This window comes from Pedobacter sp. GW821-FHT01D05 (assembly GCF_059422505.1).
In genome coordinates this window covers 1-47,129 of sequence record NZ_JBWKXA010000007.1, presented here as the reverse complement: position 1 = coordinate 47,129, position 47,129 = coordinate 1, and the positions used below count along the sequence as shown (strand labels likewise).

Genomic DNA, 47,129 nt, shown 5'->3' with positions numbered 1-47,129 from the left:
ATAGCGGGCGCATTATGATTCCCGCATGCGCGAGAATGACCACCGTACTATAGCGAGCGCCTTAAACCCCTATCCGCCTATCGGCACCTTTCCCCTGAAAGGGAAAGGGCTAAAAAACAAATTACTGCGTCCTGCAATATGCGCCATGCGATCTGCATCCTGCTATCCGGCCTCGGAACTGATGGAAGGAGAAGCAGTTGAAACTTGTGCACAATCTTTCCCTAACCCAAAGAACCAAAACAGAGGCAAGAACGATTTTTCTTCGTTCCTAGCCGCTGTTGCAAATAAAGTTTCGACTAGCTTATCCGACATCAGTTCCAAGCCTTTCAGTTATGCCTTGGTCTTTGTTGTTTTTAACGGCAGGCATGCTTTCGCTGCGCTCAGGTTTGTTTCTTTTCTATCAAGAGAAAAGAAAGAGCCCCTCGGCGGTGGTGAGCCGAGGCAAGACTGAGTCTAGGGCAAAACCTCCCCCAACCCCTCCTGAAGGAGGGGAGTTCCCACCCATAGCTTTAAAACCCAACGATACAAAGTCCTCAAAGACCACAATACCGCTTCTCGCCTGCGCGAGATCCGATAGCTATCGGATGACGACCGTACTATAGCGAGCGCCTAAATCTACCAGGTAAACTACTCCCCTAACAGATTTTTATGTTTTACGCCCCACCTTTCGAGTTCATTAATAATTGGTCTCAATTCCAGGCCAATTTCGGTTAGTTCGTACTCCACCCGTGGCGGAACTTCGGCGTAGATGGTTCGCTTAACAATTTTATCTGCTTCTAATTTGCGTAGCTGTAAGGTTAACATTCGTTCGGTAATATTTGGCAAACGTTGTTTTAACTCTCCGAATCTGAGTTTACCGCTCATTAACCACGAACAGATCACCAAAGCCCATTGCCCGCCGATAATGTTTGCAGAATAAACTTCTAAACACTCATCAGCTAAAGCTTGTTTGTTAGCATAGTTGGTTGAGGTTTCCTTGATTTTAGACATACTTACATTTTTTATAGTACCTTACAATTGGTCGCTAATGTACAAAATAAGCAGTTATGCATTTATTTTTGCGCTTTATAATCATCAAAATCTGTAAAAATGAAAACATTGATCGTAGTAACCCATCCCGATATAAAAAGTTCCCTAATCAACAAGCGGTGGATTGAAGAATTAACTCAATACCCTGATAAATATGTTGTCCATCAACTGTATGAGGCCTATCCTGACGAAAAGATTGATGTATTGGCAGAACAAAAGCTCGTTGAACTACATGATAAAATTGTATTCCAATTTCCCTATTATTGGTTCAATTGTCCCCCACTTTTAAAAAAATGGATGGATGAAGTACTCACCCATGGATGGGCCTATGGGAGCAAAAGCGGCTATAAATTGTCTGGCAAAAAAATCGCCCTGGCCATTTCATTGGGCGTTGAAGAACATGAACTGCGTCCATCAGAAAAGTATAAATATACATTAGCAGAATTAACCCGTCCGTTCGAACTTTCTTTTGAATATGTAAAAGCCGATTACCAACCCCCATTTGCCTATTATGGAATGGAGTATAACACGTCGAAAAAATGGATAGAAGAAAGCGTTCCTTTGTATTTAGATTTTTTAGATTCGTTGTAAAGATTAAGCTAATATTTAACCGCAAAGAACGCAGAGAGAAACCGCAAAGAACGCGAATTACAAAGCTTAGTATTTCCGTCATTTCGATCCGATAGCTATCGGATGAAGCGTACCGGTTCTTCATCGGAAGCGGAATGGAGAACCCGGAAGCTCTGCGAAGCAAAATCTATAAAAAGAGATAGAATTGCAGTCTCTAGTTAAATTAAGATAATTTGGTGGTTCATTAGATTATAGAGAGTTTAGTACATCCTCATCATCAATTTTTCCACTAATCAGCATCTTCACCTCTTCCATATTTTGATAATTGGATTTTTCAAGTGCAGCCAATGTTTGATCACGCTCTTTTTTTTGATGATTCAAATGGTAGGCGATTACTAAATTTGCCAGGACTACAGGGTTTTTACCTAAATCGTCCTTTTCTTTTGCAGTTTCACCTAATGTAACAGCCTTTGCATAATTGTGGCTCTTAATTTCTACAACGGATAGGTTGGTATACACACTTGGGTCATCGGGATTTAGCTGTAGTGCCCTTTCATAATATTTCCTGGCTTTAGCATAATTGCCTTTCATTCTTTCCACAACGCCTAGGCCAACAATGGAACGGCCGCTTTGATCATCTAGCGCAAGCGCTTTTTTATAAGCCTGTTCTGCACCTAAGGTATCATTTAACTCCACGTTAACCATTCCTAAATAAGACCAACATTTAGGTGAATCCGAATGATCCTTCAAATAATTCTTCAACACACCTTTTGCTTTTTCATATTCACCCGCATAGTAAAACTCATTTACCTTTGCAATGGTTGTATTTTCTGGCCCCCTAAAAAGTTTCTTTCCAATAAAAAAAGCTACGACAAAAAATACGACAGCAATTAATTTTTTCTTCATTAATGATTACAGTTAAAATATGAATGATGTCAACAGATAAGACTTTTTAAATATAAAAATAAAAGAGTTGGTAAAAGGTGATTACATTCTTATTCTTTTGCGCATTATTATCTAATGCTACCTGATTAATCGATTTTAGCATGTCGATTTTTATTGCGCTGCTCTCTTTTAGCGAGGTGCCGCATGAAGTGGAAGCGATTTTGCAATCCTAACGGCTTCGATCCTATCGGGCGTGGTGGGTTTTGTGTTTTTGAAATCGGTGAAGAAAGTTTAGGCGTACATTTAACCGCAAAGGGCGCAGAGGGGGAACCGCAAAGAACACGAAGAACAAGCGTTACTTTTTAGCGCCTTAAACCCCTATCCGCCTATCGGCGCCTTTCCCCTGAAAGGGAAAGGGCTAAAAGACAAATCACTGCATCCTGCAGTGTGCACCATGCTATCCGGCCTAGGAAATGATGGAAGGAGAAAACGTTAAAGCTTTTGCACCTCCTTTCAAATTACCACTACCCAGAGGCAGCACGCCCTCCCCGATTTTTCATCGGGGGCTTGTGCTGACGACCTCAAAGCTTTGACGAATTTATCCGACATCAGATCCAAGCCTTGATCTTTTGTTTCTTTTCTATCAAGAGAAAAGAAAGAGCCCCTCGGCGGCGGTGAGCCGAGGCAAGACTGCGCGAAGGGCTAGAAAATAGCAACCGCATTAAGGTTCCCGGCTGCGAGGGGATGACGACCTTATTAGTAATATTCCCCCATTATCTCCGCTTAACCACATACCACCGCTCAATCCCCCCCACATACTTTCCAAAAAACTCCTTATAATACCCTTTCGGTATTTGCACCCTAAAATTTACCCTGCTAAAAAACCAAACCAGTTTATAATCCATTTCAGCCTCAAGCAAATACCACAAATACGTTTTAATCCTATCGCAAACCAAAAACAGCGCAATGCTCTCGCTACTTAATTTCAACAGCTTCCCTTTCACCTTAAGCTTAAGTTCCAGTTCGTAATAATCACCTTCATCCTTTAACACAAAACTTAAAACAGGCACCTCCATAGCAAATTCAACCAGTTTCATATCCCGCATTACAGGTTTGCCCCTAACATTGCGCATGCCATAAGTGTAGAAGTAGTGTGTAAAACGTTGCAGCATCAATAGCGGCAAAGCCTTGTTCCATAACTTTAAAAGTGCCAGCTGGTTAGCATCGTTAAGTTTATTGGTTTCGGCTGCCTTTTCGGGCAGGTGGCCGTTTGCGTTAAAGCGTATGGCAGCTATTTCTTTCATGGCGAAGCAAATGCTGTTCAGCTCCTCCTGTTGTGGCGATAAGCTGATGCCATCCACATCGTGCGGATTAAACACGAAACGTTTAAAAGATTTAACCGTTTTAAGGTAAGCAGTGGCCGCAAAAACATAAGGAATTAAAAAAGGATAATGGTTGCTGTGGAAATGCTGCAGATCGGTATTGGCGAAACAATAACCAATGCTAACCGGTGCCAAACGTGCCATAACCTGTTTATTCAACAACCTTTCACGCGGTACTACCGCTCGTTCCGTAACATCCGGCAAATCATCACCAGGCCTAAACAAACCGCTGAACTTTTTCTTCAAGGTAATGGTAATACCGCCCGGTTTCTTCACCACATCTACATAGCTCGACCGCTTATTGCCCAAAGTAAAACATGCTGGCCAGTAATATTCCTGAAAATCGCAGTAACCACTCCGCATCATGGCGCGCAAAGTAAGGTAAGCATAACGGCCAAGGTAGCTTTCATCAGTATCAACACTACAGCTCACCAGCAGGTTATCGTATTCCACCGCGATGTAAACCCTTGCCTCTTCCCCTTCCAATTTAACATGAACGGTTAACAAACCCTGATCAAAAGAAAGCGATGTTATGGCTACCAACTCAGGCTTTTTACCTACACTGGATGTGCTATGCCATCCGCTAGCGATCCCATCCAACACCGCCAACCTTAACACCCTGCTCCCCTTTTCAAAAGGCAGTTGATAAAACCGCGAAAGCGGTTTCCCTGCAATGGTAATGGATTTAGCTTTCATACTCGTATGATTTTACGAGTCTTGTTGGACAGTAAAGTCCCTAATAATAAATGTGGGACTGCTACCATGGTTACAATAAAGCTCTGACCCCTTACGCTAACATGGATTTACAGCAGCCCCACATCTATTTCGATGTACAAAGATATACATCTACGCATAGATATGGGCATTAATCTGCTGTCTTGCGTTAGCGGGGTCAGAGATGCAACCACAAGACTTTTATTAATACCTAATTACAATACCCTAAATATAGAAATTTATTTCCACTGTTACAAGATCTTATAACAAAAAATGTATTTTATTTTAGTGTATTTATTGAATGAATGAAGAAAGGGATAGAAAACGTTTAAAAACGTTTGGACAGAACTTAAGGACAATAAGAGAAAAACTAGGTTTAAGCCAAGATCAGGTAGTGGCGAATTGCGACTTGACGAAAGGAAACCTAAGTAATATAGAGAATGGAAATAAAGATTTCACGTTTACAACGCTTTTAGAAATAGCAAAAGGACTAGGAATACCCCCAAAAGAGTTATTGGATTTTTAGCAATTTTAATGTATCTAATAGGATGATTGAGACGAAAGATATATTATAGGAATCTGATTGACAATGCTTGTTGACTGATTGGGCTTTACCATTGAGATTGTAAGCTATTGATTTACTACCCCTGTGGAAAAGCATCTGAAGATTTACAGTCTACTATGAGCTTACGCATATGTCCTTTATTACTAAAGTGTTTGCTCACGTTGATGGCTTTATCATGAAAATCACCATTGTAATGAAATAATCGAATAGATTTACAATTTTCATGTTCGAAAATTTCTTTAAACATGGTACGATCTGATAAACCGCAAGAATGGCCCATCACAAAGACCTGAAAGTCATCTTCCCCCAAAAATCTCAATAAATTACGATAATTGGATGTAAGTAAGTATTGATAAGACTTAATGTGCTCGAAAAGTTGGTTGTTGCGATGCTCTTCAAATTCTAAGTAAGTTTTATCATGCTCATCCCCAAAACCAAAGATAATTCGATTAGCTGATTGATTTAATTCGCCATGAATATAATTGATTTTGATCTTATCAAACTTCCCTCTGCTTTTTTTTAACTCCTCTTCATACTTCAACAAAGTATTTGTGTAGTTAAAATTTAAGAAATATAAATGATGTTGGATTTGGGGTGTTATTCGCTTATCATATCCTAGTTTATCAGTTACATCTTTATACGGAATGATAGAATCAAAATCAGAAATTTCAAAATCAGATTTAATTGCCTCTAATAGTTCAGGAATTAATTTAATATCTGCTTGTTCTTGCTGTAGTGTTAAATACTCCTCTAATTTTTGCTTAAGAAAAGCAAATTCACTATTTAGCTGACTTACCTTTTCTTTATCAAACAAGCCATCTTTTGATTTACAGGTCTTTAGTTGGTCGAAATACTCATTTTCAATATCAACCCAATTATTATCAATACAGCTAAATATTAAATGCCTTAAAAATCGAGATTTAAATTCAATTTTATGTGCTACCATATTGACAACCTCATAATATAATGATTGTTGTTCTTGAGTGGTACGCTTTGCATTTTCATTAAGGTAGGAATCTAGATACCGATGCAAAATTCCTTTGCTGTGTAAATATGAACAAACATTTTGCCCATTTATTTTATTTGAAAGGTTTGACCATCGGTAGTAATCGATTGTCCTTATACTTATATAATCATTATCGAATGGGAGATGTTCATAAATCCCAGCCTGCTTAAAACAGCTATCTAAATACCAAAAAATAAAATCCTTATAGCTCGTTTTCAAGCCATGCGCTAGGTCGAAACCATTCCCAACTAATATTAATCTGTTCATTTTGAGGCGTTAATTAATAAATTTAGTTTATAGCCTGTTTAACCAAGCTCATAATGTATTCCAAATCTTTAGTATCCTTAATTACAATTTCATAATCACCATTGCCCCAATGGCCAATACTCGAAACATCTCTGGCTAGTTTTTTAGGATCGTCCAGGTGATTTCTTTTAAGATTTATCCAAAGTTTTAGGTTGCCCTTCAAAATACAGATATCCGTAAATATCTTCCCATTTCTCGTAAAACCAATTTCTTGCTTCTTGGGCTTAATATCTGTATCGTTTGCTAAATTTAAAATAGCGTCTTTAAAGGCTTCGTATAATTCTTTAATCTCTTCACTCTTACCTTGTAAATGATCCTCTTCCGTATAAACTTTAATCTCGTTAACTACTTTTTTCAATTCGGTATCTTCAGCACCCTGAAGCTGTTTAATGCTAGGTGCAGATTTACTTTTTTTAATAGGATTAACCGTTAAAATTTCTCCTTCAAATTGCTTAAGCTCCCAAAGTTCAATAGCCAAGTCTTTAAAGTTAGTGGCTTGTTTCTGGTTCACAGTAAAACCCGGCGATACAAACATGACCTTGGTTTGCGACCAATCTACCTCACTTCTCAACAAACTTTTATTAAAGCGTTCGTTATACTCAATGATAAACTCTGCCTTATAATCTAACATTAAATTAAGGTAAGCAATTCCCTGATCTACCACACTGTTGCTATTGTTTTTTTTATATTCAATAATCACAAATGCTTTAGCGGTTTCATCAAAAGCCAAAGTATCCAATCGGTAATTCTTAATCATAAATTCAGATTTAACCAATATTAATTGTGTAAGGTCGAATAAACTTGCCTCGAATATCTTTTGTAAATCCTTTTCTAGCTTAAAAGGAATTTCTTTAAGTATTGAAAGACTTGTTTTATTTTTCCTAAAAAGTATCATAGCTTAGCGTCAATCTCGTTTTAAATGGTGGGCAAATAATATTAATAATTGGATGATAACTTAAACATTTTTGATAAATTATCACCTAAGAAACCCCAACCTGATCAATAAAGTCTTTCCAAATTATTTCAGAAACATCAATTGGTGTTAATTGCCTCCCCTCGTTCTGTTGACGAAATCCATATCCATCACGTTTTGTCCAAAACTGACTGTACTCGTCAAATGCAACATTAAATAGCTTCTCCAATTGTATGCTTGATTCATTGGAGATGTCGGAAAAGGAATATTGAAGATCCCCAAATTGCATTTGTCTCCCATTAATTAATGAAACTGTTAAGTAAGAATCTTTGAGGTTAGCGCGGTTAGAAATTAAACATGTAAAAGAGGTATTATTCTGCTTTAAAAATTTTGCCTGTATATTTTCAACATCATTAACTTCTTCAATTGAAGATTTGAAATAAGAAATAATTTTTTTGAAACTTTCCTCTGTGAAATTCACCTTATCAACCTCGCTAAAGGTTTTCTTTACTTTATAATTTCTTTTAGCTACTGGAGTATTCGATTCATTTGAATTATCGTCATTGACTAAGACTTGTGGTTTTTCTGCCAACAACCGACGTAACTCATCAACAACATTTAAAAAACCAACATTCTGATTAGTATATTCACTTATTGGCTTCCCATCTTTAGGAATCGCTTTCAATTTTCCAAATGGTGTTTTTTGCCAGTCACAGGGTTCAACTATAATTGGCACGATGGCAAGCTTTCCCTCTTCCTGCAATTTTAATGCAGATTGAAATTCCCTTTCATAACAATAATGAGATGCAATATAATCAGGGCTAACCAGCGAAATAAATAATTGAGAAGATAATAAAGCCTCTTCTATATCAGTATCTAAATTGCTTCCAGCATTTATCTCCTGATCTGTCCACTCAGAAATTAAATTATCTCTCTTTGCTTGTGCGAGATGCACTTTCAATCGTTCTAAATACTGTAGATCTCTATGGCTGTACGATATAAATGCTTTCATATTTTAATTATTAACTAGCAATTCCACTAATAAAGGTATCCACAAATGACAATATTCTTCCGGTTATCCTTTCTGCAATATTCCCCCTCTCTTTTAGTGATGGACGAACTTTAACCATGCCTATTACTTCGTCTCTTAAAGGTGTTTTTTCCGTAAATAGGTATTGCCCAATTACTTCTTGCAATTTCCGCTGATCTAGATTTTCTTCTTCACTCATTTTTTGCAGTGCACTCTTTCTCTCTTCATCCCAATACACTTCAAAAGCTTCCGGAACCTCATCAGAATCATTTATGTGGGGAAGATTTTCCAGTATAAACTTTTCTATCAATTCACGTTTGCTACGCAACTGTGCATCCCCTGTCATAATTTCAATTAATGCTTTCCGTTGTTTTTCCTGATCTTCTGGGCGGGCATCTTTTAACTTTGCCAACAGTTTCAAAATGTAAGTGACATTAATTTCATCTCGATGAATCAGCTCTAATTCAAAATCTATATCATCTAATATTGAAACTCTTTCCTTTTGATTCTGACCTTTTGATTTCTCATATAAATCAAGATACTTGCTTTTATAATCTTCAAATTGCTGAGCGCTCATAGAAAGTTGATCAAAACTAAATTCAGTAAATGTAGTCAGTACGTTTTTTAAACGCATCAATTCCCTAAAGGCCTTTATAAATTCCAGTTCTTCTTCTTCATTTCGCAAATCGTTTACACTATCAACCGTTGGTACAATTTTTAATAATTCGATATAAGCAGTATTGAATTTAGCAACATAATTCTCATAAGGTTGCATAATAATTTCATCCTTTGCATTGATATTGGAGAAAAGTGTAATAGCTTCATCTGTAGCTTCTTTAAGATTTCTGAAGCAAACAATATTACCTTGAGATTTCACTTCATTCAAAATACGGTTCGTACGCGAAAAAGCTTGTATTAAGCCATGGTGCCTGAGGTTCTTATCTACATATAACGTATTAAGATATTTACTATCGAAACCTGTTAAAAACATATTTACCACAAGTAACACGTCAATCTGCTTATGCTTTACCCTTTTAGCAATATCATTATAGTAATTATAAAATTGTTTACTGTCTTTACTGGTATAGTTGGTTCCAAACTGTTGGTTATAATGCTGTATGAAATCTTCTAAATCATCCCTACTATGTTTTGAAACGTATTCCACTTTTGGTTCAGCAGCCATGGTAAATTCTTCATCAGAAACAAAGCCCATGGCATCTTTATCATCCTCGTTTGTTTGATAAGAAAAAATAGTTGCTATTTTTAATTGATGCTGTCCTTCATCTTTCTTTTTTATAAAAAGTTTGTAATAAGCAATCAGCGCGTCTACGCTCGAAACACAGAATAAACCTGTAAATTCTTTACTATGGGTTTTACGACTATGATTGGTAATAATATAATCAGTAATGTTAGCCAAACGTTGCGGTGCATCCATTACTTCAGTTTCATCTATTGCCTCCACTTCTATATCAAGGATGTGATCTTTCTTTTTAAATGTACGGATATACTCAACCGAAAACTTTAACACATTCTCATCCCTAATAGCATCAGTAATCACATATTTGTGCAAGCAATCTCCAAAAAGCATCCTGGTAGTGCGCTTTCCGTATTCGTTTTTCCCCGCATTCTCCTCGAAAATAGGTGTACCTGTAAAACCAAATAATTGACAATTTTTAAAGAAAAGTTTAATGCTTTCATGAGTTCTTCCAAATTGACTACGATGGCATTCATCAAAAATAAAAACAATACGTTTTTCTTTCAAATCCTCCATTCTACTCAAATATCTCACTTTGTTAATTGCAGTATTCAATTTCTGAATTGTGGTAACAATAAGTTTGTTGTCTCCGGCTAATTGCTCTACTAAGGTATCCGTATTGCTGGTACCATCTATACTACCTTTTTTAAAGCTGTTAAATTCTTGGCTGGTTTGATAATCCAAATCTTTACGGTCAACTACAAAAACTACTTTATAAACCTCTTTTAAGTTGGTGAGAATTTGTGCGGCTTTAAAAGAAGTTAAAGTTTTACCTGAACCAGTGGTGTGCCAAATATAACCATATTTAGAAGTCGTTTTTACTCTTTCAACAATGTTCTCAACAGCATAAAACTGATAAGGACGCAGTACCATTAATACCTTTTGCGTTTCATTGAGCACCACATACTTGGTAATCATTTTAGCAATATGGCAAGGCTCCAGAAACACTTCAGAAAATGCAGCCAGTTGTGTAACTAGTTTGTTTTTTTCTGTTGCCCAATAAAAAGTTTGTTTGAAAGAGCGGGCTTTGATTGGGCTATTTGAATAGTATTTAGTATTTACTCCATTACTGATAATGAAGATTTGAATGAACTGAAATAAACCCTGGCCTGCTCCATAAGAATGGCGTTCATAGCGATTGGTTTGATTGAAAGCTTCTTTCAATTCTAACCCACGGCGTTTTAGTTCTATTTGCACTAAAGGTAACCCATTAATCAGTATAGTAACATCGTAGCGATTTTTATAGCTACCCACCATACCTATTTGCTGAGCAACTTGGAACTCGTTTTGGCACCAGTGTAGCTGATTAATAAGTTCTACAGTTTTAGATTCGCCCATATGATTTGTATATGGTACACGATCTCTTAATATTTTAGCTCTTTCAAAAATATTCCCTTTGTTAATATAGTTAAGAATTTGCTTAAAATCTTTTTCGCTTAGAATGCATTTATTATGTTTCTGTAATTGGATCTTGAGGTTTAATAATAGTCCCTTTTCATCATAAATAGTAGCTTTCTCATAACCCAATTCTTGTAGTTGGGAAACTAAATTTTCTTCTAATATTTGTTCGGGTTGAATGGTCATAATATTCTCAAATTGCTTTTATTTCCTCAGCCCATTCTACAATCTTTTTTTCTAACTCAGGTAGAGCAGTTCTCATTTCTCGAAGATTCATTTTACCTCTGTAAATCTTTCTTATATCATCTCTTAATGGCGGTCTATCATCAGATAAATAATCACTAATCAATTTACCAAGCCCCTCTACTGTGAAAGAATTAGTTAAAGCTATAGTTGCCAGTCCATTTTTTCTTCTTTCCGTCCAAAAATTATATTCGTTAAATGTATTTGTTAAATCTGAAATATTAACTTCTTCAGAGTAAGCATTAGTTTCTTTTAATTTATTTTCATCATCTGATTTTATTTCGAATTTACTATTATCTATATCCTCTATAAGATTTTCAGTTTCATTCTCTTTAATTTTCAAGTATTCATCGTGATATCTTAACTCATATTCATCATAATCATTCTCGTATAGGACTTTGCTATATCTGGCTTTTCTAATAGGAAAATCTATGCTTTCATCTAGATATGAATTGTAAGATAAAGTTTCCGAAGAATCATAAATTAATCTTTCCTTGGAAGTTAAGTCTATAGTAAAGTAATGTTCTAAAATATACTCCAACATACTCTCCGTCATACTCATTACTGTTGTAGCTAATTTTGCAGAACTATAGACAAACTTTGGTGCCATACGCCCATGTGAAATATCTCCTCTTCTATTTCTTATTTCACCTAAAACCTGGATTATTCCCGAGAACCTAGTTACAAAATCGCCTTCAATATCATTACATTCTTCTGAAAGGACTTTAATGGCATTTTTGAAAACCTTTGGCAGATCGTCATCATCAATGTTTCTAATGTTTCTTTTATTATCTAAGTTTATTATTATGGTTTTAGAAATACCTTCTATAAGAGCTTTGCAACTTTCTATACAGATGTCTGGATTAATATTTTCATGTTCTTCTATAAGATCAATAATTTTGAAATATTCTCCAAAATTACTATGTCTATCTAGATTACTCATTATGATTGATCTTGTTCTTTTCATTTTAGACAAACATCTTCTGTAACAATCCTTTTTTAAATTCTTTTGTTCTATCTGTTAAAAAACTAACTTTCTCAATTAATTCATCTATGGAAGATAAAAATGAAGCTATCTTTTTTTGTTCCTTTGGATCAGGAATTAAGACTTTTTCTCTTGAATAATCTTTAAAATAAATATGCGGTATGGTACTTCCAGTAACATATCTGCTAAAATTAACGTTTGATATAAGGAAATATAAAAAGTGCAAATTATTATTCTGTAAAGGTTTAATAATATCTAAAGTACCTAAGACAGATGATTTAGCTTCACATAGTAAAATTCTCCCGACTCCAGCACCATCTTTTACAATAGATATATATGGGTCTTTTTCTCTGTAAAAATCTACACTTTTAAGATAACCAGTGGCTCCGTAAACTTTAAATTTACCGGTATTAGTTTCTAAGCTGTTGGCAGATATATTGGATGACTGTTTTTGACAAACCTCGCCTAATTCGCTTTCTTCCCAATTCGGAAAATCATTACCGTTTTCATCCTTAAATCTAATTTCTTGACTAAACAACTTTTGCATCAGGCCTTTTTTATATTTTTCTAAAAGTGATTTCTTTTCTTGAAGAATGTTTATGCGCTTGTCAACTGCAATTAGAAAATTTGCTATTTTTTGTTGTTCAGTTATATTCGGTACATTAATTTTAAGTTTTTTAAAATAAGGTAGACCAATCGTTTTTATTGTCGAACCGATTGCTATCCTTTCGAACTCTGGTTTTAAAATTTGTAGCACATAATATAAGAACCAATTATTTGATTTCAAATCATCAGAAGTCCAAGTTATGAAATGTTGGCTTACAGCCATGTCTTCTGCCATAACAGCACTTTTACCAATGCCAGCGTCTCTCGAAAGAATTACTGTTCCTTTAGCATGTACAACGGCGGATGAATTTTTAATCCCTTCCTCGCTAATAGAATATTGTGTGTTATATATAAACCCATTATCTAAACGCTTACTGTCGGCTAAAGAAACCCATTTAATATCTCCCTGATAATAATTATCGTAACTTTTATTTGGAGTGTGACCAGAACCCCGTACAGCAATATCTTCTAATAAACAAGTATACCACGGTCCCTTGAATTCCGGAAATCGTAATTCGGGTATTAATTTATTTTCAACCATTTAAAATGGGGTTTCGATATTTAACTCTTTACAAAATTCACCTATATTGGCATTTACTTCAAGTAATTCCGTTTCTATTTTTTTTAAACTATTAGAAATTATATCCAATTTAATTTGTTCTTCTATTTCAGACGTATTGACATAACGAGGGATATTGAGGTTAAAATCGTTATCATTAATATCGCTTAAATTCACCACTCGACTATATTTAGCAATGTTCTTACGATTAATATACGTATCTACAATACGCATAACATCTTCATCACGCAAAATATTCTGATTACCCTCTTTAATAAAATTCCCTTCGCCACTTGCATCAATAAATACCACATTGTCATCTACTTTGCGGCATTTCTTTAATACCAAAATACATGTTGGAATTGATGTCCCATAGAAAATATTTGCTGGCAAACCGATAACTGCATCTATAGCATTACGTTCCTTGATTAAATACTTACGTATTTCTCCTTCAGCTGCTCCCCTAAACAATACTCCGTGAGGAAAAACACTAGCCATTGTACCATTGTCCGCCAGTTGATAAAACATATGTTTTAAGAAAGCATAATCAGCTTTAGTTTTCGGAGCAAGTCTACCATATTCGCTGAAACGTTCGTCTGAATTATATAATGGGTTTGCTTCACCCTTCCAATGCGCAGAAAATGGTGGGTTAGCAACTATAGCTTCAAAACGCTTATCTAAATGTCTTGGTGTTTCTAGAGTATCTTCGTGTTGGATATCAAACTCCCTGAAATGTACATCATGTAAAATCATATTCATTCTTGCCAGGTTATAGGTTGTACGGTTCTGTTCCTGCCCGTAAAATTCACTTACATCTGCCTCCTTAGCTACCCGCAATAGCAAAGAACCAGAGCCACATGTAGGGTCATAAGCTGATTTGATTTTTGTTTTACCCGAAGTAACTATTTTTGACAATATTTTAGACACCTGTTGTGGCGTATAGAATTCTCCTGCAGACTTACCTGCGCCAGCCGCAAACTTGGCAATTAGGTATTCATAAGCATCACCAAGCACATCTGAATCAATCTCTTTTAATCTAAAATCAATTTTATCAAGATTAACGAGTATCTTAACAATAATTTCATTTCTTGCTGCAACAGTTCTACCAATTTTGGTGGAGTTTAAATCTATATCCTCAAACAAAGCATTAAAATCTTCTTCAGATTCTGTTCCCATTGTACTCTGTTCAATATGATTGAGCACAGCTTTTAAATCCTCTAAAATGTAATTGCTTTCATCCTCTGTATCTGCATTGCCTTTAGCAGCCAGAACAGAAAATAATTCAGATGGTTGTAAATAATAACCAAGTTTTAATAAAGACTCTTCTTTTATGGCGATTAAAGTTTCTTCATCTGTTACTTTTTTAAAATCAGTTACGGCCTCTCCCTCCAGCAATTCATTAGCATATAAATATTGTTTTTCTGAAAGGTATTTGTAAAAGATAAAACCTAATATGTAATCACGATAATCATCTGCACTAATTTTTCCTCTTAATAGGTTTGCAATTCCCCATAACTGACTCTCTAATATTTTTTTTTGGTCTTCTGACATAATTCGGATTTTCTCCAATTTCAATAATAAATCAGAAGCTAAACTACAATTAAAATATTTTTATTTACGCATTATCTGTAATTGATTGTATAGCAGGCTGCTCCTCATAAATAACAGTTAAAATCTTCGCTATTTATGAGGTTATGAACAATGTGGTGATAAAAGCACAGCAACTTCTCAGCCACTGCGCTTTTAAAATTACATCCCGATTAAGTGGTATGGCAAGGTTTAGAACAATGGATACATCCATTAATCCGATTTAAAAGAGGATATTTTCTCTTCGCTTCAGCAACTGCTGGTGCACAAGAACTAAACACCCCTAAGTAATCATAATTTTGTGAAGGATAATAATACTTGCAGTCATCCTTGTGAACTTCGTAATCGCCATTGGGCTGTTGGTTCAAATTTAATCTGTAACTGGCCATAAGATTTGTTTTTAAATTTATTGGCTCAAACCTCCCCAATTCTACCGACCATTCCCTACGGTTTCCCGTACCTCCACAAAAAAAAATCAACCTATCTTTTTAGTTGTAAAGAAAATAATATTAACTTAATGCCAATTAATCTATTTTATTTACTTTTTAAAATTACAAATTATGTCTAAAACGAATGAAACCGGCCACGCCAAAAACGTAGCCAATTTCGAAACCCTTTTGAGTTATGTAACCGGTTATGGTGCGGTGTACAACCCCAGCAATGCCAACATCCAGTTAAGCAGTTTAACCGAAAAGGCCGCCGCAGCCAAAACCATTAACGAGCAGGTGCACGATGCTGCCGCTAAAAACAGCAATGCCATAGCCCTGCGCGATCTGGCTTTTGCGCCCTTAAAAAAGTTGAGTACCCGTGTGCTAAGCGCCGTTAAGGCCAACAGTGTAGCCCAACAGGTATTGGATAATGCCGTAAGCCACCACCGCAAAATACAGGGGCAAAGGGCAACGGCCAAACTCACCGCCGAAGAAAAAAATAACCTGGCCGCCAGCGGTACGGTGGTTAACCAGGTTTCGGCCTCGCAACAAAGTTACGATAACCTGCTCAATACGTTGGATAAGCAGATTAAACTCTTAGCCACCATACCGCAGTATTCCCCTAACGAGGTAGATTTGCAGCTCGCCAGCCTCACCACTTTATATAACGATTTATTGCAGAAAAACCGCGATGTGATAGCCAACAGCTCGCAGTTGAGTACCCTACGCATTAACCGCAATAACGCGCTGTACGATGCAGAAACCGGCATAGTTGCCCTGGCTCAGGATGTGAAAAATTACGCAAAATCTGTTTTTGGGTCAACCAGCCCCCAATACAAACAGATTTCGGGTATCCCGTTCCGGACCCTGACCTAAAACACCCATAATACCCTAAAAAAATCATCCCTATTTATTTCCCTATTTCCATTTAACAAGCACCAAACGGGTTGCTGTTTCTTTTTTATGCAATGTTTAACGGTAAAATGGCTCATTGCATCTCCTGAACTATCTCCTATAACTGCTAAACTACCTGCTGCAACGGCTGAACTGTCGACTGCAACGTCTGAACTAACGACCGCAACGTCTAAACTACCGACTGCAAAGTCTGAACTGTCGATTGCAACATCTGAACTACCGACTGCAACGGCTGAACTGTCGACCGCAACGTCTGAACTAACGACTGCAATGTCTGAACTACCGACTGCAACGTCCGAACTACCGACCGCAACCTCTGAACTGTCGATTGCAACGTCTGAACTATGCATTAAGATTCCCGCCTGCGCGAGAATGACGGCCGTATTATAGCGATCGCCTTAGCCTGCAATATGCTCCACGCTATTCTACTCCATGCGATCAGTACCCTGCTACCTGGCCTCGCAGATTTCCGCCGGAAAAAGCACGGAAATCTTTGCAGTTCCCCCTCATACCCCATAACCCAAGGCAGGATCAAAGCGGGAGCGGTTGGATAAGCAAGGGTAAGAGCCTCGATACTGCCGCTATCAAGATTTCCGTAGGTTTTTACAAGGAATTGCGCAGCAATCTTTTATACCTATAAAAACAACATGATCAGATAAAAAACGATGCAAGCCTTGATTTATGCCTTCTTAGTCGTTGTTTTTATAGGTAGTCATGCTTTCGCTGCGCTCAGGTTTGGTTACCTTTTTATCAAGAAACCTGCGAAGCAAGCTTGAAGACCTTTAAAAACAAAAATCACTACTGAAAAAAGGTAAGAGCCCCTCGGCGGCGGTAGACCTGTACCGATTTTCATCGGTAGCCGAGGCAAGCCATGAGCCATGGACAAAGATCTCTCCTCCAAAGGAGTTCCTTCGGAACGCTACGGTTGAGATGACGAATTGATCGAGGTAGAATGACTTAATGATAAAAACACTATTAATGAGATTGCTTCGTCGGCTGAAAAAGCCTTCTCGCAATGACGAATTCATCGAGTTTTAAATAACGCGAATGATTTCTCTTCTCCCTGTTATCCGGCATAGCAGATAGCCAACGCTTTAAGATTCCCGCCTGCGCGGGATCCGATAGCTATCGGATGACGACCGTATTAGAAAGTTCGAGATGACGACCCCGCGTGCCCCTCATAGTTTCAGAGAGAATAAATTTACGGATGCCTGTCTCTGCTCAATGCTATCTGCTCCCTGCTATCTGGCATAGGATATGATGGAAGGAGATCCTTCGACTACGCTCAGGACGTTAAAGCTTTTGCACCCCCTTCGATCTACCACTACCCCGAGGCAGCACACCCTCCCCGATCCTTCATCGGGGCTTGTGCTGACGACCTCAAAGCTTTGACGAATTTATCCGACATCAGATCCAAGCCTTTCAGTTATGCCTTGGTGTTTGTTGTTTTCAATGGCAGGCATGCTTTCGCTGCGCTCAGGTTTGTTTCTTTTCTATCAAGAGAAAAGAAAGAGCCCCCTCGGCGGCGGTAGACCTGTACCGATTTTCATCGGTAGCCGAGGCAAGCCTGAGCGAAGGGAAAAAATGCACACTATTAACCTAACTTAAAAGATTTCTCCACTACGGTCGAAATGACGGATTGTTCGCGATAACGGCAATTAAAAGATCCTTCGTACCTCAGGATGACAGAAAATAATGAGGCAAGACCGAGCGAGAGGCAAAGAATAGCGCGCGCTTTAAGGTTCCCGCCAACGCGGGATCCGATAGCTATCGGATGACGGACTGATCGAGGTAGAAATGACTTAATGGTAAAAATGGCAACTTATTTTATCCCATTTCAGTTTCTGTAAATAATCTACTCGATTAAATACTAATTTTAAGACAAAGACCATTATTTTTTTAGCATTTTAGTAGATTTGAAGATGGAAAACACCAATGAAGCGGGAGATAAAGGTCAGGGAGTTAAAATTTCTGCTGGTTCAACGGGAGATGATCACCTGAGTTCGCTTTCGCTCCTCAATGCCATGCCACAACAGGTTTGGACGGCAGGAATTGATGGTTACATCAATTATGTAAATGAAACCATTTGTCGCGATTTTGGTTATCCACAGTCGGTAATTATTGAGAATGGTTGGGAAACCTTTGTTCATGCTGATGATCTTTCTGAGAGTTTAAACCGTTGGCAGGAATCGTTAAGAACAGAAAAAGAATATACGCAAGAATTTCGTTTACGCTTTGCAGATGGTGCTTATTACTGGCACCTGGCCAGGGCCGTATTAATCAAACAGGTAAATAAACCTTCCATTTGGGTAGGTACCAATACCAATATACAACATCATAAAGATATTGAATCGCGCAAGGATGAATTCATCTCCATTGCCAGTCATGAGTTAAAAACGCCGCTAACTTCTATCAAAGGTTATAACCAAATGCTGCTCCGTAAGGTAGAAGGGGGTGCAGTACGCGATTTTCTGCTCCGGAGCGAAGGCCAGCTCAACAGGCTCGAGAAATTAATCAGGGATTTGCTTGACGTTAGTAAAATCAATGCCGGCAAGATGCTGCTCAACATCGAAAGTTTCGATTTCTCGCGTATGCTTCGCGAAGCCATAACAGCCATGCAGCAGCTGGCGCCAAATCATACCATTATTTTAGAAGACAACCTGCAGCTTGAGTTTAGTGGCGATCTTTACCGGCTCGAACAAGTGGTACAAAATTTCCTGTCAAACGCGGTAAAATATTCACCCAATGCCGATCGTGTACTCGTTTCCACCAGCTTAAAGGATGGCAATGTAATTGTTTCGGTAACCGATTTCGGTATCGGTATTGAAAAAGCACATTTAGGCAAACTGTTTGAACGTTACTATCGCGCTGATAATTCTTCTGCACGATTTGATGGCCTGGGCTTAGGGCTGTTTATTTCTGCAGAAATTATAAAGCGCCATGGCGGAAGCTTTTGGATTGAAAGCGAACTTGGGAAAGGCTCCGTATTCTCTTTTAAACTTCCTTTAGATCAGGGCCAACCGATACTGCCAGAAATAAAAATAAAAAATCGATATAAAGATCAATATCTCAGTATTTTCTGCCCTGAAGATGAAGACATTATGTATGTAGAATGGGTAGGCCATCAGGACATGCGATCGGTTAAACATGGTGGTGCGTTGATGATTGAATACCTGAAATCTAATCCGCGTTCAAAAGTTTTTAATGATAACCGATTGGTTTTAGGTACCTGGTCTGAAGCTTCCGACTGGGCCGCAGCAGTTTGGCTGCCTTTAATGGAACTTGCAGGATTAAGATACTTTGCGTGGATTTTCTCTACGAGCGTGTTCAGCCAGTTATCTGCCCAGAAAAGTGTGGATAATGATGAAAAAACGGCTGAAATCCAGTTTTTTCATCAGGCCAACGAAGCAATAGAATGGCTTAAGAATTGTTAAACGGCGAACCGAGGCAAGCCCGGGCAAAGAATAGCCAACACATTAAGATTCCCGCCTGCGCGGGAATGACGATTGTGTTAATGTTACTGTAAAAATATTGGTAGTGGTTAATTGTACAGAGATCCTTCGCTGCGCTCAGGATGACAATACCTTCTACAACCACGAAGACATCAGGAACACCAAGCAATACCTGGTAATCTTAGTGTCTATGTGACTTGGTGGTTAAAAAACATTGCTAATTAGATTTCTCCATTGCGCTGCGCTCCAGTCGAAATGACGGATTGGTCTCGATTGAGATATGGTAATTGATTCTCTGCGCCCTGCTATCCGGCCTGGCAGTTTTTCGTAGAAATAAGCATTGAAATTCTTGCACAACCCCACAATACACCGCTGCCCAAGGCAATATAAAGTCCCGATTCTTCATCGGGGCCTCCATATTGCCGCAATAAGAATTTCGATAGCTTAGTTCAAGAAAGGATGCAAGCCTTTCAGTTATGCCTTTGTGTTTGTTGTTTTAACGGCAGGCATGCTTTCGCTGCGCTCAGGTTTGTTTCTTTTCTATCAAGAGAAAAGAAAGAGCCCCCTCGGTGGCGGCGAACCGAGGCAAGCCTGAGCCATGGACAAAGATCTCTCCTCTAAGGAGATGACGAATTGATCGAGGTGGAATGACTTAATGATAAAAACACTACTAATGAGATTGCTTCGTCGGCTGAAAAAGCCTTCTCGCAATGACGAATTCATCGAGTTTTAAATAACGCGAATGATTTCTCTTCTCCCTGTTATCCGGCATAGCAGATAGCCAACGCTTTAAGATTTCCGCCTGCGCGGGAATGACGACCCCGCGTGCCCCTCATAGTTTTAGAGAGAATAAATTTACGGATGCCTGTCTCTGCTCCATGCTATCTGCTCCCTGCTATCCGGCCTGACAGATTTTCGTAGGAAAAAGCACGGAAATCTGTGCAGTCCCCCTCATAACCCACAGTCCAAGGCAGGATCAAAGCGGGAGCGGTGGAATAAGCAAGGGTAAGAGCCTCGATGCTGCCGCAATTGAGATTTCCGTCGCTTTTTACAAGGAAGGCTGCAAGCCTTGATCTTTTGTTTCTTTTCTATCAAGAGAAAAGAAAGAGCCCCCTCGGCGGCGGCGAGCCGAGGCAAGCCTGCGCAAAGGAAAAGAATAGCCAACGCTTTAAGATTCCCGCCTGCGCGGGAATGACGAACGGTGTTTGTAATCTGGATAACGGAATAATTTTGGTACAAATCGCAGATAACCCATAGTAGTAAGATTGCTTCGTCGCTCCTCCTCACAATGACGGAATTGATGTTACGATGACAGCGCCAAACAAAAAAGCACCAAGAACATCGCGCTCTTAGTGCCTAAATTTATACACAAGCCTATAAAACCTTAAAGATGTTATAGGCTCATATATAGTATTTTACAAATTAATTCCATCCGCCGCCTAATGAGCGGTACAAACCAACAACTGCATTTAGCTGCTCTGTTTTAATCGTGGTTAACTCCAGCTCGCTCTGCAATAAATTGCCCTGTGCGGTAATCACCTCTAAATAGTTAGCCATACCACTTTTAAACAACAAACTTGCATTTCTTGAGGCCTGTTGTAAAGTCTGCGCTCTTTTTTCAGCAATGCTGTATTGAGTTTTTAACTTCTCTACTTTCGTTAACTCATCAGACACTTCGCCAACCGCATTTAATACCGACTGACGGAACTGTATCACCGATTTCTCACGGTCGATTTTAGCCAATTCTAAATTGCTTTTTAACTGCCCTCTTTGAAAAATAGGTTGGGTAATTCCTGCTCCAACCAAACCGAACAACGATGCCGGTACATTAAACCAATTGCTTGCTTTAAAAGAGTTGATGCCTCCGCTTGCGGTAATCACCAGCGATGGATATAAACTGGCTTTCGCTACACCAACCTTTGCATTGGCAATGGTAAGCGCCAGTTCAGCACTTTTAATATCAGGCCTGCGGCTTAACATCGATGAAGGAAAACCTGCGTTTAAATCCTGCGGAATATTCATTTTATCTAAACGGCTCTCGCGGTTAATGGTTTTAGGCAAAGTACCGATCAATACACTTAAAGCATTTTCCTGTAAAGTTACATTTTGCTCTAAACGGGGGATCAACTGTGCTGCATTTAACTGCTGTGCCTGCGCCTGCTGTATCGCCAATGAAGTTACCTGACCGGCATCGAACTGTAAATTGATAATCCTTAAGGTACTGTCGTTCAGTTTTAAGTTCTTTTTCGCGATTTCCAATTGCGCATCAAGCATTAACAGGTTGTAATAACCTTGCGCAACATTGGCCACCAAACGTGTCTGAACGGCTTTACGTGCCTCTTCTGTCTGCAAAAAACTGGCTAAAGCGCCAGCTTTTTGGTTACGGATTTTACCCCAGATATCGGCTTCCCAAACCACACCCAGATTAGCATTGTAATCTTCGATGTGTGTTGAGCCTGTAAACTGGTTAAGGCTTAAACCATTTAAACTGTTATCAGACGGACGGCTTGAACTTGCCGCCACCTGCAATTTCAGTTCAGGCAGATAACCCAATTTCGATTGTTTGAACAATACTTCGGCTGCATCGATATTTTTCAATGCAATCTGCATATCGTAATTTTTAACCAAAGCTGTATCAATTAAATTCTGAACAGTAAGGTCGTTGATAAAACTCTTCAATGGCATACTGCCAACACTCGAAGAATCTTTAGGCAATGAATTTCTGAACAAGCCAGGCGCAATATTTGGCAGGGCTGTATCTTTCGAAACCGAACATCCGCTCCAGATTAAAGCAAGGAGCAGGATGGTAATGATATTAAACCGTTTCATAAACTACATGATTATTATTTACAGGTTCTCCATGGTGGTGAACAACCTCATTTCTTGATTTTTTTGATATTTTTTCCTGTAAAGCCTGGAAGATGACAAAGAGTACCGGAATGATGAACAAACCTAAAATTACACCCGATACCATACCACCTGCTGCACCGATACTGATGGAGTGGTTACCCTGTGCCGATGGACCTGTTGCAATACTCATCGGGAACAAACCAAACACAAAGGCAAGTGATGTCATAATGATCGGCCTGATCCTCAATCTTGCTGCTTCTATAGCCGAATCAACCAAACTGAGTCCCGCCTTTCGTCGCTGCACGGCAAACTCCACAATCAGGATGGCGTTTTTAGCCAGCAAACCGATCAGCATAATCAGCGCTACCTGTACATAAATGTTATTTTCGATACCGGTTAAGCCCAATACCACAAACACACCGAATACACCTGTAGGGATAGATAAAATTACCGCCAATGGCAGGATATAACTCTCGTACTGTGCTGATAATAAGAAGTAAACAAACACCAAACAAAGCAGGAATATCACTGTAGACTGTCCGCCTGAAGAAATCTCCTCTCGTGTTTGTCCGGAGAATTCGTAAGCATAACCGGTTGGCAATTGTTCTCTGGCGGTTTCTTCTATCGCTTTAATCGCATCACCAGAACTGAAGCCTGGTTTAGGGATCGCATTTACCTCGATAGAGTTAAACAGGTTATAACGCGAAGCCGTTTCAGAACCATATACACGGGTTAATTTAACCAGGGTACTGATCGGCACACTTTCACCGTTCTTGTTTTTCACAAACACACGATCAATACTTGCAGGATCGGTACGGTCGGCAACATCAGCCTGCACCACTACACGGTAGTATTTACCAAAGCGGTTAAAATCTGATGCCTGCGCAGTACCAAAATAAGTCTGCATGGTTTGCAGGATATCTTTCTTGCTTACGCCCAACTGATCGGCCTTTTCGTCGTTAACATCCAATTGTAACTGCGGATAATCTGCTTTATAAGAAGTAAAAGCATAAGCAATAGCCGGTTTCGCCATTAACTTTCCAATAAAGTTATTCGCTACACCACTAAATTTATCCAGCCTGCCATTCGTTTTATCCTGTAACATCACGTTCATGGCCTCCACGTTACTAAAGCCCGGAACCGTAGGGAAACTGAATACAAAGAAAGTACCGGCAGATATGGCTGCCATTTTAGCCCTTACAATATTTTGGATCTCATCGATATTTTTTACCGCCCCTCTTTCCTCGTTTGGTTTTAACAATAAGAAAATCTGACCAGCTGAGGGACTGTTGGATGCGGTTAAAAAGTTGTAACCAGCCAACGACATCACAAATCTTGCTGATGGCATAGCCCTTAACTCTGCTTCTGCCTGTTTTAATATTTTATTGGTATTGGCTAATGATGTTCCCGATGGACTGGCAACAGCGATAGCCACAAAACCCTGATCCTCTGTAGGAATAAAGCCTGTTTTTGTTCTGCCTACCAGAAAAATAGTAACCAAAACGATTAGGGCAAGTCCGCCCATGCTGATCCATTTGTTACGGATAAGCACTTTCAAACCGCCAACATAACGGTTGGTCATATAATTGAACCCACCGTTAAAGCCTGCATAAAACTTTTCTACAAAACCTTTTTTAGGCGCGTTATGACCGCCTTCGGCATGTTTGTTCTTTAAAAATAAGGCCGCAAGCGCAGGACTTAAAGTTAAGGCGTTAACAGCCGAGATAATGATGGCGATGGCCATGGTTAAGGCGAACTGTTTGTAGAATATACCTGTAGAGCCGGTCATAAAGCCAACCGGTAAAAATACCGCTGCCATGACCAATGTAATCGATATAATGGCCCCGGTAATTTCATTCATTGCCTCGGTGGTTGCTGCCCTCGGACTAAGCGAAGGGTTTTCTTCCATTTTGGCATGCACCGCTTCTACTACCACAATCGCATCATCTACCACAATACCAATGGCCAGTACGAGTGCGAACAGGGTTAAAAGGTTAACGGAGAAGCCGAACAACTGCATGAAAAAGAAGGTACCGATAATTGCCACCGGAACCGCTATAGCCGGAATTAAAGTAGACCTGAAATCCTGAAGGAAGATAAATACAACGATAAATACCAGTAAAAAGGCTTCTATCAAAGTGTGCTCCACCTGATTGATGGATTCATCAAGATCGGTTTTAGTACGGTAAAATTGGTTGAATTTAATACCTGCAGGGAAATCTTTTGATAGTTTCGCCAACAGTTTATCAATGGCAATCTGGATTTCGTTGGCATTAGAGCCTGATAACTGGATTACACCAATGGTAATCCCATCATGTCCGTTTAAACGGTTAACACTACCATAACTATAAGCACCCAGTTCTACACGGGCCACATCTTTTAAACGTAATATAGAACCATCAGAATTAGAACGGATCGCAATATTCTGATATTCCTCTGGTTTGGTCAGTTTACCTTTATATTTAACGATATATTCAAATGCCTCACTACTTCTCTCACCAAAGCGACCAGGTGCTGCTTCCAGGTTTTTGTCCTGAATGGCGGTGATCACTTCATTGGGTGTAATTTTGTAAGTGGCCAATTGACTTGGGTTTAACCAGATTCGCATCGAATAATCTTTAATACCGCCAAATACACTGGCCGAACCTACACCCGGGATACGTTTAAGTTCGGGAATAATATTGATCTGCGCATAGTTATTTACAAAAACGGCATCGTATTTTTTTGGATCTTCTGAGTAAATACCGATGGCACCAATAAAGCTGTTTTGCTGTTTGGTAGTGGTGATACCATATTGTACAACCTCTGCAGGTAACTGGCTTGTGGCCTGCGAAACCCGGTTTTGCACGTTAACCGCTGCCTGATCGGGATTGGTACCCTGTTGAAAGTAAACGGTGATGGCCAAGGTACCGTCGTTACTGGCGCTGGAGGTCATGTATGTCATGTTCTCTACACCATTAATTGCTTCCTCCAATGATGGAGTTACCGAACGTAAAATCGTTTCGGCATTGGCCCCTGGGTACACTGCGGTTACCAATACCGACGGAGGTGCGATATTTGGAAAGCGCTCTAAGGGCAACTTTGTTAAGCCCAGTATACCAACTATTACCAATAAGATGGAAATAACAGTCGAAAGTACAGGCCTGTCTATAAATTTCTGAAACATGACTTTTTAGATTTTATGTCTTATTAATTTTTTGTTTTTGCAACAGCTACTTTATCTGTTGCTTTTTGTGGCTGGATCACCATGCCCTCCTGTAATTTATCAACCCCGCTCAACACAATCTGATCGCCAACCTTTACCCCGTCTTTAACCAGGTAATTTTCGCCGGCTTTACCAACAATGGTAATGGATTGTTTTTTCACCTTACTACTGTCGCCTACAGTAAATACAAATACTTTATCCTGCATTTCTACTGTTGAAGATTGCGGTACCAGAATAGCATTATCGTGCTGTAAACCTAAACGGATCTTACCGGTATTACCCGAGCGAAGAACGCCACTTGCATTAGGGAAACTGGCCCTTAAAGTAATGGCACCTGTGTTTTTATCAAACTGCCCATCAATCATATCGATCTTACCTTTAATCGGGTAAGCAGAATTATCAGCCAATAAAAGTTCTACTGCAGGTAAGTGTTTAATCCTGTCGGCAGGTGTTTTACCTGGATAATTTGCATTAAAACTGTTGAAGTCGTTTTCGGCAAGGGAGAAATAAACATGTACTTCGTGGATATCTGATAATTGTGTTAAAGCAACCTGATCTGTCGGAGAAACCAAACTTCCCTGTTTTTTAGGGATACGGCCAATGTAACCGCTTACTGTAGCCTTAACATTAGTATAACCTAAGTTAATCTGTGCCGAAGCTACGCTGGCTCTGGCTTGTTCGGCATTTGCCTGTGCAATTTTATAAGCCGTTTTGGCTGTTTTTAACTGAAAATCAGATACTACCTTATTCTGAACAAGTGGTGTTAATTTATCAACTTCCAATTGAGCGTTTAAAATAGCCGCTTCTGCAGCGTGTAAACTTGCTTTGGCATTGTTTAAAGCCTCGCGGTAAGGGTTTTCGTTAATTTTGAACAGGGTTTGTCCGGCAGTTACATAAGCGCCTTCATTAACCAAAACGCTTTGTAAGTAACCGCTCACCTGTGGCCTTACATCGATATCAACAGCACCCTGAATAGAGGCCGGGTACTCTATAAACGTGGTTTCTGTGCTCGAGCTAATCGCGCTTACAGGCAGTGCCGGTGGCGGTGGTGCAGCTGCAGCCTGATCAGGAGACGACTTACAACTCACCAGAATTATAGATAGAAGAGAAATTGTTAACAATAACTTAATGCTATTAAACCGTTTAACAGTGTTAAGTAAGGGGTACAAGCGGTGTAGAGATTTCATATGATTAAATTTAATTGGAATTAGCGTGTATAATAATTTAACAGTGTTAAATTATCTTGTAAAAAAAAATTAACTATTAATAGATAATGTAATGCCCTTGATGGCATCTTTTAAAATCTGTTGGTTTAACTCGTCTGTTGTTCTTCCATTCGGGCGAACCAGGTTGATGGAAATTAAACCATGGATGATAGACCAATAAGTGTAATACTTCATGCAGATATCATCATCAGAAACGGGTTGCTTCTCAAATAAAGATTCAATTACGTCGCCCAACATACCAGCTATGTTTTCGGCTTCGGGCATTGAATTTTTAACGGTACAACAAACCATATCCACACCGTACATCAATTGATAAAATTCTTTATGGGTAAAGGCGAAGTTCCAGTAGGCAATCCACATGGCTTCCATTTTATCTTCCGGAGATTCGTGTTTATCCCTGGCCTCGCGGATATCTTTCGCCAACATTAAATATCCCCTTCTGGTGAGTTCCAGTAAGATGCCATCCTTGTTAGAAAAGTATTCGTAAATAATTGGTGCAGTATATTCAATCTGGTCGGCAATTTTACGCATACTTAATGCCTGCCAGCCCTCTGTTTGAACAATATTCAAGGCAGCATCCAGAATTTTTGTTCTGGTTTCATCTTTTAAACGTAGAATTCTTTCTTTACTTCCCATGACTGGAATATTAGGTGTAAATAATCTAACACCGTTAAGCAAATGTAGAACCAATTCCAGAATTGACAATCATTCATTTGTCATAAACATTTTATTGCTTAATTTTACAGCTGATAATCAACGATTAAAGTGTTTAAAAGCACATTCCGAATAAATTAATTTTCTCAAAAAATATAAAAAATGATTTTCCGCGAAGCAAAAACGACTGACATAGCTGCGATACAATTTGTCAGACATACGGTAAAAGAGAACACTTTGTCAGATCCGGCGCTGGTTACTGACAAAGATTGCGAAGAATTTATTACACAACGCGGCAAAGGATGGGTTTGCGAAATAGATGGGGAGATAGTTGGGTTCTCCATCGTAGATTTAAAGGAGCATAATATCTGGGCGCTATTCCTTCGTCCGGAATTTGAAGGCAAAGGCATTGGCAAAGAACTGCACCGGTTAATGATAGATTGGTATTTCGATCAAACGCAAGATCTTGTGTGGTTAGGAACAGCGCCCAATACCCGCGCTGAAGAATTTTATACCAGGCAGGGCTGGAAAAACGTTGGTTTGGTAAACAAAGGAGAAGTGAAATTTGAGATGAGTTATGAGGATTGGGTGAAACGGAGTATTTAGTAGTGAGATTTATTGCCACGGAGGCACGGACTAACACGGAGATGTTTATTGCTATATTCAAAGGGCAGTGATAGCCGCCAAAGCCTGAACCATATAAGTTATATATAAGCTCCATGGCTCATATGTTCTTAAATTTCTTATGTGGTGAAAAACCATAATGAAGGTTTTAACCACTAAGCCCCTAACCTGAAGCGAAGCGGAAAAGCTACGCAGTAAAACAAGTTCAGGGTGGCGGATCCATAGATTGATCGTCATTGCGAGAAGGCTTTTTCAGCCGACGTGGCAATCTTAATGCGATCGCTAGTAGCGATAGTTGTAAGATTGCTTCGTGCCTCGCAATGACGATGTAGCCTAGAAAAGACTTACCACCAAGACAAAACCGTCGAAGGACTGAACCACATAAGGCATATAAGTTACATATAAGCGCAATGCCTTATGTTCTTACATTTCTTATATAGTGAAAAACCATAATAAGTTTTAACTACCAAGACCCTGACCTGGAGCGAAGCGGAAAGCTACGCGGTAAAACAAGTTCAGGGTGACTGTCTGAGAGAATGATCGTCATTGCGAGAAGGCTTTTCAGCCGACGAAGCAATCTCTCTAGCAGGATCGCTAGTATGAAAGATTGCTTCGTCGTGTCTCCTCGCAATGACGATAAAAGTTATAAATCTAATTATTCCAGATAAAAGGTGCCTGTTTTACAAAGGCCTTCTCCCCTAACTGCTCAATAATAAACTGTGCTAAATTAGCCGCATTAATCTGTTCTCCATTACAATTAACCAAACTTGTACCTATAGGCGTTTGCTCGTCGGTTTGGATAATCATGGGTAACCGGATTAAAGTCCAATCGAGATTGCTTTTCGTCAAAAGATCATATTCTTTTTGTCTATCGGCTGTAGAAACCGGATAGTTATCGTACATCCATTGGGTGGCAAATTGAGTCTTCGCATCTTTTTCATCGGCAGGCGTATCCACATTGATCCCGGTAATTACAATATAACGTTTCAGGTGAATGGCTTCCATTGCTTTTAGAATATGACCTGTCGATTGCGTAAAGATTGTTTTTTCGCTTGCAGGTTGCCCCATCCCCAATGCACTGACTACGACATCGCAACCCTCAATAAGCTCATGTACTGTTTCGGCATCTTTTACATCGCCAATTACGATTTCCAGCAAAGCATGACGGGTTTGAAGTTTTTCAGGATTTCTGATAAGAGCTTTCACCCTGATTTTTTGCGTCAATAACGTTTTTAAAATATAAGCACCAGCTTTACCTGTGGCACCAATTAAAGCAATTCTTAAATCTTGCATGATGTTCTTTATAAAAATTTTAGAAAATAATAGTTTATCCCTTGATCAGAACGATAAGGGAATGTCAGAATTGAATTCTGTTTGACTTATATTTTATAAAGAGATTTTAATGATACTAATTTAGGAAAAAAATATCATTTCGAATTAATTGCAAACGGAATGGAGATCCTTCGACTCCGCTCAAGATGAGAATTAATTAATAAACATCGTCATCTCGACCGGAACGCAGTGAAGCGGAGAGATCTATCTCGAGACAGATTTCTCCACTACGGTCGAAATGACGAACCGACTGAATGTGCCTTTGTGGTCAAAAAACTAAGCTTTAAACTTCTTCATAAAGTTGCTCACACTTTCTTCTAAATTTCCATCAGCAATGGCTTTAACGAAAGCCGTACCAATAATGGCACCGTTGGCGTATGAACAGGCCTTATCAAAAGTCTGTTTATCGCTGATCCCGAAACCGATCATGGTTGGGTTCTTCAGATTCAGGTTTTTAATCCTGCTGAAATAAGCCTCGGTAGTATTACCAACCTCGAGGTTTTTACCCGTTGTAGCCGACGATGATAATAAATAAATAAATCCATTGGTTAAACCGTCAATTTTATGGATCCGTTCTTCAGCCGTTTGAGGGGTAATTAAAAACACATTGCTCAGGTTATGTTTTTCGAAGCAATCTTTATAGAACTCCTCATACTCTACCATCGGCAGATCGGGAACAATACAGCCATCTACGCCTACTTCGGCACAGGCTTCGCAGAATTTTTCTACTCCAAACTGCAAAACAGGGTTTACATAACCCATTAACAACACAGGAATGGTAACGGTCTTACGCAAGTCTTTCAACTGTTCGAAAAGCAGCTTAAGTGTCATGCCTTGATCGAGCGATTGTTTGCTACTCGCCTGGATTACCGGTCCATCTGCAACAGGATCGGAATAAGGAAACCCGATTTCGAGCATATCAGCACCTGATTTTTCCAGCGCTTCTGCAATTTTAATGGTATCGCCAGTGTTTGGATAACCAGCAGTATAGTATATTGATAATATATTTTTCTTCTCCTGGAAGAGTTGTTTAATTCGGTTCATGTTTTTGAGATGGGAGATTTGAGATTGGAGATGTGAGATTGGAGATTAGGTGCTTATCAGAAAGTCCATCGTCTCATGTCTCATATCTATTGTCTCAAATCTATCTTAAAGATTAAAATATTTAATATAAGTATCCAGATCCTTGTCGCCACGGCCTGAAAGGCAAACCACTACGTTTTCGCCAGCTTTAAATTCCATTTTTTCTAAGTAAGCCAGGGCGTGTGCACTTTCGATGGCCGGAATAATCCCTTCCAATTGGGTGCAAAGCAAACCCGCTTCTAAACTTTCTTCATCGGTAATGGAAACATATTGGCCACGGCCGGTTTTAAACAAATGTGCATGCTGTGGGCCAATACCCGGATAATCTAAACCTGCTGAAACCGAGTGTGGTTCTACCACCTGTCCATCTGGCGTTTGCATTAAAATACTTCTGCTACCGTGCAAAACACCTTCTTTCCCCAGATAAGTGGTTGCCGCAGAAAACCCACTCGACACTCCTTTTCCTGCTGCTTCAACAGCAATGAGTTTAACATTTTCATCGTCCATAAAATGGTAGAACATACCCATGGCATTACTGCCACCACCTACGCAGGCCAACACATAATCAGGTTGATCGCTACCTGTTTGCTCCAATAACTGCTTTTTCGTTTCCTCAGAGATAATCGATTGGAAAATGGCCACCATATCAGGGTAAGGGTGTGGGCCAACTACCGAACCAATAATATAGTGTGTATCAACAGGATTATTGATCCAGTCGCGCATCGCCTCATTGGTGGCATCTTTTAAGGTTTTACTTCCGGAGCTTGCCGGAACAACCTTTGCGCCCAGCATTTTCATGCGGGCCACATTTGGTGCCTGGCGCTCGATATCTACCTCGCCCATGTAAATTACGCACTCAAGGTTGCGCAGCGCACATACCGTTGCGGTGGCTACACCATGCTGACCAGCGCCCGTTTCGGCAATGATTCTTTTTTTACCCAGTTTTTCGGCCAGTAAAATCTGTCCGATGGTATTGTTGATCTTATGGGCACCGGTATGGTTTAAATCTTCTCTTTTTAAGAAAATATTGGCACCATATTTTTCTGAATATCTTTTGGCCAGGTATAAAGGTGAAGGACGGCCAACGTAATCTTTTAACAATTGATGAAATTCCTTTTGAAAATCGGCATCATCAATAATCTTTAAATAGTTTTGACGCAATTCCTCTACGTTTGGATAAAGCATTTCGGGGATGTAAGCGCCTCCAAAATCTCCATAATATCCTTTTTCGTTTACTTTGTATTTCATGTTTTTTTCTTTTTTCCCTTGGTTGAAACCAAGGGTTATGAATAACAATCTATTTATTCATTTCTTTAATAAATTCTTTAATCTTCTCTGCATCCTTTAAACCTGGTTCAATTTCAAATCTGCTGTTGATATCCAGGGCATATAATCGCTCGTCATTTATTTCTTTTATGGCCGGTGCATGTTCTAAATCGATGCCGCCACTTAAAAAGTAGGGTTTAGTGTAAGTATATCGGTCTAAAACAGACCAATCGAATGTTTTTCCCGATCCGCCATGTGTTTTGGTTTTGGTATCGAACAGAAAATAATCCACCACATTTAAATAAACTTCGAGACCTGAAAAATCAAAATCTTCATCTATTCCGAAAGCTTTAATCACTTCTAAGGCAGGAAAGCTTGATTTTAATGCTGCACAATATTCGGGCGATTCGCTGCCATGTAACTGAACAGCTTTTAGCTTCAATGTGTTTACTTTATCTTTTACTTTTTCTAAGTCTTCATTTACAAAAACACCTACGGTTTTAATCTCAGCGGGAATGTATTTGATCAATTCAGCAGAAACCTCACTGATCAACCGCGGTGATTTTTCATAAAAAATAAAACCCAGATAATCTGGCTGCAGCTCGGCAACCGCAGCAATATTGGCTGCTAAACGCATGCCGCAAACTTTTAACTTTAACATGCCAATAAGTTTTTGAAACTGTTAAGTGCTTTTTTGCTCATTAACGATTCTTCCGCTTCATAAAAACAATCGGCAAAAGATTGTTCAGGTTTTATGGTTTTAATGGCCAATGCCGAATTGCACAATACCACGTTGTTCTGTACATCGGTAGCTTCGCCGTTTAATACATCCATAAATATTTTGGCTGATGATTCTACGGTATCGCCACCCTTAATCGCATTCACATCAACCTTATCAAAACCCATATCCTGAAGGGTTAAAATCTGTTCGCCCTTGTTCGAAAAGGTTTTCACATCACAGGTTAACGAAACCTCGTCATAACCTTCCAGCGCGTGTACAATGGTATAACTTTTATCGGTATCCTGGTATAAATAAGCATATAAACGGGCGAGCTCCAAACTAAAAACCCCTACCATCTGGTATTTCGGCTGTCCGGGGTTAACCATTGGGCCAAGCATATTGAAAAATGTTTTCACGCCCAGTTCCTTACGGATCGGTGCCACAATTTTCATGGCCGGATTAAACAACGGAGCATGTAAAAAACAGATTCCTGCGGTATCTAAATTACGCCTTAAAGTATCCTCATTATTGGTAAAAGTATAACCTAAATATTCCATTACGTTGGATGAACCGCAGCCAGAAGAAACGCCGTAGTTACCGTGTTTGGCCACATGATGACCAGCACCTGCCACCACAAACGAGGATAAAGTAGAAATATTGAAAGTATCTTTACCATCACCTCCGGTACCGCAAAGATCAATCAGTTCGTAACCCGACAAGTTTACTTTTACGCACATATCAAGCATCGCATCACGAAAGCCCTGCAGCTCCTGCACGGTAATATTACGCATGGCATAAGCCGTAATAAAAGCGGCAATCTGCGAAGAATTGAATGCCCCTTCCGAAATGGAGATTAAAATGTTCTTTGCCTCTTCCCTGCTAAAACTCTTGTTCTCGAATAAATGGTTTAATATTTTTTTCATGTTTACTGCCATTGTTATTTAACCACAGATGAAAAGGATGAACACGGATAAAAATCTGTGTGTATCTGTGCTCATCTGTGGTTCCTTTTTTATTTATCTTTATTTCGCCATGGTTTGTGTCTCCACAAACCATCTAAATATTCCGTTTCGTGGAGACACGAACCGGGGCGATGTTTAAAAAAATTGCATAAAAAAAGGATTGCTTTTTGGGCAATCCTCTTCGTTGTGTTTAAAATATTTTAAAATATATAACAATAGAATTTGCCTAACGAATTTCGTTATGCCACCACCAATTGTTATTTAAGTTTTTAATTATCATGTTTGTATAAAGCAAATATTGACATAGTTTTTTAATATTCCAAAATCTTTCTAAAAATATATGGCTTTCTTTAAAAGAAAAGTACAGTTTAATGATGATTTCGGTTTCGGATCGAATCCGGTAACCAAAAACCAGCGCATGCTAAACCCCGATGGGTCGGCAAATATCGAACGTACTGGCCTGCCCTGGTTTAAGTTTGATGATACCTACACCCGTTTGGTTACCATGAGCTGGCCGCGTTTTTTCTTTGTCATCCTCCTTGCCTACCTTGTTGTAAATACAATTTTCGCTGTTTTATACAATGTGGTGGGTATTGAAAATTTAAATGGTGCCAAAGGTGTAACGCTTCGTGATCAGTTTTTTGATGCCTTTTTCTTTTCTGCCCAAACCATTTCTACCGTGGGTTACGGCCATATTTCGCCACAGGGTTTTGTTACCAGTGTGCTTGCCGCTTTCGAAAGTATGCTGGGTTTATTGGCTTTTGCACTGGCTACAGGTTTATTGTATGGCCGTTTTAGCAGGCCGACCTCTAAAGTGAGTTTCAGCAAGAAAATGGTTATTGCTCCTTACGAGAATGGCCATGGCTTAATGTGCCGTTTGGTGAACCTCCGCCGCAACCAGCTCATTGAGGTTGAGGTACAGATGGTGATGTCGTACAATGAAACCATTGATGGTAAACATGTACGTAGGTTTTATCCTTTGCCATTAGAGCGCAGTAAAATCGGTATCCTATCATTAAACTGGACTTTGGTACACCCCATTACCGAAGAAAGTCCGTTTTTCAAAAAATCGTTAACCGAGCTGCAGCAGGCCGAAGTAGAAGTTTTTGTGATCCTCAAAGCTTTTGATGATACTTTCTCTCAGACCATCCACACCAGAACCAGTTATCAGGATGAGGAAATAGAAATGGATGCTAAGTTTGATAAAATGTATTACCATAACGATGAAGGTAAAATGGTAATGGATTATAGTAAGCTGGATCAGGTTACGCGGACGGTGTAAGGCCATTCTTGTTTTAAAAGGCTTTTTTCTTTTTTTTGGAAAGCAGGTTTCGATGCTAGTCGGTTGCAGCAGTCCCGCCATACGCTGCAATCTTTTTGTGGTCCTGTCATCCTGAGGTACGAAGAATCTGTTTCATAGGCTGCAGATGAAAGGCCATTTAAGGCCGCTTCAAACAAAAAGGATTTTCGCTGCTGTCGGGTTTAGGTGGGTTCGGTAGGTGCAATGAATAGAACCACCCCGCCTTTCAGGCACCCCCTACAGAGGAGGGGAATGCAAATCGCATAAAAACTATGAGGGGCAATTCCTCTCTTTCAGAGGGGTGTCCGCAGGACGGGGTGTTAATTAATGCCCTAAAAACCCCAAAATATCCTTATATAATTGATTCCCGCCAAAAATCATCTGACTGATCATCGGTACATGGCTTTTACCTTTAATCTCTTTTATTTCTACAGGAACGTTATTAGCTTTAAGTTTTTCGTATAACCTCGGCGTTTGCAATTTAATGGCACCATAAGTTTTGCTTCCATAAAAGAGTAAGTGTGGATTTTTGATATTGCTTACATAATCCAATGGTGAAGCAACTTTCCAAACTGCAGGCTGATCGGTAAAAGTTCTGATGAAATCGAAGTAAAAATGGTCTTTTTCGGCTGTGGTTAAATATTCCTGCATATCGAGTCCGAAAGGATCGTCGAGAATTACCCCTTTAATTGGATTTTTAATTCCAGCTTTTTTAAAATATTTAGGATCGGCATTAATCAGTTCGCCCAGATGTGCCCCAGCCGAATGCCCCATTACAAAAATCTTATCCGGACTCGCAGTATAATCGGCAATATGCGCCTGTACCCATTTTACGGCCAAAGCACAATCATCACCCATTTTTTCGTACTGAACGTTTGGTGCTAAGCGATAATTGATGATAACAGTAACTACACCCTTCCGCGCGAAGTTTCTGCCCAACCACCAATAAGTTTCTTTCTTCCCGCTACTCCAGGAGCCACCATGAATAAAAACCAGAACAGGTTTATCTTTTATGCTGTCGTTTTTGTAAAAAATATTCAGCGTATTGGCCTCATCAGCATTGCCTGCGTAATTGATATTTTTTACTTTTTTAACCTGTGCAGCAGAAAGTATCGTTTGAAAAAGCAGCATTAATAAAGCAAGGAATTTGTACATAAAAAAAGATCTATCTCTTCACTTAATAAACGAAATTGTTGTAAAGGTGGATTTGTTAGTAGCGAGTATTAAGTAGAAAGTATCAGGTATCAAGACATTTATATAGACGCCAAGCACACCCACTAACGCTATTAGCCTTACGGCTTAAACCCTTCATCTTTATACCGCAACCGCTCTAGCCCGGATCCGATATCAGATTTATTCAGGCTCTATTCTATCTAAAATATATGAGACTAGGTGCTAAACAATTGTATTGGGTCTTCGACTCCGCTACCATTGACGTTGTTATTAATTATTTAATAGTTAGTGACTTGTAGAAGATGCATTTCCATCCAACAGGGCCTTCGCACTGTACCTCCGTTCTACTTAAGTCCGGACTAACATCCCGATAGCTATCGGGATCGGACTGCACTGTCCAAGCCAACCTACTAGCTTCGAAAGAAAAATTTTCAGCCGGCAGTTTTTGTTTTTTCATGGGCTTTTATGTTTTCAACGGCATTCACGCTAGCTACGCTGGTCTTTTTGATGCCAAAAAGAAAGAGCCCTTCGGCGGCGGCGAGCAGAGGCAAGACCGAGCAGTAGGAAAAGGGAAACGATTGTACGTCACTCATATTGATTTTTATACAATAAATTACCCCTCAGACTGACAATTCATCTAGCTTAAACTGCCAACAAAGGCACCGAAACGCCAAACGCTAATCGCAATACGCTATTCTATTTACCTTACGCCTTAAACCTTCTACCTTAAGCCTTAATCAGCGGATTTTTCTCTTTCGCAAACAGATCAAAAACCTTTTTATCTACAAAAGCCGGGAAGAGTTTATTCATCCAAACGGCTAATTTCCCTTGTCCGGTCATGATTAAGGTACGTTTACGTTTTTCGATACCATCGGCAATAATGCTGGCTACTTCTTCCGATGTCATCATTTTGCCTTCATCCATACTGGTTTCGCCATGTGCAGCACCATCTTTCGATAAAGCGGTTACCCTGATATTGGAAGCGGTAAAACCAGGACAGGCCAATAAAACATTTACGCCTGTTTTTAATAATTCGGTGCGTAAAGATTCCATAAATCCGTTCATTGCAAATTTAGAAGCCGAATAACCCGTTCTGCCCGGCAAACCGCGGTAACCTGCAATTGATGATATGCCCACTACCGTCCCTTTGGTTTTTAAAATCTCTGGCAAAGCATATTTGGTACAATAAACCGTTCCCCAAAAGTTTACATCCATCAGGTTTTTAAGCACTGATAAATCAAGATCGTTAAACAGGGCACGCATGGATAATCCGGCATTATTTACCAGAATATCAATCTTTTGAAACGAAACCAAAGCTTGTTTGATAATCAGTTCGCAATCTGCTTCTTTGCTTACATCGGCCTGAACGGCCACGGCCCTGATGTTATATTTTTTCTCCAGGTCTGCAGTAATTTCGCAAAGCGTTACGTATTGGCGGGCGGCTAAAACCAAATTGGCACCACGTTTAGCAAATTCTTCGGCACAGGCTTTTCCGATTCCGCTCGATGCGCCAGTGATAATGATGACTTTATTTTTTAGGTTCATTTTTAGTAGCAAGTATTGAGTATTGAGTAGCAAGTATTGAGTATTGAGTAGCAAGTATTGAGTATTGAGTAGCAAGTATTAAGACTGGATACTGCTTTTATTTTTTTATTAAGGTAATTTGGCTAAAAGTGTTTTACCATTATTTCATCATTGCAGTTTCGTAAGGCACACGGGTTACAATCGATCTGCCGAGCGTAATTTCATCGGTATATTCCAGCTCACCGCCAAAAGCAATACCCCGTGCAATGGTCGTTACCGGAACATTAAACTCCTTTAATCTTTTGTACAGGTAAAACAATGTGGTATCGCCCTCCATATTCGGACTGAGTGCTAAAATCACCTCTTTAATCCCTCCTGCTGCCATTCTCACTACTAATCCATCAATAAACAGATCAGAAGGACCTACGCCATCCATCGGAGAAATTAGGCCGCCCAACACATGGTAAACCCCAAAATATTGACCGGTATTTTCAATCGCCATTACATCGCGGGTATCTTCTACCACACAAATGGTTTCTTTATCGCGTTTTGGCGAAGTACAGATCTCGCATACCACATAATCGGAAATGTTATGGCAGGTGCTGCAATGTTTAATATGCTGCTTAAGTTTTATAAAAGTATTGCCAAACTGGTTTACCTCCTCCTGCTCTTTGTTTAAAAGATGTAATACCAAACGTAAAGCTGTTTTTTGCCCTACACCAGGAAGTTTCGAGAATTCGTTTACCGCATCTTCGAGCAGTTTGGATGAAAAATTCATAATGCAAAAATAGGTAAAATGGTTCATTGGTTCAATAGTCATTGGTTCATTCGTCATTAGTTCATTAGGCTATTTGACTTCCGACTTCGGACTCCGGACTTCCGACTCAAGAATATTGCTTGATTTGATACTTTTCTTTACATTTATCAGCTTAACACAAAACTATGTCTCCAACCATTCTCTTATGTTTCCTGATCGGCTATTTTTTACTGCTGATTATTATTTCATTCGTAACCTCAAAAAAATCATCTGATAATTCTACTTTCTTTGTCGCCAACCGGAATTCTAAATGGTATTTAGTAGCCTTTGGGATGATCGGAACCGCACTTTCGGGTGTTACTTTTATATCGGTACCCGGAGAAGTTGGCGCACCCAGCGGAAACCAGTTTCAATATTTCCAGTTCGTTCTGGGTAATGCTGTTGGTTTTATCATCATCGCCACCGTTCTGCTTCCACTTTATTACCGGATGAATTTAACCTCCATTTATAGCTATATCGAAAAGCGGCTGGGGCATTACAGTTACAAAACAGCAGCATCGATATTTTTATTGAGCCGTACGTTGGGATCCGCAACAAGACTATACCTCGTAGTTATTGTTTTACAGCGTTTTATATTCGATAATTATGGCGTTCCGTTTTGGTTAACGGTTTTAATTTCGTTGGCACTGATCTGGTCGTACACCTTTAAAGGTGGATTAAAAACCATTATCATTACCGATACACTGCAAACTTTTTTCCTGGTGCTTTCGGTTTTCCTGACGATTTATTTTATTTGCAGCAGTCTCGATTTCAATATTCCACAGGCATTCGAAACCATAAAAACCAGCAGTTACTCGAAAATATTCTTTCTGAACGATTTCCTGACCAATAAATTCTATTTCAGCAAACAGTTTATCGGTGGTATTTTCGTTACCATCGCCATGACTGGTTTAGATCAGGATCTGATGCAGAAAAACCTGAGCATGGGCACTATCAAAGAGGCACAAAAAAACATGTTTACTTTTACAGGGGTATTTGTAATCCTTAACGTTTTCTTTTTGAGCGTGGGTGCCCTGTTATACATTTTCGCCGCGAAAAACGGCATCGATATTCCATTAGATCACATTACCGGGAAACCAAGGACAGATTTATTATTCCCTGAAATTGCTTTAAATAACCTTGGCGCTGTACCTGCAATTATATTCATGTTGGGCCTAACGGCAGCAACTTTTGCCACAACCGACTCGGCACTTACAGCTTTAACCACATCCTTTTGTGTCGACTTTTTAGGTATGGCTAAGGCAGAAAATGTAAATGCCAAAGACGCCGTAAAAAAGCGCCATACCGTGCACGTGGCATTTTCTATTCTGATGTTTTTAGTGATCATCGTGATCAATGCCTTGAACAGCTCATCGGTAGTCAGTTTGATTTTTACCATCGCCTCTTATACCTATGGGCCGCTTTTAGGATTGTATAGTTTTGGATTATTTGTAAAAAAACGTGGTCTTCACGATAAATTAGTACCGATAGTTTGCTTATTATCACCTTTTTTATGTTACTTGCTTTCCACGTATTCTACCACTTTATTGGGCGGTTACGTTTTTAGTGTTGAACTGATTTTGATTAACGGTTTAATCACATTTATAGGCTTGTTGTTCATCAGTAAAAAAACCGATGCGCAAACCAGATTTTAATATTAGAATAACAGTATATGACGAGTGAAGAAAAAATTAGAAGCGCTTTTGAAAACAAAGACTGGCAAGAAATTAAAGTAACAGATTCCTGGCAAATTTTTAAGATCATGGCCGAATTTGTAGACGGCTTTGAAAAACTGGCTAAAATTGGCCCATGTGTTACCATTTATGGTTCGGCCCGTACAGCTCAAACGCATCGATACTACCAATTGGCAGAGCAGTGCGGTAAATTATTAACCGATCGTGGTTATGGTGTAATCACTGGCGGTGGTCCTGGTATTATGGAGGCCGGTAATAAAGGCGCCCACACCAATGGAGGTAAATCGGTTGGTTTAAACATCGAGTTGCCTTTCGAGCAGTTCCACAATAAATATATCGATCATAATAAATTGCTGGAGTTTGATTATTTCTTTGTGCGCAAAGTCATGTTCATGAAATATAGCCAGGGTTTTGTGGTTTTACCAGGTGGTTTTGGCACTATGGATGAACTTTTTGAAGCTTTGACCTTAATCCAGACCGGAAAAATTGCACGTTTCCCAATCGTATTGGTGGGTGTTGATTATTGGGGTGGATTAATTGATTGGATTAAAGGAACGATGTTGCAGAAGGAACACAATATCCATGAAGAAGATTTAAACCTTTTCAGGTTGGTAGATACTGCTGAGGAAGCTGCAGAGCACATTTTCCGTTTCTACGATAAATATGTACTTAAACCGAATTTCTAGATTGGTTCAATGGCTATTGGTTCATTAGTCATTGGTTTATTGGTTAGTGGCACATGGTTAAGTGGTTAATGGTTTAAACTGGTTAACTGAAAACTGCACACTGCTAACTGCCAACTGAAAAAGTGCTTACAAACAATAAGCACTTTTTTTATGTCTTCATTTATTGTAACAACTAACGGAAACTGCTATCTAAAATAAAACGTATCTAACATGGCGAAATTTATCAATTGGAGAAGTAATTGGTTGAGCGGGGATTTTCAACTCTTTGTAGATGGCATTCAGAAAGGAATGATCTCTTTTGGAAGCTGGAGAAGTGATGCAGAGGGCGTGTTTGATGACAAAAATTTTTTCTTCTCCAATGTGGGGTTTTGGCAATCGAGAACTAATGTAATCGACCGAAAAACAAATGAACTGGTTGCAGTGATTACTTACGACAGCTGGAAATCAAAAGCCGTAATCAGCTTAAAATCTGGCGAACGGTACGAATGGACATCAACAGGAATATGGAAATCGCAGTTTACGGTAAGCAATTATAACAACGAGCACATCACGTATAACGCAAGCAGCAATAGTGGTGCAATATCATCGGATACAGACAATGAATTATTGATTGTATCAGGTTTGTTTATTAAGCATATTTACAACAAACGGATAGTTACCCTTATTGCCTGCTTCATGCCGATTATAGTGATATCAACAATGCGCCATTAGTATTGAAATTAAATCCTTTTGTGAGATGGAACAGGTATTAAATTGGAGAAAAGGTTTATTTGATAGCAATTATCAGGTATTTAACAACGGACTGTTAAAATTTTCGCTGAATTTTAGTTCGTGGAAAAATTCGGCAATAGCCACTACCCAGGCAGGTATTTACCTGTTAAAAAGTGAAGGGTTTTCTAAACCTGAAACGAAATTACTGAACAATCAGAATGAGGTTTTAGCTATAATTACTTACGACTGGCTGCGTTTTAAAGCGAAAATTGTATTCGCCTCTGGCGATAATTTTGACTGGAGTTTTCAAAACAGCTGGTTAAGCCGGTGGTCGTTAAACGACCATCAGGATAAACAGATTTTGTTCAATGCTTCAAGCGGAAATGGCCTGTTACATAGCAATGTGGATGATGATAAACTGATTTTATGCGGGCTTTTTATCCGGGAATACTATTCGAGGTTGCTTGTTGGTTTTATTATTTTCATGTTCATTCTGTTTAGCTTCAAGAATATTTTTTAGTTTAAACCAATAATCTGGTCTTAGCGTCTCGCTAAGACATTAGAGAATACTAAACTTAAGTTACGGAACTATTTTATGTCGTAGCGAGACGCTACGACTTGAGTCAGTTAGCATTTATCCTTCATATAAGACCCTGAAATAAATTCAGGGTGACGTACCTCGAAAGAGGGATTTCCATTTCCATCAGGGCTATTGTGTGCAGGCAGTCATCAGATATAACCACAAAACGATCTGATCTAATCGTTTCGCTAAAACATTAGGAAATACTAAACTTAAGTTACGGAACTATTTAATGTCGTATTGAGGCGACGACTAGGGTTAGCATTTTTTAGTTATATAAAGATCCGTCATCTCGACTGAAGCGCAGTCCCGAACTTTCGGGAGAGAGATCTACATCCCAAAACACTCTCGAGATAGATTTCTCGACTGCGTTGCACTCCGCTCGAAATGACGATTGGATTATCCCAAAATCTCTTTTATTTTTTCGGTTGGTCTGGCGATGACTGCTTGATCTCCTGAGATGATGATCGGTCTCTCGATTAAAATAGGGTGTGCAACCATGGCATCAACCCATTCCTCATCATTCAAGGTTTTTCCTTTATAAATTTCAGCAAAAACCTTTTCCCCTTTACGGATCAATTCCAATGGTTTAATGCCCAGTTTTCGAATAATTTCTTTCAGTTCACTTTTATTGGGCGGCGTTTCTAAATAATAAACCACCTCGAAAGCCTTTCCACTGTTTTCTAATTCCGCTAAAGCACAACGGCTTTTAGTGCATCTGTTATTATGGTAAATCGTAATCATTTAGAAATGTTTATAGCCCGCTTACGCCACCGCTTACCACCAGTTTCATGGCATCAGCTGCTGTCATATGCAAATCAGTTACCTTATCTCTTCTTACAATGCAAAGCTGACCGGCAAAAGAGTAAGAAAGTGGGAAATATACGGCTACTTCTTCGGGCAGGTTGAGTTTATGCAGATCGTTCTGCGTTAAAAATCCAATCTTTTTTAGGCCTCCCTCCACTTCTACCAGCACCGGGTGGTTAAATTTCTTCTCATCACCTACAAAAGCTTCTGTTAAATCTTTTATGGATGAATAGATAAAATTAAGTAAGGGCAGCCGCTGCATAATCCGCTGAAACCAATTGTACATAGGCTCAGTTACCAAATTGGTTACAAAGATACCGGCCAGTAAAATGAGGGCTAAAACCGTTAACAAACCTAAACCAGGGATATTACGGCTTTCGCCTGTACTTGGGTTTACGCCTAAAATATTGTTTACATTCAACCAGCTATCTACAGTTGTAACCGCCCAAACTACAATAAAAATACTTACGGCAATGGGCACAACAATTAATAAACCTTTAATCAAATAGTTTAAAATAGCTTTCCCGACTTTATTCATGGTGCAAAAATAACATTTTTTTCAGTTCATTTGTGCTAAGTGTTCATTAGTTCATTAGCCATTGGTTCATTTGTGCTGGGTGCATAGCCTTGTAATACGTATAAGAGATTTTATTAGCACATTTATCTGGTTTATTGCACCTAACGTGTACCCAGCCAATTCGCGATGCCAATGAACTATTGAACAAAATAGGCAATATGCCACCCGAATGGCCAATGAACCACTGAAAGAATGATCTTATAGACAGCCTGCTACACTAATGACTAATGAACAACTGAACGAATGAACCAATAGACGGTATGCTACACTAATGACCAATGAACCACTGAACGAATGAACCAATAGGCCGTATGCCGCACTAATGGCCAATGAACCACTGAACGAATGAACTACTCATAGAAATAAACCCTTTTAACCCTTTGCGAGATATTGGTTAAAATTTCATACGGAATGGTATTAATATCTTTCGCCAACTGCATAATGGTGTGTTCCTTATTAAAAACGATGGCCTCATCACCTGGCTTCACATCGATGCCTGTGATATCCAACATGGTCATGTCCATACAGATTGAACCGATGGTAGGCACCAAATGGCCATTAATAAGCATTTTACCTACTCCATTGCCGAAATACCTGGTATAACCGTCGGCATAGCCAATTTTTACAGTCGCTATTTTTCCACCATTTGGCATCACACCCTTCCTGCTGTAACCTACAGTTTCGCCTGGGGCTAAAGTCTTCACCTGGGTAACCGTAGTTTTAAGCACCATTACGGTCTGCAAACCCCGGTTATTCGGCAATGCGGAGTCAAAACCATACAAACCTATGCCTAAACGTACCATATCCATTTGCCCTTCCGGCCAACGAGAAATACCCGAAGTATTGGAAATATGAAGCAAAGGTTTGTAGCCTAAAACATCTACCAGTTGATTTGCGATAGTTTTAAACCTCTCAATCTGCTGTTGCGTAAATCCATCATGTTCTGCGGCATCGCTTGCCACCAGGTGAGAAAAAATACTTTGAACTTTTACCTTCGCCGAATCTTTAAGCAGATTAGACAATGTATTGATTTCTGGTTGATCAAAGCCCAAACGGTGCATACCACTATCTATTTTAATGTGGATGGGGTAATCGAAATCATAATCAGACAGCGCATTTAAAAAACTATTCAGAATTTCTATACTGTAAATTTCGGGTTCGAGCTTGTGTTTAATGATGGCATCGAAAGCAGATTCTTCAGGACTCATCACCATAATGGGTAAAGTGATGCCCGCTTTACGCAAGGCAATGCCTTCATCGGCATAAGCTACCGCCAGATAATCTACCTTATGGAACTGCAATAAATTGGCAATCTCAAAACTCCCGCTTCCATATGAAAAGGCTTTAACCATGGCCATCATTTTAACACCTGGTTTGATTTTAGAACGGTAAAATTGCAGGTTACCAACCATGGCATTGAGATCGATTTCTAATACCGTATCATGTATTTTTTGTGTGAGCAGCTTACTGATCCGGCCAAATTCGAACCGTCTGGCCCCTTTTACCAAAATGGTTTCGTGGTTAAACTGTAAACCGGGAAAAGCATCGATAAAAGCATTGGTATCGTCGAAAAACTGCGTCTCAAACTTAAAAAGATCAGCATACTTCGAAATATGAGTTCCAATTCCAATCAGGCGGTTTACTTTCTTCTGTAAAAGCAATTCGGAAATCTCCGTGTATAAATCCAGATCATCTCTCCCCGTTTCAAATAATTCGGAAAGAATAACGGTTTTCTTTGCATGCTGATTCTGTTGATTTAAAAAATCAAGGGCAATAGCCAATGAAGAAATATCGGCACTGTAAGAATCGTCGATAATGGAACATTGGTTAATCCCATTTTTTAGCTCTAAACGCATGCTCACATGACTCAGTTTTTCCAAACGTAAATCGGCCTGCTCTGGTGTATAACCTAAAGCCAGTAAGGTTGCCCAGCAGATCATTCCATTTTCTATCGAAGCTTTATCTTTAAAAGGCAAAATGCATTCAATTTCCCTATTTTGATAAATGGCCCTCAGGTAACAGTTGCCTTCGATGGGTTCGACCGCAATAACCTGAAGATCTGCTGTTTGCTTACTGCTCCAGCTAAACTGTTTTTTACCAGGCAGCTCTTTTACGCTTATTTCACTTACATATTCAGGCGAGTAAATAAACAGTTCGGATGTTGCAAAGAGTTTCAGTTTCTCCGTTAGTTTTTCCTTTTTAGAACTGAACCCTTCGGCATGTGCTTCGCCGATATTGGTTAAAATTCCAATTTCCGGGCGGATAATTTCTGCCAAGTGCTGCATCTCGTTAACGGCAGAAATACCAGCTTCGAATATACCCAGGCTATGATCGGCCTCAATCTGCCATACCGAAAGCGGCACCCCGATCTGTGAATTATAACTCTTAGGACTTTTAACGATATTAAAATCGGCGGCCAAGAGTTGATACAACCATTCTTTAACAATTGTTTTTCCATTACTCCCTGTAATACCGATGGTTTTTAAATCAAATTGATTCCGGTGTTCGATAGCAAGTTTTTGTAGCGACGCCAAAGCATCATCTACCAGTAAAAAATTGCAGTCGGGATATTCGTTAATGTATTTTGCTTCGGTAATTACAAAATTCCTGATTTCCTTTGCATAAGCATCTCTAATAAATTCATGTCCATTGCGGTGCGAAGACAGGGCAAAAAACACAGAATTTTCCGGAACCAAAACCGAACGGCTATCGACCACCAGATATTGAATAATTACCTGTTCATCAACTAATTTGGCATCAGCATTTAAAATTTCGGCTATTTTGGCAATGGTATATATTGGATTTTGCATGCTATTATATTCAGAAAAATACGGTAATCGCTATTATTTTTACGAATTTCAGTAAATAATTATGAAAAGCAGTAAACAAGAGGCAGTATTATTAGATAAAAAACAAGCGCTGGTAAAAGCAGAGCATTTTTGTGCTTACCAGGAGCGCTCGCAAAAGGAAGTACGGTATAAACTGGTAGAATGGGGCATGCGTGGCGATGAGCTGGAGGAAATAATAAGCGAACTGATTTTGAATAATTTTTTAAATGAGGAAAGGTTTGCTAAAAGTTATGCATCGGGCAAATTCAACATTAAACATTGGGGGCGTGTTAAAATTAAACAGGGTTTGAAATTAAAGGGTGTGCCCGATAAAATTCTGCAAAAGGCAATTTACAGCATCGATGATGATGATTATTTACAAACAATAGAAAAATTAGCCATTAAAAAAGTGCAGAGTTTAAGCGAAAATGATCCGTTTAAAAGAAAAAATAAGCTAATGAGCTACCTTCAGGCAAAAGGTTTTGAAACTGATTTAATTTTACTTGTACTGAAAGCCAGCAATTTAAATTAAATATTAAATTTTTAACAAGAAATCTCTTGACAGAAATATAAATCTGCCTATATTTGCATCACCAAAACGAAACAACAACATCAGTTTTGTTCATGCGAAAGTAGCTCAGTTGGTAGAGCACGACCTTGCCAAGGTCGGGGTCGCGAGTTCGAATCTCGTCTTTCGCTCTA

Annotated in this window: 38 protein-coding genes and 1 tRNA gene; 13 read left to right on the top strand and 26 right to left on the bottom strand. The window is 39.2% G+C overall.

Features of this window, described 5'->3' with window-relative positions; genetic code table 11:
- Window positions 1–25: 25 nt before the first annotated feature.
- Window positions 26–451, top strand: a complete 426-nt coding sequence (locus tag AC07VK_RS21655; RefSeq protein ID WP_492963825.1) for a hypothetical protein — start codon at window positions 26–28, stop codon at window positions 449–451.
- Window positions 452–627: 176 nt separating this feature from the next.
- Here AC07VK_RS21655 and AC07VK_RS21650 read toward each other — a convergent pair whose 3' ends face one another.
- Complete coding sequence (locus tag AC07VK_RS21650) at window positions 628–990, bottom strand: winged helix-turn-helix transcriptional regulator (protein ID WP_492963823.1); 363 nt, start codon at window positions 988–990, stop codon at window positions 628–630.
- Between the two features lie 99 nt (window positions 991–1,089).
- Between AC07VK_RS21650 and AC07VK_RS21645 the strand changes: the two genes are divergently transcribed.
- On the top strand, window positions 1,090–1,620 hold the full coding sequence (locus AC07VK_RS21645) for an NAD(P)H-dependent oxidoreductase (protein ID WP_492963821.1): 531 nt from the start codon (window positions 1,090–1,092) through the stop codon (window positions 1,618–1,620).
- Between the two features lie 228 nt (window positions 1,621–1,848).
- On the opposite strand, the gene AC07VK_RS21640 is transcribed toward AC07VK_RS21645, so the two are convergent.
- Both AC07VK_RS21640 and AC07VK_RS21635 read right to left on the bottom strand, forming a co-directional pair.
- Complete coding sequence (locus AC07VK_RS21640) at window positions 1,849–2,505, bottom strand: tetratricopeptide repeat protein (protein ID WP_492963819.1); 657 nt, start codon at window positions 2,503–2,505, stop codon at window positions 1,849–1,851.
- 752 nt (window positions 2,506–3,257) lie between these two features.
- A complete protein-coding gene (locus AC07VK_RS21635) occupies window positions 3,258–4,562 on the bottom strand; it encodes a hypothetical protein (protein WP_492963817.1) in 1,305 nt (434 codons plus the stop codon).
- A 319-nt stretch (window positions 4,563–4,881) separates the two neighbouring features.
- Here AC07VK_RS21635 and AC07VK_RS21630 point away from each other — a divergent pair, with 319 nt between their 5' ends.
- Window positions 4,882–5,106, top strand: coding sequence for a helix-turn-helix domain-containing protein (locus AC07VK_RS21630; RefSeq protein ID WP_492963815.1), 225 nt, complete (start codon window positions 4,882–4,884; stop codon window positions 5,104–5,106).
- A 115-nt stretch (window positions 5,107–5,221) separates the two neighbouring features.
- Here the strand turns inward: AC07VK_RS21630 and AC07VK_RS21625 are convergent, their stop codons facing one another.
- From AC07VK_RS21625 to AC07VK_RS21595, 7 genes are all read right to left on the bottom strand, one after another.
- The gene (locus tag AC07VK_RS21625) at window positions 5,222–6,418 is read right to left on the bottom strand and encodes an AbiH family protein (RefSeq protein ID WP_492963813.1); all 1,197 of its coding nucleotides are present in this window, start codon (window positions 6,416–6,418) and stop codon (window positions 5,222–5,224) included.
- 22 nt (window positions 6,419–6,440) lie between these two features.
- Window positions 6,441–7,214: a DUF5655 domain-containing protein gene (locus tag AC07VK_RS21620; RefSeq protein ID WP_492963811.1), complete on the bottom strand. Its 774-nt coding sequence runs from the start codon at window positions 7,212–7,214 to the stop codon at window positions 6,441–6,443.
- 223 nt (window positions 7,215–7,437) lie between these two features.
- Complete coding sequence (locus tag AC07VK_RS21615; protein ID WP_492963809.1) at window positions 7,438–8,382, bottom strand: toll/interleukin-1 receptor domain-containing protein; 945 nt, start codon at window positions 8,380–8,382, stop codon at window positions 7,438–7,440.
- 10 nt (window positions 8,383–8,392) lie between these two features.
- Window positions 8,393–11,239: a type I restriction endonuclease subunit R gene (locus tag AC07VK_RS21610; protein ID WP_492963807.1), complete on the bottom strand. Its 2,847-nt coding sequence runs from the start codon at window positions 11,237–11,239 to the stop codon at window positions 8,393–8,395.
- A gap of 7 nt (window positions 11,240–11,246) precedes the next feature.
- Window positions 11,247–12,263 (bottom strand): abortive infection family protein, encoded by a 1,017-nt coding sequence (locus AC07VK_RS21605; protein WP_494939825.1) that lies wholly within the window; start codon window positions 12,261–12,263, stop codon window positions 11,247–11,249.
- A gap of 1 nt (window position 12,264) precedes the next feature.
- A complete protein-coding gene (locus tag AC07VK_RS21600) occupies window positions 12,265–13,428 on the bottom strand; it encodes a restriction endonuclease subunit S (protein ID WP_492963803.1) in 1,164 nt (387 codons plus the stop codon).
- The gene (locus AC07VK_RS21595; RefSeq protein ID WP_492963801.1) at window positions 13,429–14,997 is read right to left on the bottom strand and encodes a type I restriction-modification system subunit M; all 1,569 of its coding nucleotides are present in this window, start codon (window positions 14,995–14,997) and stop codon (window positions 13,429–13,431) included.
- Window positions 14,998–15,593: 596 nt separating this feature from the next.
- On the opposite strand from AC07VK_RS21595, the gene AC07VK_RS21590 reads away from it, so the two are divergent.
- Both AC07VK_RS21590 and AC07VK_RS21585 read left to right on the top strand, forming a co-directional pair.
- On the top strand, window positions 15,594–16,337 hold the full coding sequence (locus AC07VK_RS21590) for a hypothetical protein (RefSeq protein ID WP_492963799.1): 744 nt from the start codon (window positions 15,594–15,596) through the stop codon (window positions 16,335–16,337).
- Between the two features lie 1,961 nt (window positions 16,338–18,298).
- Complete coding sequence (locus tag AC07VK_RS21585; RefSeq protein ID WP_492963797.1) at window positions 18,299–19,810, top strand: sensor histidine kinase; 1,512 nt, start codon at window positions 18,299–18,301, stop codon at window positions 19,808–19,810.
- A gap of 1,440 nt (window positions 19,811–21,250) precedes the next feature.
- On the opposite strand, the gene AC07VK_RS21580 is transcribed toward AC07VK_RS21585, so the two are convergent.
- The 4 genes from AC07VK_RS21580 to AC07VK_RS21565 all read right to left on the bottom strand — a co-directional run bounded on the left by AC07VK_RS21580 (window position 21,251) and on the right by AC07VK_RS21565 (window position 27,745).
- On the bottom strand, window positions 21,251–22,657 hold the full coding sequence (locus AC07VK_RS21580; protein WP_492956246.1) for a TolC family protein: 1,407 nt from the start codon (window positions 22,655–22,657) through the stop codon (window positions 21,251–21,253).
- On the bottom strand, window positions 22,644–25,844 hold the full coding sequence (locus AC07VK_RS21575; protein ID WP_492963795.1) for an efflux RND transporter permease subunit: 3,201 nt from the start codon (window positions 25,842–25,844) through the stop codon (window positions 22,644–22,646). Before AC07VK_RS21575 ends, AC07VK_RS21580 begins: the two co-directional genes overlap by 14 nt.
- A gap of 23 nt (window positions 25,845–25,867) precedes the next feature.
- A complete protein-coding gene (locus AC07VK_RS21570; RefSeq protein WP_492956244.1) occupies window positions 25,868–27,070 on the bottom strand; it encodes an efflux RND transporter periplasmic adaptor subunit in 1,203 nt (400 codons plus the stop codon).
- 69 nt (window positions 27,071–27,139) lie between these two features.
- Window positions 27,140–27,745 (bottom strand): TetR/AcrR family transcriptional regulator, encoded by a 606-nt coding sequence (locus tag AC07VK_RS21565; protein WP_057935142.1) that lies wholly within the window; start codon window positions 27,743–27,745, stop codon window positions 27,140–27,142.
- Window positions 27,746–27,925: 180 nt separating this feature from the next.
- On the opposite strand from AC07VK_RS21565, the gene AC07VK_RS21560 reads away from it, so the two are divergent.
- Entirely contained in the window at window positions 27,926–28,369 is a 444-nt protein-coding gene (locus AC07VK_RS21560; RefSeq protein ID WP_492963792.1) for a GNAT family N-acetyltransferase, read from the top strand.
- A gap of 669 nt (window positions 28,370–29,038) precedes the next feature.
- Here the strand turns inward: AC07VK_RS21560 and AC07VK_RS21555 are convergent.
- The 5 genes from AC07VK_RS21555 to trpD all read right to left on the bottom strand — a co-directional run bounded on the left by AC07VK_RS21555 (window position 29,039) and on the right by trpD (window position 33,712).
- On the bottom strand, window positions 29,039–29,680 hold the full coding sequence (locus AC07VK_RS21555; RefSeq protein WP_492963790.1) for an NAD(P)-dependent oxidoreductase: 642 nt from the start codon (window positions 29,678–29,680) through the stop codon (window positions 29,039–29,041).
- Between the two features lie 315 nt (window positions 29,681–29,995).
- Window positions 29,996–30,763 carry a tryptophan synthase subunit alpha gene (gene trpA, locus AC07VK_RS21550; RefSeq protein WP_116253251.1) on the bottom strand — a complete coding sequence of 256 codons (768 nt, stop codon included), beginning with the start codon at window positions 30,761–30,763 and terminating at the stop codon, window positions 29,996–29,998.
- 105 nt (window positions 30,764–30,868) lie between these two features.
- Window positions 30,869–32,050, bottom strand: a complete 1,182-nt coding sequence (gene trpB, locus AC07VK_RS21545) for a tryptophan synthase subunit beta (protein WP_209435069.1) — start codon at window positions 32,048–32,050, stop codon at window positions 30,869–30,871.
- A gap of 49 nt (window positions 32,051–32,099) precedes the next feature.
- Window positions 32,100–32,729, bottom strand: coding sequence for a phosphoribosylanthranilate isomerase (locus AC07VK_RS21540; RefSeq protein WP_492963788.1), 630 nt, complete (start codon window positions 32,727–32,729; stop codon window positions 32,100–32,102).
- Window positions 32,723–33,712: an anthranilate phosphoribosyltransferase gene (trpD, locus tag AC07VK_RS21535; protein ID WP_492963786.1), complete on the bottom strand. Its 990-nt coding sequence runs from the start codon at window positions 33,710–33,712 to the stop codon at window positions 32,723–32,725. Before trpD ends, AC07VK_RS21540 begins: the two co-directional genes overlap by 7 nt.
- Before the next feature lie 379 nt (window positions 33,713–34,091).
- On the opposite strand from trpD, the gene AC07VK_RS21530 reads away from it, so the two are divergent.
- Window positions 34,092–35,033, top strand: coding sequence for an ion channel (locus AC07VK_RS21530; RefSeq protein WP_492963785.1), 942 nt, complete (start codon window positions 34,092–34,094; stop codon window positions 35,031–35,033).
- Window positions 35,034–35,375: 342 nt separating this feature from the next.
- Here the strand turns inward: AC07VK_RS21530 and AC07VK_RS21525 are convergent, their stop codons facing one another.
- From AC07VK_RS21525 to recR, 4 genes are all read right to left on the bottom strand, one after another.
- Window positions 35,376–36,206: an alpha/beta hydrolase gene (locus AC07VK_RS21525; RefSeq protein WP_492963783.1), complete on the bottom strand. Its 831-nt coding sequence runs from the start codon at window positions 36,204–36,206 to the stop codon at window positions 35,376–35,378.
- Window positions 36,207–36,655: 449 nt separating this feature from the next.
- The gene (locus AC07VK_RS21520; protein ID WP_492963781.1) at window positions 36,656–36,817 is read right to left on the bottom strand and encodes a hypothetical protein; all 162 of its coding nucleotides are present in this window, start codon (window positions 36,815–36,817) and stop codon (window positions 36,656–36,658) included.
- A gap of 133 nt (window positions 36,818–36,950) precedes the next feature.
- Window positions 36,951–37,769 (bottom strand): SDR family oxidoreductase, encoded by an 819-nt coding sequence (locus AC07VK_RS21515; protein WP_492956235.1) that lies wholly within the window; start codon window positions 37,767–37,769, stop codon window positions 36,951–36,953.
- A 139-nt stretch (window positions 37,770–37,908) separates the two neighbouring features.
- Window positions 37,909–38,526 (bottom strand): recombination mediator RecR, encoded by a 618-nt coding sequence (recR, locus tag AC07VK_RS21510; RefSeq protein WP_492956247.1) that lies wholly within the window; start codon window positions 38,524–38,526, stop codon window positions 37,909–37,911.
- Window positions 38,527–38,690: 164 nt separating this feature from the next.
- On the opposite strand from recR, the gene AC07VK_RS21505 reads away from it, so the two are divergent.
- From AC07VK_RS21505 to AC07VK_RS21490, 4 genes are all read left to right on the top strand, one after another.
- Window positions 38,691–40,199 carry a sodium:solute symporter gene (locus tag AC07VK_RS21505; protein WP_492963779.1) on the top strand — a complete coding sequence of 503 codons (1,509 nt, stop codon included), beginning with the start codon at window positions 38,691–38,693 and terminating at the stop codon, window positions 40,197–40,199.
- Between the two features lie 17 nt (window positions 40,200–40,216).
- The gene (locus AC07VK_RS21500; protein WP_029278019.1) at window positions 40,217–40,924 is read left to right on the top strand and encodes an LOG family protein; all 708 of its coding nucleotides are present in this window, start codon (window positions 40,217–40,219) and stop codon (window positions 40,922–40,924) included.
- Between the two features lie 210 nt (window positions 40,925–41,134).
- Window positions 41,135–41,635: a hypothetical protein gene (locus tag AC07VK_RS21495; protein WP_492963777.1), complete on the top strand. Its 501-nt coding sequence runs from the start codon at window positions 41,135–41,137 to the stop codon at window positions 41,633–41,635.
- Between the two features lie 25 nt (window positions 41,636–41,660).
- A complete protein-coding gene (locus tag AC07VK_RS21490) occupies window positions 41,661–42,155 on the top strand; it encodes a hypothetical protein (protein ID WP_492963775.1) in 495 nt (164 codons plus the stop codon).
- A gap of 459 nt (window positions 42,156–42,614) precedes the next feature.
- On the opposite strand, the gene arsC is transcribed toward AC07VK_RS21490, so the two are convergent.
- From arsC to AC07VK_RS21475, 3 genes are all read right to left on the bottom strand, one after another.
- Window positions 42,615–42,959: an arsenate reductase (glutaredoxin) gene (gene arsC, locus AC07VK_RS21485; RefSeq protein WP_492963773.1), complete on the bottom strand. Its 345-nt coding sequence runs from the start codon at window positions 42,957–42,959 to the stop codon at window positions 42,615–42,617.
- Between the two features lie 10 nt (window positions 42,960–42,969).
- Window positions 42,970–43,560 carry a DUF502 domain-containing protein gene (locus AC07VK_RS21480; RefSeq protein ID WP_057935154.1) on the bottom strand — a complete coding sequence of 197 codons (591 nt, stop codon included), beginning with the start codon at window positions 43,558–43,560 and terminating at the stop codon, window positions 42,970–42,972.
- Between the two features lie 389 nt (window positions 43,561–43,949).
- Window positions 43,950–46,409, bottom strand: a complete 2,460-nt coding sequence (locus AC07VK_RS21475) for a bifunctional UDP-N-acetylmuramoyl-tripeptide:D-alanyl-D-alanine ligase/alanine racemase (protein WP_492963771.1) — start codon at window positions 46,407–46,409, stop codon at window positions 43,950–43,952.
- A gap of 61 nt (window positions 46,410–46,470) precedes the next feature.
- Here AC07VK_RS21475 and AC07VK_RS21470 point away from each other — a divergent pair, with 61 nt between their 5' ends.
- Window positions 46,471–46,959, top strand: a complete 489-nt coding sequence (locus tag AC07VK_RS21470) for a regulatory protein RecX (RefSeq protein WP_492963769.1) — start codon at window positions 46,471–46,473, stop codon at window positions 46,957–46,959.
- A 94-nt stretch (window positions 46,960–47,053) separates the two neighbouring features.
- A tRNA-Gly gene (locus AC07VK_RS21465) sits at window positions 47,054–47,126 on the top strand.
- Window positions 47,127–47,129 lie beyond the last annotated feature (3 nt).

Bases quoted from the DNA above. Each gene is read 5' to 3' on its own strand.
- AC07VK_RS21655 (WP_492963825.1), top strand. From the start codon at position 26: ATGCGCGAGAATGACCACCGTACTATAGCGAGCGCCTTAAACCCCTAT.
- AC07VK_RS21650 (WP_492963823.1), bottom strand. From the start codon at position 990: ATGTCTAAAATCAAGGAAACCTCAACCAACTATGCTAACAAACAAGCT.
- AC07VK_RS21645 (WP_492963821.1), top strand. From the start codon at position 1,090: ATGAAAACATTGATCGTAGTAACCCATCCCGATATAAAAAGTTCCCTA.
- AC07VK_RS21640 (WP_492963819.1), bottom strand. From the start codon at position 2,505: ATGAAGAAAAAATTAATTGCTGTCGTATTTTTTGTCGTAGCTTTTTTT.
- AC07VK_RS21635 (WP_492963817.1), bottom strand. From the start codon at position 4,562: ATGAAAGCTAAATCCATTACCATTGCAGGGAAACCGCTTTCGCGGTTT.
- AC07VK_RS21630 (WP_492963815.1), top strand. From the start codon at position 4,882: ATGAATGAAGAAAGGGATAGAAAACGTTTAAAAACGTTTGGACAGAAC.
- AC07VK_RS21625 (WP_492963813.1), bottom strand. From the start codon at position 6,418: ATGAACAGATTAATATTAGTTGGGAATGGTTTCGACCTAGCGCATGGC.
- AC07VK_RS21620 (WP_492963811.1), bottom strand. From the start codon at position 7,214: ATGATTAAGAATTACCGATTGGATACTTTGGCTTTTGATGAAACCGCT.
- AC07VK_RS21615 (WP_492963809.1), bottom strand. From the start codon at position 8,382: ATGAAAGCATTTATATCGTACAGCCATAGAGATCTACAGTATTTAGAA.
- AC07VK_RS21610 (WP_492963807.1), bottom strand. From the start codon at position 11,239: ATGACCATTCAACCCGAACAAATATTAGAAGAAAATTTAGTTTCCCAA.
- AC07VK_RS21605 (WP_494939825.1), bottom strand. From the start codon at position 12,263: ATGAAAAGAACAAGATCAATCATAATGAGTAATCTAGATAGACATAGT.
- AC07VK_RS21600 (WP_492963803.1), bottom strand. From the start codon at position 13,428: ATGGTTGAAAATAAATTAATACCCGAATTACGATTTCCGGAATTCAAG.
- AC07VK_RS21595 (WP_492963801.1), bottom strand. From the start codon at position 14,997: ATGTCAGAAGACCAAAAAAAAATATTAGAGAGTCAGTTATGGGGAATT.
- AC07VK_RS21590 (WP_492963799.1), top strand. From the start codon at position 15,594: ATGTCTAAAACGAATGAAACCGGCCACGCCAAAAACGTAGCCAATTTC.
- AC07VK_RS21585 (WP_492963797.1), top strand. From the start codon at position 18,299: ATGGAAAACACCAATGAAGCGGGAGATAAAGGTCAGGGAGTTAAAATT.
- AC07VK_RS21580 (WP_492956246.1), bottom strand. From the start codon at position 22,657: ATGAAACGGTTTAATATCATTACCATCCTGCTCCTTGCTTTAATCTGG.
- AC07VK_RS21575 (WP_492963795.1), bottom strand. From the start codon at position 25,844: ATGTTTCAGAAATTTATAGACAGGCCTGTACTTTCGACTGTTATTTCC.
- AC07VK_RS21570 (WP_492956244.1), bottom strand. From the start codon at position 27,070: ATGAAATCTCTACACCGCTTGTACCCCTTACTTAACACTGTTAAACGG.
- AC07VK_RS21565 (WP_057935142.1), bottom strand. From the start codon at position 27,745: ATGGGAAGTAAAGAAAGAATTCTACGTTTAAAAGATGAAACCAGAACA.
- AC07VK_RS21560 (WP_492963792.1), top strand. From the start codon at position 27,926: ATGATTTTCCGCGAAGCAAAAACGACTGACATAGCTGCGATACAATTT.
- AC07VK_RS21555 (WP_492963790.1), bottom strand. From the start codon at position 29,680: ATGCAAGATTTAAGAATTGCTTTAATTGGTGCCACAGGTAAAGCTGGT.
- trpA (WP_116253251.1), bottom strand. From the start codon at position 30,763: ATGAACCGAATTAAACAACTCTTCCAGGAGAAGAAAAATATATTATCA.
- trpB (WP_209435069.1), bottom strand. From the start codon at position 32,050: ATGAAATACAAAGTAAACGAAAAAGGATATTATGGAGATTTTGGAGGC.
- AC07VK_RS21540 (WP_492963788.1), bottom strand. From the start codon at position 32,729: ATGTTAAAGTTAAAAGTTTGCGGCATGCGTTTAGCAGCCAATATTGCT.
- trpD (WP_492963786.1), bottom strand. From the start codon at position 33,712: ATGAAAAAAATATTAAACCATTTATTCGAGAACAAGAGTTTTAGCAGG.
- AC07VK_RS21530 (WP_492963785.1), top strand. From the start codon at position 34,092: ATGGCTTTCTTTAAAAGAAAAGTACAGTTTAATGATGATTTCGGTTTC.
- AC07VK_RS21525 (WP_492963783.1), bottom strand. From the start codon at position 36,206: ATGTACAAATTCCTTGCTTTATTAATGCTGCTTTTTCAAACGATACTT.
- AC07VK_RS21520 (WP_492963781.1), bottom strand. From the start codon at position 36,817: ATGAGTGACGTACAATCGTTTCCCTTTTCCTACTGCTCGGTCTTGCCT.
- AC07VK_RS21515 (WP_492956235.1), bottom strand. From the start codon at position 37,769: ATGAACCTAAAAAATAAAGTCATCATTATCACTGGCGCATCGAGCGGA.
- recR (WP_492956247.1), bottom strand. From the start codon at position 38,526: ATGAATTTTTCATCCAAACTGCTCGAAGATGCGGTAAACGAATTCTCG.
- AC07VK_RS21505 (WP_492963779.1), top strand. From the start codon at position 38,691: ATGTCTCCAACCATTCTCTTATGTTTCCTGATCGGCTATTTTTTACTG.
- AC07VK_RS21500 (WP_029278019.1), top strand. From the start codon at position 40,217: ATGACGAGTGAAGAAAAAATTAGAAGCGCTTTTGAAAACAAAGACTGG.
- AC07VK_RS21495 (WP_492963777.1), top strand. From the start codon at position 41,135: ATGGCGAAATTTATCAATTGGAGAAGTAATTGGTTGAGCGGGGATTTT.
- AC07VK_RS21490 (WP_492963775.1), top strand. From the start codon at position 41,661: ATGGAACAGGTATTAAATTGGAGAAAAGGTTTATTTGATAGCAATTAT.
- arsC (WP_492963773.1), bottom strand. From the start codon at position 42,959: ATGATTACGATTTACCATAATAACAGATGCACTAAAAGCCGTTGTGCT.
- AC07VK_RS21480 (WP_057935154.1), bottom strand. From the start codon at position 43,560: ATGAATAAAGTCGGGAAAGCTATTTTAAACTATTTGATTAAAGGTTTA.
- AC07VK_RS21475 (WP_492963771.1), bottom strand. From the start codon at position 46,409: ATGCAAAATCCAATATATACCATTGCCAAAATAGCCGAAATTTTAAAT.
- AC07VK_RS21470 (WP_492963769.1), top strand. From the start codon at position 46,471: ATGAAAAGCAGTAAACAAGAGGCAGTATTATTAGATAAAAAACAAGCG.